The 57,289-nt window shown below is 62.6% G+C and carries 57 protein-coding genes (2 of these 57 only partly in view); 36 read left to right on the top strand and 21 right to left on the bottom strand.

The genetic code is table 11. The features are described 5' to 3' along the window. From M1E07_RS01110 to M1E07_RS01095, 4 genes are all read left to right on the top strand, one after another. Positions 1-553, top strand: the 3' portion of a protein-coding gene (locus M1E07_RS01110) for a hypothetical protein (RefSeq protein WP_461186572.1). 92 nt of this gene lie to the left of the window's left edge; the window shows 553 of its 645 coding nt (coding positions 93-645); the start codon falls outside the window, past its left edge; its stop codon occupies positions 551-553. A 49-nt stretch (positions 554-602) separates the two neighbouring features. Continuing rightward, on the top strand, positions 603-1,043 hold the full coding sequence (locus tag M1E07_RS01105) for a cupredoxin domain-containing protein (protein ID WP_461186571.1): 441 nt from the start codon (positions 603-605) through the stop codon (positions 1,041-1,043). 119 nt (positions 1,044-1,162) lie between these two features. Beyond that, a complete protein-coding gene (locus M1E07_RS01100) occupies positions 1,163-1,771 on the top strand; it encodes a flavodoxin family protein (RefSeq protein WP_461186570.1) in 609 nt (202 codons plus the stop codon). 142 nt (positions 1,772-1,913) lie between these two features. Beyond that, positions 1,914-2,171 (top strand): hypothetical protein, encoded by a 258-nt coding sequence (locus M1E07_RS01095; protein ID WP_461186569.1) that lies wholly within the window; start codon positions 1,914-1,916, stop codon positions 2,169-2,171. A 42-nt stretch (positions 2,172-2,213) separates the two neighbouring features. Here the strand turns inward: M1E07_RS01095 and M1E07_RS01090 are convergent, their stop codons facing one another. Continuing rightward, positions 2,214-2,411 (bottom strand): hypothetical protein, encoded by a 198-nt coding sequence (locus tag M1E07_RS01090; protein ID WP_461186568.1) that lies wholly within the window; start codon positions 2,409-2,411, stop codon positions 2,214-2,216. Between the two features lie 258 nt (positions 2,412-2,669). Between M1E07_RS01090 and M1E07_RS01085 the strand changes: the two genes are divergently transcribed. Then, complete coding sequence (locus M1E07_RS01085) at positions 2,670-3,437, top strand: GAF and ANTAR domain-containing protein (RefSeq protein ID WP_461186567.1); 768 nt, start codon at positions 2,670-2,672, stop codon at positions 3,435-3,437. Positions 3,438-3,505: 68 nt separating this feature from the next. Continuing rightward, complete coding sequence (locus tag M1E07_RS01080; RefSeq protein ID WP_461186566.1) at positions 3,506-4,240, top strand: ANTAR domain-containing protein; 735 nt, start codon at positions 3,506-3,508, stop codon at positions 4,238-4,240. Between the two features lie 144 nt (positions 4,241-4,384). On the opposite strand, the gene M1E07_RS01075 is transcribed toward M1E07_RS01080, so the two are convergent. From M1E07_RS01075 to M1E07_RS01065, 3 genes are all read right to left on the bottom strand, one after another. Further along, entirely contained in the window at positions 4,385-4,708 is a 324-nt protein-coding gene (locus tag M1E07_RS01075; RefSeq protein WP_461186565.1) for a hypothetical protein, read from the bottom strand. Further along, positions 4,701-5,423, bottom strand: coding sequence for a GAF domain-containing protein (locus M1E07_RS01070; RefSeq protein WP_461186564.1), 723 nt, complete (start codon positions 5,421-5,423; stop codon positions 4,701-4,703). The genes M1E07_RS01075 and M1E07_RS01070 overlap by 8 nt, the downstream gene beginning before the upstream one ends. 91 nt (positions 5,424-5,514) lie before the next feature. Next, positions 5,515-5,793 (bottom strand): hypothetical protein, encoded by a 279-nt coding sequence (locus tag M1E07_RS01065; protein ID WP_461186563.1) that lies wholly within the window; start codon positions 5,791-5,793, stop codon positions 5,515-5,517. 268 nt (positions 5,794-6,061) lie between these two features. On the opposite strand from M1E07_RS01065, the gene M1E07_RS01060 reads away from it, so the two are divergent. From M1E07_RS01060 to M1E07_RS01035, 6 genes are all read left to right on the top strand, one after another. Next, complete coding sequence (locus tag M1E07_RS01060) at positions 6,062-7,690, top strand: SLC13 family permease (protein WP_461186840.1); 1,629 nt, start codon at positions 6,062-6,064, stop codon at positions 7,688-7,690. Positions 7,691-7,878: 188 nt separating this feature from the next. After that, the gene (locus M1E07_RS01055; protein ID WP_461186562.1) at positions 7,879-8,772 is read left to right on the top strand and encodes a LysR family transcriptional regulator; all 894 of its coding nucleotides are present in this window, start codon (positions 7,879-7,881) and stop codon (positions 8,770-8,772) included. Between the two features lie 165 nt (positions 8,773-8,937). After that, positions 8,938-10,035 (top strand): tartrate dehydrogenase, encoded by a 1,098-nt coding sequence (locus M1E07_RS01050; protein ID WP_461186561.1) that lies wholly within the window; start codon positions 8,938-8,940, stop codon positions 10,033-10,035. Between the two features lie 144 nt (positions 10,036-10,179). Continuing rightward, on the top strand, positions 10,180-11,661 hold the full coding sequence (dctA, locus tag M1E07_RS01045; protein ID WP_461186560.1) for a C4-dicarboxylate transporter DctA: 1,482 nt from the start codon (positions 10,180-10,182) through the stop codon (positions 11,659-11,661). Positions 11,662-11,666: 5 nt separating this feature from the next. Continuing rightward, entirely contained in the window at positions 11,667-12,827 is a 1,161-nt protein-coding gene (locus tag M1E07_RS01040; RefSeq protein WP_461186559.1) for a glycerate kinase, read from the top strand. Between the two features lie 202 nt (positions 12,828-13,029). Further along, positions 13,030-14,268 carry an IS256 family transposase gene (locus M1E07_RS01035; RefSeq protein ID WP_461186839.1) on the top strand — a complete coding sequence of 413 codons (1,239 nt, stop codon included), beginning with the start codon at positions 13,030-13,032 and terminating at the stop codon, positions 14,266-14,268. A gap of 54 nt (positions 14,269-14,322) precedes the next feature. On the opposite strand, the gene M1E07_RS01030 is transcribed toward M1E07_RS01035, so the two are convergent. Then, complete coding sequence (locus M1E07_RS01030) at positions 14,323-15,024, bottom strand: GntR family transcriptional regulator (protein WP_461186558.1); 702 nt, start codon at positions 15,022-15,024, stop codon at positions 14,323-14,325. 221 nt (positions 15,025-15,245) lie between these two features. On the opposite strand from M1E07_RS01030, the gene M1E07_RS01025 reads away from it, so the two are divergent. The 7 genes from M1E07_RS01025 to M1E07_RS00995 all read left to right on the top strand — a co-directional run bounded on the left by M1E07_RS01025 (position 15,246) and on the right by M1E07_RS00995 (position 22,229). Beyond that, positions 15,246-16,412 carry a mandelate racemase/muconate lactonizing enzyme family protein gene (locus M1E07_RS01025; protein WP_461186557.1) on the top strand — a complete coding sequence of 389 codons (1,167 nt, stop codon included), beginning with the start codon at positions 15,246-15,248 and terminating at the stop codon, positions 16,410-16,412. A 93-nt stretch (positions 16,413-16,505) separates the two neighbouring features. Beyond that, the gene (locus M1E07_RS01020; protein ID WP_461186556.1) at positions 16,506-17,879 is read left to right on the top strand and encodes a cation:dicarboxylate symporter family transporter; all 1,374 of its coding nucleotides are present in this window, start codon (positions 16,506-16,508) and stop codon (positions 17,877-17,879) included. Positions 17,880-18,000: 121 nt separating this feature from the next. Continuing rightward, the gene (locus M1E07_RS01015) at positions 18,001-18,948 is read left to right on the top strand and encodes a phosphoglycerate dehydrogenase (RefSeq protein ID WP_461186555.1); all 948 of its coding nucleotides are present in this window, start codon (positions 18,001-18,003) and stop codon (positions 18,946-18,948) included. A gap of 36 nt (positions 18,949-18,984) precedes the next feature. Then, positions 18,985-20,064 carry a tartrate dehydrogenase gene (locus M1E07_RS01010; RefSeq protein WP_461186554.1) on the top strand — a complete coding sequence of 360 codons (1,080 nt, stop codon included), beginning with the start codon at positions 18,985-18,987 and terminating at the stop codon, positions 20,062-20,064. After that, on the top strand, positions 20,061-20,372 hold the full coding sequence (locus M1E07_RS01005) for a hypothetical protein (protein ID WP_461186553.1): 312 nt from the start codon (positions 20,061-20,063) through the stop codon (positions 20,370-20,372). Before M1E07_RS01010 ends, M1E07_RS01005 begins: the two co-directional genes overlap by 4 nt. Before the next feature lie 145 nt (positions 20,373-20,517). Continuing rightward, entirely contained in the window at positions 20,518-21,294 is a 777-nt protein-coding gene (locus M1E07_RS01000) for an HpcH/HpaI aldolase/citrate lyase family protein (protein WP_461186838.1), read from the top strand. 113 nt (positions 21,295-21,407) lie between these two features. Next, positions 21,408-22,229: a fumarylacetoacetate hydrolase family protein gene (locus M1E07_RS00995; RefSeq protein ID WP_461186552.1), complete on the top strand. Its 822-nt coding sequence runs from the start codon at positions 21,408-21,410 to the stop codon at positions 22,227-22,229. A gap of 106 nt (positions 22,230-22,335) precedes the next feature. On the opposite strand, the gene M1E07_RS00990 is transcribed toward M1E07_RS00995, so the two are convergent. Next, entirely contained in the window at positions 22,336-23,181 is an 846-nt protein-coding gene (locus tag M1E07_RS00990; RefSeq protein ID WP_461186551.1) for a helix-turn-helix transcriptional regulator, read from the bottom strand. Positions 23,182-23,266: 85 nt separating this feature from the next. On the opposite strand from M1E07_RS00990, the gene ilvD reads away from it, so the two are divergent. Continuing rightward, positions 23,267-25,126: a dihydroxy-acid dehydratase gene (gene ilvD / locus M1E07_RS00985; RefSeq protein WP_461186550.1), complete on the top strand. Its 1,860-nt coding sequence runs from the start codon at positions 23,267-23,269 to the stop codon at positions 25,124-25,126. Between the two features lie 484 nt (positions 25,127-25,610). Here the strand turns inward: ilvD and M1E07_RS00980 are convergent, their stop codons facing one another. From M1E07_RS00980 to M1E07_RS00965, 4 genes are all read right to left on the bottom strand, one after another. Further along, entirely contained in the window at positions 25,611-25,883 is a 273-nt protein-coding gene (locus tag M1E07_RS00980) for a hypothetical protein (RefSeq protein WP_461186549.1), read from the bottom strand. A gap of 322 nt (positions 25,884-26,205) precedes the next feature. Further along, complete coding sequence (locus M1E07_RS00975) at positions 26,206-26,505, bottom strand: DUF4193 domain-containing protein (RefSeq protein WP_461186548.1); 300 nt, start codon at positions 26,503-26,505, stop codon at positions 26,206-26,208. Between the two features lie 445 nt (positions 26,506-26,950). Then, entirely contained in the window at positions 26,951-27,181 is a 231-nt protein-coding gene (locus M1E07_RS00970) for a hypothetical protein (RefSeq protein WP_461186547.1), read from the bottom strand. Further along, on the bottom strand, positions 27,174-27,704 hold the full coding sequence (locus tag M1E07_RS00965) for a hypothetical protein (protein ID WP_461186546.1): 531 nt from the start codon (positions 27,702-27,704) through the stop codon (positions 27,174-27,176). The genes M1E07_RS00970 and M1E07_RS00965 overlap by 8 nt, the downstream gene beginning before the upstream one ends. 597 nt (positions 27,705-28,301) lie before the next feature. Here M1E07_RS00965 and M1E07_RS00960 point away from each other — a divergent pair. From M1E07_RS00960 to M1E07_RS00890, 15 genes are all read left to right on the top strand, one after another. Then, positions 28,302-29,069, top strand: coding sequence for an RNase H family protein (locus tag M1E07_RS00960; RefSeq protein ID WP_461186545.1), 768 nt, complete (start codon positions 28,302-28,304; stop codon positions 29,067-29,069). A 128-nt stretch (positions 29,070-29,197) separates the two neighbouring features. Beyond that, positions 29,198-29,455, top strand: a complete 258-nt coding sequence (locus tag M1E07_RS00955; protein ID WP_461186544.1) for a hypothetical protein — start codon at positions 29,198-29,200, stop codon at positions 29,453-29,455. Between the two features lie 27 nt (positions 29,456-29,482). Then, positions 29,483-30,418, top strand: coding sequence for a hypothetical protein (locus M1E07_RS00950; RefSeq protein WP_461186543.1), 936 nt, complete (start codon positions 29,483-29,485; stop codon positions 30,416-30,418). A 215-nt stretch (positions 30,419-30,633) separates the two neighbouring features. Beyond that, the gene (locus M1E07_RS00945) at positions 30,634-31,500 is read left to right on the top strand and encodes a hypothetical protein (protein WP_461186542.1); all 867 of its coding nucleotides are present in this window, start codon (positions 30,634-30,636) and stop codon (positions 31,498-31,500) included. 136 nt (positions 31,501-31,636) lie between these two features. After that, the gene (locus M1E07_RS00940; protein WP_461186541.1) at positions 31,637-32,362 is read left to right on the top strand and encodes a hypothetical protein; all 726 of its coding nucleotides are present in this window, start codon (positions 31,637-31,639) and stop codon (positions 32,360-32,362) included. A gap of 123 nt (positions 32,363-32,485) precedes the next feature. Further along, positions 32,486-33,664, top strand: coding sequence for an OmpA family protein (locus tag M1E07_RS00935; protein WP_461186828.1), 1,179 nt, complete (start codon positions 32,486-32,488; stop codon positions 33,662-33,664). A gap of 16 nt (positions 33,665-33,680) precedes the next feature. Next, a complete protein-coding gene (locus tag M1E07_RS00930) occupies positions 33,681-34,043 on the top strand; it encodes a hypothetical protein (protein WP_461186827.1) in 363 nt (120 codons plus the stop codon). A gap of 784 nt (positions 34,044-34,827) precedes the next feature. Next, on the top strand, positions 34,828-35,265 hold the full coding sequence (locus M1E07_RS00925; RefSeq protein ID WP_461186826.1) for a hypothetical protein: 438 nt from the start codon (positions 34,828-34,830) through the stop codon (positions 35,263-35,265). A gap of 358 nt (positions 35,266-35,623) precedes the next feature. After that, positions 35,624-35,902: a hypothetical protein gene (locus M1E07_RS00920; protein WP_461186825.1), complete on the top strand. Its 279-nt coding sequence runs from the start codon at positions 35,624-35,626 to the stop codon at positions 35,900-35,902. Next, positions 35,899-36,429 carry a hypothetical protein gene (locus M1E07_RS00915; protein WP_461186824.1) on the top strand — a complete coding sequence of 177 codons (531 nt, stop codon included), beginning with the start codon at positions 35,899-35,901 and terminating at the stop codon, positions 36,427-36,429. Before M1E07_RS00920 ends, M1E07_RS00915 begins: the two co-directional genes overlap by 4 nt. 152 nt (positions 36,430-36,581) lie before the next feature. Beyond that, entirely contained in the window at positions 36,582-38,513 is a 1,932-nt protein-coding gene (locus M1E07_RS00910) for a hypothetical protein (RefSeq protein WP_461186823.1), read from the top strand. Next, entirely contained in the window at positions 38,503-40,131 is a 1,629-nt protein-coding gene (locus tag M1E07_RS00905; protein ID WP_461186822.1) for a hypothetical protein, read from the top strand. The genes M1E07_RS00910 and M1E07_RS00905 overlap by 11 nt, the downstream gene beginning before the upstream one ends. Further along, the gene (locus M1E07_RS00900) at positions 40,128-43,433 is read left to right on the top strand and encodes a WD40 repeat domain-containing protein (protein WP_461186821.1); all 3,306 of its coding nucleotides are present in this window, start codon (positions 40,128-40,130) and stop codon (positions 43,431-43,433) included. The genes M1E07_RS00905 and M1E07_RS00900 overlap by 4 nt, the downstream gene beginning before the upstream one ends. 332 nt (positions 43,434-43,765) lie before the next feature. Further along, a complete protein-coding gene (locus M1E07_RS00895) occupies positions 43,766-44,143 on the top strand; it encodes a transposase family protein (RefSeq protein ID WP_461186820.1) in 378 nt (125 codons plus the stop codon). After that, positions 44,106-45,053 (top strand): ISL3 family transposase, encoded by a 948-nt coding sequence (locus tag M1E07_RS00890; RefSeq protein WP_461186819.1) that lies wholly within the window; start codon positions 44,106-44,108, stop codon positions 45,051-45,053. Before M1E07_RS00895 ends, M1E07_RS00890 begins: the two co-directional genes overlap by 38 nt. A 212-nt stretch (positions 45,054-45,265) precedes the next feature. Here the strand turns inward: M1E07_RS00890 and M1E07_RS00885 are convergent, their stop codons facing one another. Then, complete coding sequence (locus tag M1E07_RS00885) at positions 45,266-45,949, bottom strand: transposase family protein (protein ID WP_461186837.1); 684 nt, start codon at positions 45,947-45,949, stop codon at positions 45,266-45,268. A gap of 829 nt (positions 45,950-46,778) precedes the next feature. Here M1E07_RS00885 and M1E07_RS00880 point away from each other — a divergent pair. Continuing rightward, positions 46,779-47,111 (top strand): histone-like nucleoid-structuring protein Lsr2, encoded by a 333-nt coding sequence (locus tag M1E07_RS00880; RefSeq protein WP_461186818.1) that lies wholly within the window; start codon positions 46,779-46,781, stop codon positions 47,109-47,111. Between the two features lie 89 nt (positions 47,112-47,200). On the opposite strand, the gene M1E07_RS00875 is transcribed toward M1E07_RS00880, so the two are convergent. The 10 genes from M1E07_RS00875 to M1E07_RS00830 form a co-directional block, all read right to left on the bottom strand. Next, positions 47,201-47,641 carry a DUF4913 domain-containing protein gene (locus tag M1E07_RS00875; protein ID WP_461186817.1) on the bottom strand — a complete coding sequence of 147 codons (441 nt, stop codon included), beginning with the start codon at positions 47,639-47,641 and terminating at the stop codon, positions 47,201-47,203. A gap of 11 nt (positions 47,642-47,652) precedes the next feature. Next, positions 47,653-49,422 (bottom strand): type IV secretory system conjugative DNA transfer family protein, encoded by a 1,770-nt coding sequence (locus tag M1E07_RS00870; protein WP_461186816.1) that lies wholly within the window; start codon positions 49,420-49,422, stop codon positions 47,653-47,655. Beyond that, positions 49,419-50,987, bottom strand: a complete 1,569-nt coding sequence (locus M1E07_RS00865; RefSeq protein ID WP_461186815.1) for a helicase HerA domain-containing protein — start codon at positions 50,985-50,987, stop codon at positions 49,419-49,421. Before M1E07_RS00865 ends, M1E07_RS00870 begins: the two co-directional genes overlap by 4 nt. Positions 50,988-51,013: 26 nt before the next feature. Beyond that, on the bottom strand, positions 51,014-52,522 hold the full coding sequence (locus tag M1E07_RS00860; protein WP_461186814.1) for an SCO6880 family protein: 1,509 nt from the start codon (positions 52,520-52,522) through the stop codon (positions 51,014-51,016). Continuing rightward, complete coding sequence (locus M1E07_RS00855; protein ID WP_461186836.1) at positions 52,509-53,681, bottom strand: hypothetical protein; 1,173 nt, start codon at positions 53,679-53,681, stop codon at positions 52,509-52,511. The genes M1E07_RS00860 and M1E07_RS00855 overlap by 14 nt, the downstream gene beginning before the upstream one ends. A gap of 97 nt (positions 53,682-53,778) precedes the next feature. Further along, positions 53,779-54,531 carry a hypothetical protein gene (locus M1E07_RS00850; RefSeq protein WP_461186813.1) on the bottom strand — a complete coding sequence of 251 codons (753 nt, stop codon included), beginning with the start codon at positions 54,529-54,531 and terminating at the stop codon, positions 53,779-53,781. A gap of 27 nt (positions 54,532-54,558) precedes the next feature. Then, entirely contained in the window at positions 54,559-54,822 is a 264-nt protein-coding gene (locus tag M1E07_RS00845) for a hypothetical protein (protein ID WP_120693024.1), read from the bottom strand. An 11-nt stretch (positions 54,823-54,833) separates the two neighbouring features. After that, positions 54,834-55,436, bottom strand: a complete 603-nt coding sequence (locus tag M1E07_RS00840) for a DUF6668 family protein (protein WP_461186812.1) — start codon at positions 55,434-55,436, stop codon at positions 54,834-54,836. Positions 55,437-55,470: 34 nt separating this feature from the next. Beyond that, entirely contained in the window at positions 55,471-56,928 is a 1,458-nt protein-coding gene (locus M1E07_RS00835; protein WP_461186811.1) for a MinD/ParA family ATP-binding protein, read from the bottom strand. Between the two features lie 41 nt (positions 56,929-56,969). Beyond that, positions 56,970-57,289, bottom strand: the 3' portion of a protein-coding gene (locus M1E07_RS00830; protein WP_461186810.1) for a hypothetical protein. It continues 193 nt past the right edge of the window; only the last 320 of its 513 coding nucleotides appear in the window; the start codon falls outside the window, past its right edge; it ends in the stop codon at positions 56,970-56,972.

The raw sequence follows: 57,289 nt of genomic DNA, 5'->3' as shown, positions 1-57,289 counted from the left end.
CGCCAACGTTCCGGCACCGGCATCTTCACCCGAAACTTCGCCTGAGGCCGGGCACACCGGCAGCCACGGCGGCGGGCACCACGGTCGATCATCATCGCCTGGTGCCACCGGGATTGACGGTCCGAGCGAAGCTGCAAAGATGGTGTGCGGTGACCAGCCGATGGACCGGCTCACCTCGATCCTGGACCTTGAACAGGACCCGCACACGATCAATGATTGGGCCGACAGCACCTTCACCTGCACCTACCACCTGGACGAAGGCGACCTGGTCATCTCCGTCAAGCAAGCCAAGAACAAGGCCACCGCACTGACCTACTTCGAGGCGATGCAGGCCCTGGCAAAGGACGCCAAGCCCATCGAAGGGCTCGCGAACCTGGGCTTCCCGGCCTACGAAACCGCCGACGGGTCGGCAGTGTTCCAGAAGGACAGCTTCATCCTCCAGGTGGACGCCACGGACCTGCCCGCGACCCTGGGACCGGACAACATCACCAGGAACGCGTTGGCCTACCAGCTCTCCACCACCATCCTCGCCTGCTGGATCGAACACCCCTGACAGCACCCGCTTCAGCAAATACACCTGCGGCGCCCGTGAAAGGTCACCCATGAAAGCAAACACCAGAACCGCTGGCGGACTCGGACTCGCGGCAGCAGCACTTGTGCTGGCCCTGTCCGGCTGCGGCAACCCTGGGATGCCCGGGTCCGGAACGACCGCCGCCCCCACACTGACCGAAGAATTCCCGTCAGCTCCTGCCGTCACTACAGAACCTACCCCCTCAGCCTCCGGTACACCGGCGGCAGCCCCGGCGGAAATTCTGATCAAGGGCTTCAAATACCAGGGAACGGACACTGTGAGCCCCGGAGCGGAAATCACGGTCACCAATGACGACGTCGAAGCGCACACCATCACCGCTGACACCGGCAACGCCTTCGACACCATCACCAAAGTCGGTACCACCACGTTCACCGCCCCCACCGAACCCGGGACCTACCCCTACCACTGCATCTTCCACGGCAACATGAAAGGCACCCTCACGGTGAAATGACGCACCGGCTGGATGTGGCCGTCGTATGGTGTGCAGGTTTCTGCCCGGGGACGACTCATAGCGTGCAGGATTCAACTACAACTACCACTGAAGACTCGACGACGGAGAAGGCTCAAACCATGGCTGATCTGACCGCGATTGCCCTTATCTGCTCCCTCACCCCTTCGCCGGCACCGTCCAGCAGCGAGCTCCTGGCCCGCCACGTTCTTGACCAGCTCGAAAGCCATGGCGTGGGCACGGCGTCGCTGCGGGTGGTCGATCATAACGTGATGCCCGGCGTCCAGACCGACATGGGCGGCGGGGACGCGTGGCCCGGGATCCGCGAGAAGATCCTCGCGGCGGACATTTTGGTCCTTGCCACCCCAATCTGGATGGGCCACCCCTGCAGCATCGCCCAACGCGTTATCGAACGGCTCGACGCGGACCTGTCCGAAACAGATGATGATGGCCGGCCCATCATGTACGGGAAAGTAGCGATCGTTGCGGTGGTGGGCAACGAGGACGGCGCCCACAAAGTCATTGCCGATATGCAGCAGGCCCTGAACGATGTCGGCTTTACCATCCCCGCCCAAGGCGGGACGTACTGGGTCGGAGAGGCCATGCATACCGTGGACTACCAGGACCTTGACAGTGTTCCCGAAAAAACAGCTGCCACCACGGCCGGGGCCGCCCGTAACGCCGCCCACCTCGCCCGGGCCCTCACCTCCGCCCCCTACCCTGCCGGGTAAGGGCCACCGCAATCCGCCTGGCCGGACATAGGGCTGAACGCCTAAAGTCGCCCGGCCGCTGAATCCCCGTGTAGATTTCCAACACGGGTACGGGCGAGCCCGGACGCGTTGGTTGTGTTGTGTTTGATGAAAGGCAGTTGTGATGAGCCGTCCGCATTTTGAGGTTTTTCTTGCCCAGGCAGTTGATGAAGATCAGGACAAGGAAGCGGGTCTAAGCCCGGATGAGCTCTACGGGCTGTACACGAGCTGGTGCCTGCTGAATCAGGAAGAACCGCAAGGCCCTGAGGCCCTCTGGGAGGCGCTGAAATCCCACAGGATCAAGCCTGAGCACAACCATGTAGGCATGAAGGGACCGGCTGCAGCCGATTACATCATGGCCAGCGCACCTGATCTGGTCTAACAGCGCCAGGATCAGCCAAGACGGCGCTGGCAACGGATCCGCTTAGGCGGTGATTTCTTCAAGGGCCCAGGCAAGGATCTTCAGGTCGAAGGGGCTCAGCTCGCACGCCCCATGCAGGTAGGCATTGAATTCGAACTGCTGTGCCTGCCCGCCGTTGGCCCAGTACCTCAGCCACAGTTCATGGAGGTACCAGTCGTCCTGTTCAATCAGGTTCAGTGCTGTCCGTCGTGGATCTTCCATCAGAAACCCATGTTTACCGAACACCGACCCGGTGGTTCGGCGTTCACCCTCGTTCTCACCGTGAGCCGCCGCTGCTGGAGCTACTCTCCATGGTGTCAGGTTCACCCCGCCGAGGTCACCAGCTGTGCCAAAAAAACCTGCCCACCCCAAAGCGGCAGGACATGCGCACTGTGGGGCGAGGTTCACACCTTGCTTTAGTGGATGGTCGCGGATGGACGGGCGTTGTGGAGCGGCACCGGCTGCCCTAGGTTGGGCGGTATGGAGACCCCGGACGAGGCGGATGATTTCGAGCGGTTGCATGATTTGGTAGCCGAAATGGAAGACATCAAAAGCCTTCTTGATGGCATGACCGGGCTCGCGGCTGTAGCGCTGACCAGGGCGGCCGGAGCCACGATCGAGTGTGCCGTGACCCTGCACCGGCACAAACGCCCCGCGACGATCGCCGGCAGCAGTGACCAGGCCATCCTCCTGGACGGCGTCGAACAACGCCTGGGCGACGGGCCCTGCCTTGAAGCCCTTCGCACCGGAGAGCCGGTGCTGCTGGACGACGTCTCATCAGATCCCCGCTGGCCCAGGTTCCAGCGCGAGCTGGCGGACAAAGGCATCGGCAGCGTCCTGGGCGTACCAATAAACCTCGGGAAAAACGCTTCTGCGGCCCTGAATTTCTTCGCTGACGGACCCGGCATCTTTACTGAGGAGGTCACCGGGGATGTTATGCGGTTCGTGGACGTTGCCGGCCATGCGCTGCGGCTGGGCCTGCGGATCGCCGCTGCCGAGCTCCGCACGGAGGACCTTACCGCGGGATTAGGCCACAGGACGGTCATCGACATGGCCCGCGGCATCATCATGGCCCAGAACCGCTGCACCGGAGATGAAGCGTTCGAAATTCTCCGGCGGGCTTCCAGCACCCGTAACCAGAAGCTGCATGACGTCGCCTGGGGAATTGTTTCCGCCGTCGCTGGAGCACCCGGCACCACCTACTTCGAACCCTTACCAGCCCCACAAGCGCGTCACCGGAAACGGTGAGTGTGCGACAAAAGCTCCTTTAGAGACCTCCGCCGTGGTTGGAGGCGGTGGGGACGTACCATTGGCCCATGCCCTATTCCCTGGAAAACGAGCCTGTAGAGCAGCTTCAGATCATTTTGGTGAGCGCTGAAGATGCTGTTGAGTTCCTTTCCGGCCTCTCTAAGCTCGCCGCCGCGGCGGTTTCTGAAGCTGCCGGCGCCGAGGTCGAATGCGCCGTTACCGTCAAAGTAAGGCGCAGGCCCTCCACCGCCGCCGGCAGCAGTCAACGCGCCGTGGAACTGGATCGCATAGAACAGGCAGTAGGCGATGGTCCCTGCATTGCAGCGCTGCGGGACATGTCCCCGGTGGTGATCGACGACGTCACAACAGATCGGCGCTGGCCAGAGCTGACCCGGAAATTTGCAGAGGCGAACGTCCACAGCTCCCTGGGGGTGCCCCTGGAGATCAGCGGCGACGCCAAGGCGGCACTGAACTTCTTCGCGTCCAAGCCCGGCGTCTTTACCCCTGACGTCCATGACAAGGCAGAGGGCTTTGCTGTGGCCGCCCGCAGCACGCTTCAACTCTCGGTGCGCATGGGCGCCGCGCAGAACCGTGCCGAGGATCTGGAGGCAGCCATGCAAAGCCGGACCGCCATCAACCTGGCCTGTGGTGTCATCATGGCCCAAAACCGGTGCTCCCAGGCAGAAGCAATGCGAATCCTCACCAAAGTCTCCAGCAACCGCAACCGCAAACTGCGTGACGTAGCCACCGAACTCATCGAACAGCTCTCCGGCGGCACCGTCCAGACCCACTTCGACGCATAAAGCAACCCGTCACCGCGCTACTAAACACTGCTAATCGACTGCAGCTTAGCTCTGAAGCTCGGTTCCCGGCTCAGCCGCCCGGATTCCTGACTGAGCCAATGAGAGTCCTCGTTTGGTCGCGCTGGTCTTTTTAGAGCGTCTGGGCTATTTCCGCCGGCCTCCCTGCCGGTCCTCAACATGTGTGAGGTCATCCAGGTACGGTGCCCGCGGTGGGGGTGGTAATTCGTCGATGAGTTCGTTCGCGGCCTGCGCGAGCAGGTCCCGCTGGAGTGCGGGCAGGGACATTGCTGAATGGACGTAGGCGTCTACTTCGTATTCATCCACCATGCCGCCGATGCTGAAGTAGCGCAGCCAGAGCTCCCCGGTTCTTATCTCGGAACTGCTCAGGGCTTCGCGCAGAAGTCTGCTTTGGCGCTGCTCAAGTTCACTTGAGGCGAACAGGCGGTCCTGGTCGTCATCTTCAGTCATGGCTGCTGTTCCTCCTGCCGGTAATCACGTCAGTTGCGACAGCTGTAATTGGCTTGCCAGTCGCCCGGGCCATCCGAAGGAGTTCCTGGTGGGCCTGCTCTGGTCCTATCCCGTGGCGTTCCATAAGTATCCCGGCCGCGTGGTTGGCGCTGTCCCTGCTGGTAAGGGCTGTGGTGAGGACTGCGCTAAACCGCCGGGGTGTCTCAGATCCCTGGATGTTATCCAGCAGCAGAGCTGCCGGGGCGGCAAGCTTTTCCAGCGACCGGGCCGTGCTTTCATCGTAGGTGCCTGGTTCCTCAGAGTAGATTTTCAGGGCCCCCAGGCATTTCGTGCCGGCCAGGAGTGGTGCGCTGATGACCGACCGCACGGGCAGCCCGGCAATCGCCCGGGCCCACAGCGGCCAGCGGTCATCACCCGCGGCGTCCTGTACCAGGACCGTGTTTTCTGTTGCCCAAGCGGTCAGGCAGGGCCCCTGACCGAGTTCGTACTGTGCCTCATCGGCCCTTAGAACGACCGGGTCTGTGGAGCCGGTGCTGATCCGTTGGCCCTGTCCGTCCAGCAGCGACACCCCGGCGCCTGAACTTCCGGGAAAAGCATCCCGGATGCCCTCGGCGAGCAACTGGACCGCCCGGCCAACTTTCTCCTCCGTCAGAAGAAGGTCCTCGATACGGGCCATGACGAGGGTAAGTTCACTAAGGGGAAGCTGCTGTGGCATCGGAGCCGGCCTTCTGCATCAGGACAATGCTGTCCTTGGGCGGGTGCCCTCTGCTGGGCAGGGAGCAGCCAGATACAGCCGCCATCCATGCTCAGCATAACTTCTCCCCCAGCCCGGACGGCAAAGGCAATTCCGTACGGGTAGGCTGCGGCCCAAGCTGGCTGAGGGACATCTGGAGCAGGCACAGATACAGCCGAGGTGTCACGGTCCGCAGGTGGGCGAAGTCCTGCCGCAGTTTGCCTGCGGCTTTGGCCCGGTCGAGCAGTTCCCCAAGGGCGTTGGCGGAGCGGTTGCGTTCCTCCTCGAAGGCCTTGGCGGTCGGAAAGGTCATGGTGAGGACATCGGCGAAGCCGCGGTCATCAGCCTGCATCCGGTAGACCCGTTACCTTCTCCAGTCCTTCACCAGAAGCAGCCCAGCAGTCCCGTCGCAAAAGGGCAAATGTACAGGGCACCGTGCGCGTGTCAGGGGCGCGGCAGTAGCTGAAGCCGCCGGGATTGCTCGGCTCCAGCATGATCAGCTGGGGATGCCCTTGGGGGTGAGATTGGTTTTTCCTATTGAACAAGTAGGGAATTCGTCTTGGACGTGATTCGGGTCACGGATGCACAGTGGGTTTAACCCCTACGACGAAAGGACGATGATGTCCAGCAAGCTAACGGCATCCTCAGAAGCCGCGTCCGCACCACAACGGACGGATGTTCGAGCGGCCTTACTGGGCGGCAGGACCTTCAGGAGTTTGAGTGAGCAGAAGCTCTCTCCTCGTGAGGAGAAGTTTGAGCGGGCCCGACAAACACTCGGATTCTTCCTGGCACCGGCAGTAGCAATTATTTTCGCGCTTCTCCCGACCGGGATGGAGCACACCCAACAGCTGCTCGCCGCGGTCCTGCTGGGCGTCATCATCCTGTGGATCTGCGAACCGGTACCCATTCCGGTCGGCGGGCTGATCGGGGTGGCCGCGATCGTTCTGCTTGGCGTGGCACCAGCCAATGAGGTACTGCGCCCCTTTGGCTCAACCACCATCTTCACCTTCATCGGCGCCTTCATCCTCGCTGCAGCCATGCTTAAGCACGGCATCGCTCAGCGGTTGGCCTTCGCTGTTTTGTCCATTCCCGGTGTCGCGAAATCAACCTACCGGGTGATCGTCGCTTTCGGCGTGATCACCTGCCTGCTGTCCGCGTTCGTCTCGAACACCGCCACCGTGGCGATGCTGATGCCCACCGCACTGGGAATCCTGGCCGTCATTGCACAGCTGATGCAGGACCGCGGGGTCGTCAAGGCAGACTTCGACCCGCTGCGCCTGCGCGTGGGGGCAGCACTGATGCTGATGCTCGCCTACGGCGCCAGCGTCGGCGGCCTCCTGACCCCGGTCGGATCGCCCCCGAACCTGATCGGCCGCGGCCTCATCGAGGAAGCAACCGGAACCCAGATTTCCTTCGTTCAATGGACAGCCACTGTCGCTCCTGTCTGCGCCGCGATGTTCGTCGTGCTGGCCCTCATCATATTCCTGCTGAACAAGCCGGAGATCCGCCGGATCGAAGGCGTGGATAAGTTCATTAGCGAGCAGAAGGCCCAGCAAGGCAAGATGTCCCGGGCCGAAATCAACACCCTTATCGCTTTCGGCCTGACCGTGACGCTGTGGTTGCTCCCGGCCCTCGCTGGCCTCTTTGCCGGCACGGACTCGGAGGTGTACACGTTTCTGGATGACCGGCTGGACGAAGGCATTGTTGCCGTGATCGGCGCCTCCCTGCTGTTTATCCTTCCGACCAACTGGAAAGAGCGCCGCGCAACCTTGACCTGGTCCCACGCGGCAAAGATCGACTGGGGCACGATCCTCCTTTTCGGTACGGGCATCATCTTCGGCGCCCTTCTTTCATCCACCGGCCTGGCCGAAACGATCGGAAACGCTGCCGCTGACAACCTGGGCGTCACCAGCGTCGTAGCGATCACCGCGTTCTCGGCGATCCTGGCAATCCTCATCTCGGAAACAACCAGCAACACCGCCTCTGCCGCCGTCGTCGTTCCTATCGTCATCCCGTTGTGTGTTGCCATGGGAGTGGACCCCCTTGTTCCCGCCCTTGCCGCGACGTTCGCCGCATCCTTCGGGTTCATGCTGCCCGTCTCCACACCGCAGAACGCCATTGTCTACGGCTCGGGCGCGGTCCCCATCACCCGCATGGTCCGCACCGGATTCGTTTTTGACATCCTCGGCGCGATCCTCATCATCAGCATCGTCCCGATCATGGTCGGTATTACAGGTATCGGCCGATAGCACAATCCCAGCCCGCCAGTCCACAGCTGTCTCAAGGAGGCCAATGGACCTGGCGGGCTGCTCTGCGTCCGGTCCAGAGGCATGAGGCGATACCTCTAATAGGCGTAGGCTATCTAAGCTTTGCTGTGCGCATCGCGAAGACGATGGCGTTGCAAAAGAACCACACGTCGAATGCATGAGGGAGTTGCGTGGATACGCGGAAGCTGAAGTATTTTTTGGCCGTGGTAGATCACGACGGGTTTAATCGGGCGGCAGAGCATCTGCTGATCGCCCAGCCGTCGCTGTCGCAAACCATTGCGAGCCTGGAGAAGGACCTGGGAGTGCCGCTGTTCCACCGCATCGGCCGCCGCGCCGTCCTCAGCGAAGCGGGCAAGGAACTCGTCGGCCCGGCCAGACTGGTCATGCGTGACCTTGATGCGGCCGCCTCAGCCGTCCAGGCACTGCGGGGCGTCCGGAGCGGGCGGCTGGATATCATCACCATGCCCTCCCCCGGCATCGAACCACTGACGTCCATGATCGCCGGCTTCACCCGGCTGCACCCTTCTGTCCGGCTCAACGTCAGTGCTGCCTTCACACCGGAAGAAGTCATCGACTCTGTCCGGACCGGCAGCACGGAGGTCGGCCTCGCAGGCTCCCCCACCCCCATCCGGGTGCCCGGAGTCCAAGTCCTTGAGCTGGAACGCCAGCCCCTGATTCTCATCGTCAATCCCCAGGCAGACACCTTCAACCCAGGACAGTCGATACAGCGGGAGGATTTGGGCGGCCACCGGCTGATCGCGAGCCAGCGCGGATCCCTGATGCGCTGGTTGGTCGACGACGCCCTGGCCCACGGGGTCGACACCGAGATCGTTGTCGAAGTCGCCCATCGGACCTCGATCCTCCCCCTCGTGCTGGCGGGCGTGGGCCATGCAGTGATGCCATCATCCTGGGCGCCCCTGGCCCACAAATCAGGACTCAGAACCCTGCTCATCGAACCCGTCTCCCACCTGGACGTTGCGGTCCTCAGCCGAAAGGAAGACCTCACCCCGGCTGCCCGGGCCTTCCTGGCCGTGGCAAAACTCCACGCCTCCCCCCGGCCCTAAGGCTGCCGCCGGGCCGTCGCCGCCACATCGATAGGTGGAGCCTATATGCCGTATCGAATCTTAGTCTTGGACGCCCCATAGGAGCAGGCCGTCTACTTGAAGAGGAAGAACAGTGTGACCCCGCTAACAGGCTCACTGCTAAATACTCAACGAGGAGGTAGGCACATGAGCGCCACCCAGAAATTCAGCATCGCATCCATCCCCGCCGACGGTGTGGGCAAGGAAGTTGTCTCCGCAGGACGCCGCGTCCTGGACGCCCTGGCAGCTAACTCCAACGGCAAGTTCGCCTTCGACTGGACCGAGTTCCCCTGGGGCTGCGGGTACTACGCAGAAACCGGCAAGATGATGGCCGATGATGGCCTGGAGACGCTGAAGGACTTCGACGCGATCTACTTCGGCGCCGTCGGCTGGGAAAACGTCCCGGACCACATCAGCCTCTGGGGCCTGCGCCTGAACATCACCCAGAACTTCGATCAGTGGGCCAACATCCGCCCCGTGAAGTTCCTCCCCGGTGTCCAGTCCCCGCTGCGCAAGGCCGACAACACCGAACTCGACTGGGTCGTGGTCCGCGAAAACAGCGAAGGTGAATACGCCGGCCTGGGCGGGCGCAACCTCAGCGGCCGCGGCCCCGGCAACGAAGTGGCCCTGCAGACCGCACTGTTCACCGAAAAGGGCTGCGAACGCATCATGCGCTTCGCGTTCGACCTCGCGCGGACCCGCACCGTGAAGAAGGTTTCCTCGGTCACCAAGTCCAACGCCCAGCAGTACGGCATGGTCCTGTGGGACGAAGTCTTCAACCGCGTGGCCCTGGACTACCCGGACGTTCAGACCGAAAGCGTGCTCGTGGATGCGATGAGCGCTAAGTTCATCCTCAAGCCCGAAGACCTGTCCGTGGTGGTGGCGTCCAACCTGAACGCCGACATCCTCTCGGACCTTGGCTCGGCCCTGGCCGGCAGCCTGGGCCTGGCCGCCAGCGCCAACCTGAACCCGGAGCGCCGCTTCCCGTCCATGTTCGAACCGGTCCACGGCTCCGCTCCGGACATCGCCGGGCAGGGCATCAGCAACCCGATCGGTGCCATCGCCTCCGCTGCGCTGATGCTGGACCACTTCGGCCTGCACGAGGAAGCACGCAAGGTTGAAGCCGCAATCGAAACGGCGACCGGATCAGGTCACCTGACCCGCGACGTTGGCGGGACCGCAAACACTGAAGACGTCACCGAGGCCATCATCAAGGCCCTGACCAACACCCTGGCCGCCGTCTAGCCAGGAATCAGCCGGGAGACATCCCGGCCGGCAGCAGCAAACCCGCCCGGAGTCGGCGGCGGTGCAGCAAGTCGCCGCCGCCCACTCCGTCATGCCCACCTTTCACCCCATCTTCCAGCTACATTCCACAACGAGGTAGGAATCATGGATCACATCAGCTCTGCCGGCAGCGCGCACACAGCACAAACCCCGGCCCGCAAAACACCTTTGTACCGCCAACTGTATTTCTGGGTACTGACCGCCATCGTCGTCGGTATTCTCGTCGGCTGGCTCGCGCCCAGTGTCGGCATCGCCATGGAACCCATCGGGACCACGTTTGTGGATGCGATGAAGATGCTCATCGGACCCATCGTCTTCCTGACCATCGTGGGCGGCATCGCGAGCGTCGCGGACCTGAAAAAGGTTGGCATGATGGGTCTGAAGGCCCTGACCTACTTCCAGGTCGGCACCATCCTGGCGATGATCTTCGGCCTGGTCGCCATCAACCTCTTCCGGCTGGGCGACGGCGTCAACGCCGACGCGGACAGCATCGAGACCTCCGAGTCCGCCGCCAAGCTGATCGACGCCGGAGCGAACCAGGAATGGTGGCAGTTCCTCACGCATATCATTCCCGAAAGCATGGTTTCCCCTTTCGCTGAGGGCAACATCCTGCAGATCATCTTCATCGCCGTGGTCTTCGGCATCGCCCTGAACGCCATGGGCAAAGTAGGCGCCCCCGTCCTGGACGGCGTACAGCGCCTGACCGGCGTGATGTTCAAGATCCTGGGCTTCATCATGAAGGCCGCTCCCATCGGTGCCTTCGGTGCCATGGCCTACGCCGTCGGGAAGTTCGGCGTCTCTTCCCTGACCAGCATGGGCGGGCTCATCGCCCTGTTCTACATCACCTCCATCCTGTTCGTGGTGATCGTGCTCGGCTCGATCATGGTCTTCCTGAGGCTGAACATTTTCAAGATGATCCGCCACCTCAAAGAGGAATACATGCTCATCCTGGGCACCTCCACCGCGGAACCGGCCCTGCCCGGCCTGATGCGCAAGCTCGAGCACGCCGGCGTCAAGAAAGAGACCGTGGGTCTGGTTGTCCCCACCGGGTACAGCTTCAACCTCGACGGCGCAGCGATCTACCTCTCCCTGGCCGCCCTCTACATCGCCCAGGCCACCAACACGGACCTGACCCTGGGTGAGCAGCTGGGCCTGCTCGCGGTCATGCTGCTGACCTCCAAGGGGGCAGCCGGTGTCGCAGGAGGCGGCTTCATCGCACTCACCGCAACCCTCACCACTCTCGGCACCATTCCCGCCGCTGGCATCATGCTCATCTTCGGGATCGACAAATTCATGTCGGAATGCCGGGCTCTGGTGAACTTCACCGGCAACGCCGTCGCCACCCTCTTCATCGCCTGGTGGGACCGCACCCTGGACGCCGACCGTGCCCGCCGCGTCTTCAACGGCGAAACCGTCGAACCGATGCCCGCCGAGGACCCCATCCCCCTGGACGAAATCACCGACATCGACGAAGACCTGGCCGAATACGGACACCACGGGCCCAAGGACACTGTTCCCAGGCACGCAGGACCGGTTGCCGAGCTTGCCCCCGCGGGCTCCCGCCCCATCCACTCGGAGACAATCTAACTGACATGAGCACAACCACCGCCCCCAAAACCGTGCGGACCCTCATCGCCCCCGACAAGTTCAAGGGCAGCCTCACAGCCAGCGAAGTAGCGCAGGCCCTGGCAACAGGGCTTCGCTCCGCCGCTGACGTCCCAGGCACAGCCGGAGCAGTCCAGTGCGAACTCCTTCCCCTGGCGGACGGAGGTGACGGCAGCGTCGACGCCGCCGTCACCTCCGGCTTCACCCGCCGCACCTACACCGTGGCAGGACCCACCGGCCAACCCGTACAGGCCAGCATCGCATTCGACGGCACCACCGCCGTCGTCGAGGTGGCCAACACCTGCGGAATCGGACTGCTGCCCGAAGGCAAACTGGAAGCATTGAACTCCTCCAGCCGCGGCTTCGGCGAAGCCGTCCTGTTCGCGCTCAGCCTCAACCCTGCAAGAATCGTCCTGGCCCTGGGCGGCAGCGCCAGCACCGACGGCGGAATGGGAATGCTCACCGCCCTCGGCTACAGCTTCCACGACTCCCAAGGGCGCCAGCTCTACGGCAGCGGACGAGCGTTGGGACAAATCCAGTCCGTTCACCGCACCGCACTCCCGGAACTGCAGGACACCGAACTTATCGTCGCGAGCGACGTCCACAACCCCCTCCGTGGCCCCAACGGCGCACCGGCAGTCTTCGCCCCGCAAAAGGGCGCCACAGCAGAGGACGTCGCATTCCTTGACGAGAGCCTGGGGCACTTCGTGACAAAAATGGCAGAAGCCAGATTTACCGACGCGGAGTCCCTTGCAGCACATGAAGGCGCCGGAAGCGCCGGCGGCATCGGCTACGCCTGCCTCCTGCTCGGCGCCAAACAGGTATCCGGAGCCGACTACTTCCTGGACCTGCTCGACTTCAATACCCGCAAGGACAGCTGCGATGTGGTCATCACCGGCGAAGGCAGCATCGACGAACAAACCCTCGCAGGGAAACTGCCCGCCGCTGTTGCCCGAAGGTCAGGCAGCCGCCCCATCATCGCCGTCGCCGGCCGCTCACTGCTCCCCAAAGAGCGATGGTCCGAAATGGCCCTCACCCGGGTTTACACACTGGCCGACTACACCGCCCTCGACTCCTCCAGAGACCCCGACCTCTCCGCCACGCTGCTCCGACAAATCGGTAAAGAAATCGGAACAAGCCTCCTGTAACTGAACTCCACCTACTGCGCAAACAGAAACACCCGCCCCCGTACCACGGGCGGGTGTTTCTGTATTCGCAAGCCGGCCGAAAGTTCGTCTTGTTGGGGCACCGAAACCTGACGCGACGGGACTGTCTGAATAACGGTGGATCCGCGGTTGGCCTGACACGCCGGGTGTTGCCTGGCGGGGAGGACTGATCATGAGCGGAACCATGGATCCCATGGCGACTGATGTGGATCAGCAAGAGTTAGCGCAGCAGCTCCTGGCCCAGGCCAGGGACCAAGGCATCGACCTCGTCGGTCCGGACGGGCTGTTGAACCGATTGACGAAGAACGTCCTGGAGACCGCTCTGGAAGCGGAAATGGACGAACACCTCGGCTACGAAAAACACGACGTGTCCGGGCGCGGGAGTGGGAATTCCCGCAACGGCACCCGCACGAAGACGGTGCTGACCGAGATCGGGCCGGTGGAGATCGACGTGCCGCGGGACACCGGTGCGACGTTCGATCCGCAGATCGTGAAAAAGCGGCAGCGCCGCCTGACCGGTGTTGACGAGATTGTGTTGTCACTGAGCGCGAAAGGGCTCACGACCGGGGAGATCGCGGCGCACTTCGCGGAAGTGTTCGGCGCCAGGGTTTCCAAAGACACCATCTCGCGCATCACGGAGAAGGTCATCGGTGAGATGACCGAGTGGCAGAACCGGCCCCTGGACAGGGTCTACCCGGTGGTGTTCATCGACGCTATCCACGTCAAGGTCAGGGACGGGCAGGTCACGAACCGGCCGGTCTACGTCGCGATCGGTGTCAGCGTCAACGGGGAACGCGACATTCTGGGGCTGTGGGCCGGGGATGGCGGCGAAGGCGCCAAGTTCTGGCTCTCGGTGCTGACCGAAATCAAGAACCGCGGCGCCGAGGACGTCTGCATCACAGTCTGCGACGGGCTCAAGGGCCTGCCGGAAGCCATCACTACCGTCTGGGAACGTGCAGTGGTTCAGACCTGCATCGTGCACCTGATCCGCAACACCTTCCGCTACGCGGCCCGGCAATACTGGGACGAAATGTCCCGGGACCTCCGCCCGGTCTACACAGCACCCTCAGAGGCCGCGGCGAAGGAGCGCTTCGTCGAGTTCTCGACCAAATGGGGCAAGCAGTACCCGGCGATCACCCGGCTGTGGGAGAACGCCTGGAGCGAGTTCGTGCCATTCCTGGACTACGACGTCGAAATCCGGCGGGTCATCTGCAGCACCAACGCCATCGAATCCCTCAACGCCCGCTACCGGCGAGCTGTCAGGGCCAGAGGCCATTTCCCCACAGAGCAAGCGGCCCTGAAATGCCTCTACCTCGCCACGCGGGCACTAGACCCCACAGGCAAAGGCAGGGCACGATGGGCCACACGATGGAAGCCGGCGCTCAACGCCTTCGCCATCACCTTCGACGGAAGAATCAACTAAATGCCATCCGTGGATCCACCGAAAATCGGACAGTCCCGACGCGATCGGCGAATATTAGGCGGTCATCTCCATGGTTGCTGATTGGACGTTTTCGCGTTCCTCCAGGGCGCCGGTTACTGAGGCTGTGAGGCTGTTGGCGATGTGGGTGCGGGCGAGTTCGGCTGCGCCGGGACCGTCGCCGGAGGCTACAAGTTCAAGTATCTGGTGGTGCTGGTTCAGGTCGATGGTCCGGGGTTCATCGCCGGATGGGAGTTCCAGGCCGAGGCGGCGGTAGCGGTCGGACTTGTCCCACAGGTCATCCAGGAGCTTGATCATGCTGGCGTTGTGGGAGGCGGTGTAGACGGCCCGGTGGAAATCGCGGTGTGCCGTGATGGCGTCCTCGCCCCAGACCCTGGTGACCGGCAGCAGTTTCTCCGCTGCAGTGCGCATAGCGGCAACGTCGGCTTCGGTCCGGCGGTGTGCGGCCAACTCGGTCGCTGACGGCTCCAGCGAGAGGCGGACTTCAAGCAGTTCGCGGGCCTCTGAAGCACTCACGTCAGCCACGCGGGAGTCCCGGTGGGTATCCATGATGATCAGGCCTTCGCTTGAGAGTCGGCGGATCGCTTCGCGGAGGGGGGTGATGCTCATCTGCATCTTGTCCGCCAGTTCGTACTGGGAGACGCGTGAGCCGGGGGCAAGGTTGCCGGAGAGGATCATCTGGCGGAGTTCGCTGTATGCCAGACTTCCCTTACTGGAAAAGACGTTCGTGGTGCTCATCTGACGCTCCGATTCTCTTACTGGCGGTGGAGCCACCTTGCTCCCCTGAACATCTTATAAGAAATTCCATCCGACGACTTGTGCGCGGCGTCACTCGCCGCTAACCTTGAGTGCAAGTCTTATAAGATATTTGTTCGAAGGGCTGCACGCCTTAGCAGCTCGGGTTGACCTCGACCCGAGTCTTATAAGAAATAAGATACCCACTCAGGAGAGTTTCAAAGATGAAAATTGTTTCCGCTCACGTAGGCACCATCCCCATCAGTTCCTCGATCCGGAATGCCTTCATTGACTTCACCAAGATGGACTGCACGATCATTGCGCTCGTCTCGGATGTTTTCGTCGACGGCAAGCCCCTGGTTGGTTACGGGTTCAACTCCAACGGCCGTTACAACGCCACCGGCATCCTGAAGGACCGCATCCTTCCGCGCATCATGGATGCCCCGTCCGAAGACCTTCTGGACGAGGACGGCCAGCTCTCGCCGGAAAAGGCGTGGGACCTGATGATGTCCAACGAAAAGCCCGGCGGCCACGGTGAGCGCTCGGTTGCTGTCGGTGTGGCTGACATGGCTCTGCACGACCTGGCCGCGAAGATCGCCGGCGTCCCGCTGTACCGGTGGATCTCGGACCACTATGGAGATGGAAACCCGGATAAGGATGTCTTCGTCTACGCCGCCGGCGGTTACTACGCTCCCGGCAAGAGCCTCGAGGACCTGCAGAACGAAATGCGTGGCTTCCTGGCCAAGGGCTACGACGTGGTCAAGATGAAGATCGGCGGCGCCGACCTGGCCGAAGACCTCCGCCGCATCGAAGCCGTGATCGAGGTCCTCGACGGCGACGGTTCCCGCCTGATGGTGGACGTCAACGGCAAGTTCGACCTGGAGACGGCGCTGAAATACGGCAAAGCCATCGACCAGTACGGACTGTTCTGGTACGAGGAAGTCGGCGACCCGCTGGACTACGCCTTGAACGCCACGCTCTCCGAGCACTACAAAAACCCGATCGCCACCGGAGAGAACCTGTTCTCCCTCCAGGACGCCCGCAACCTGGTCCGCTACGGCGGCATGCGCCCGGACCGGGACTTTATCCAGGTCGACCCGGCCCTGAGCTACGGCCTGACAGAATACCGCCGCATCCAGGACATGCTCGCCCAGCACGGCTGGTCCTCACGCCGCTGCATCCCGCACGGCGGGCACCAGTTCTCCCTGCACATCGCTGCAGCCCTCAAGCTCGGCGGAAACGAGTCCTACCCGGGCGAGTTCCAGCCCACCGGCGGCTTCACCGATGACGCTGTCATCGTCAACAGCCGCGTGGCCCCGGGCGACCTGCCGGGCATCGGGCTTGAAGGTAAAGCCGAGTTCTACAAGGTCCTGCGCGAACTGCACAGCTAACCACCCCGGTAGTGCCCTGGTCCCGGGCAGTATCACTGCCCGGGACCGCACCTCTCAAATTTTCTCTGTCTGTCGTGCAAAGGAGCACCCAAGATGTCCCACACCATGCAGAACCCGCAACATTCCGCCCACCCGCCCAAGCAACGATCCCGGTTCGGCCGGCTGATGCGCGAACTCTGGTTCCAGGTCGTCCTGGGTGCCGTCCTGGGCATCGCCGTCGGCTTCCTCCTCCCCGAAGTCGGCAAACAGCTCACCCCGCTCAGCGACTGGTTCATCGCCCTGGTGAAGATGATCGTCATTCCGGTGGTGTTCTGTGTTGTTTCCCTTGGCATCGCATCCATGGACAGCCTGCGCAAGGCCGGCCGCATCGGTGTGAAGGCACTGGGCTACTTCCTCGCCCTGTCGCTGCTGTCGATGCTCATCGGCCTGGTTGTCGCCAACGTATTCCGTCCCGGTGACGGCATGAACATCGACCCGTCCCAGCTGGACTCCAGTAAAGTCCCGGCAACGGCCAACGAAGGCTTCAACGGCATCGAATTCGTCAACAACATCATCCCCGAATCCCTCTTCGGCGCCCTGACCGGCCACACCATCATCGCCGCGCTGATGGTCTCCATCATCTTCGGCGCCGCAATGAATGTCTCCGGTGAAGCCGGCGCCTTCCTGACCAAGGGCATCCAGGCCCTGTCCACGGTGATCTTCAAGATCGTCAACTGGGTCATGCGCCTAGCCCCCATCGGCACCTTCGGTGCACTGGCGGCCGTGGTGGCCAACTATGGCACCGCGAGCCTGCAGCAACTGGGTTACCTCGTCCTGCTGTTCACCGGAACCTGCATCGTGTACGTCCTTGTGGTCCTGGGCATCATCGCCCGTACCTGCGGGCTGAACATCTTCACGGTCATGCGCTACTTCAAGGCCGAACTGCTGATCGCCCTGAGCACCTGCTCCAGCGAAGCGGTCCTTCCGCAGCTGATCAAGAAGCTCGAAGCGATGGGCGTCGGCAAATCGACCGTCGGCATCGTCATCCCGTCCGGGTTCTCTTTCAACCTCGACGGTTCCGCCGTCTACCTGACCATGGCCTCAGTCTTCCTGGCGCAGGCCGTTGGCATGGACCTTTCCTGGGAGCAACAGCTGGTGATGGTCGGCGTCATGATGCTTACCAGCAAGGGAACCGCTGGAATCGCAGGCGGCGCGTTCATCGTCCTGGCCAGCACCTTGAGCTCCCTAGGCGGGATCCCGCTGGCCGCTCTCGCCCTCATCGTCGGCATCGACCGGCTCCTGAACGAAGGCCGGGTGTTCATCAACGTCCTGGGCAACGTGATGGCAGCCGTCGTCGTCGGTAAGTGGGAAAAGGACTACGACCCCGAACAGGCACGCCGGGCCCTGCACGCCGCAGGCCAGAAAAACAACGAAATCGAATCAAAGACACCCGCCACTGCGGAATCGAACAAGGTAGACGTCCACTAACACCGCATCTCTCAGGGCCGCCGCACACACCGCGGCGGCCCTGCCCGCGTGAACCAAAACCCCCAACCGCTAATGACAGCGCATCATCCTTCGGCAATCACATGAGGACCCTACCTGCACTATGGCCGCCCGCATCCTGATCACCACCGACTACCTCCACCCGGGAGATTCCGTAGACCAGCTCCTGCGCGAGCACGGCCTGGAACCGGTCTACTCACCCTCCCGGGGGCCGCGGACCCTTGAGGAACGCCGCTCGTTGTTCGACGGCATATCCGGAGCGATCCTCGCCAGCGAACCGGTCACCGCCGACATGCTCACCGGCGCTGCCTCCCTGAGAGTCATCGCGCGCAGCGGCGTGGGGTACGACTCCATCGACATCCAGGCCGCGGCCGCACAGGGAATCAGGGTGTGCAACGCCCCTGGAACAAACCACCACTCCGTTGCCGAACTCACCATCGGACTGATCATCATGTCCGCACGGCGCCTCGGCGAGGTCACCACCGCAGTCCGCCAAGGCGGCTGGCCCCGTGAAGCCGGAAACGAACTGCGCGGCTCCACCCTGGGCATCATCGGCTACGGCCCCAGCGGACGCGCCACCGCAAACCTGGGCGTCGCCCTTGGCATGACCGTCCTGGTCAGCACCGCCCACCCCGCCCCTGATACCAGCGCAGCCCGGTTCGCCGATCTCGACACCGTCATCCGCGAGGCTGACTACCTCTCCCTGCACACCCGCGGAGGACAGTCCGCCGGGAAACTCATCGACGCGCCTCAGCTGCAGGCGATGAAATCCACCGCCATCCTCATCAACACCGCCCGCGGCTCACTGGTAGACGAAGAAGCCCTGGCCAAGGCACTTCTCGACGGCACCATCGCCGCAGCAGCCCTGGACGTACTCGAGACCGAGCCGCTGCCCGGCGACAGCCCCCTCCGGGGTCTGAACAATGTGCTCATCACCTCCCACCTCGCAGGCCAGACAACTCAAGCGCGGACCCGGGCGGGGCTGGCCGCCGCGAAGGCGGTCATCGATGTCCTCGAAAACCGCGAACCGGCACACCCGGTCGACCGCTAACCCCCAAACACCTCTTAGCGACGAAGAAGGATCCTGATGTCGACATCCCACCGCATCGCAGTCATTCCCGGCGACGGAATCGGCACCGAAGTCGTGCCCGAAGGGCTGCGCGTCCTGAACGCCGCAGCCTCAGCCTTCGACCTCAACCTCACATACGAGCACTTCGACTACGCTTCGGCTGACTACTACACCAGGCACGGGAAGATGCTCCCCGACGGGTGGTTCGACGAGCTGAACCAGTTCGATTCCATCTTCTTCGGCGCCGTCGGATGGCCCGACGTCGTCCCTGACCATATCTCGCTGTGGGGAAGCCTTCTGCAGTTCCGCCGCCACTTCGACCAGTACGTCAGCCTCCGCCCGGTCAAACTCCTGCCCGGTGTGCCCAGCCCCCTGGCCGGCAGGGTCCCGGGCGATGTCGACTTCTACGTCGTGCGGGAAAACACCGAAGGCGAATACTCCAGCATCGGCGGGAAGATCTTCGAAGGCACCGACCGCGAAACCGTGGTTCAGGAAACCGTCATGACCCGCACCGGCGTGGACCGGATCCTCAAGTACGCCTTCGACCTGGCGCAAAGCCGGCCCAAAAAGCACCTGACCTCCGCCACGAAGAGCAACGGCATCTCCATCACCATGCCCTACTGGGACGAACGCGTGCAGGAAATGGCCAAGCGCTTCAGTGACGTGAACGTGGATAAGTACCACATCGACATCCTGGCCGCTAACTTCGTCATGCACCCCGATTGGTTCGACGTCGTCGTCGCCAGCAACCTCTTCGGCGACATCCTCTCCGACCTCGGACCCGCCTGCACCGGAACCATCGGCATCGCCCCCAGCGGCAACATCAACCCCGAACGCAGATTCCCCAGCCTCTTTGAACCCGTCCACGGCTCCGCCCCCGACATCGCCGGCCAAGGCATCGCCAACCCCGTCGGCCAGATCTGGTGCGCCGCCATGATGCTCGAACACCTGGGAGAACCCGAAGCCGCGGCCGCCATCACCACTGCCATGGAAACCGTACTCGCCCAAGGACAACAGGCACTTACGCCGGACATGGGCGGCAACGCCACCACCAGAGATCTGGGTAAAGCCGTGGCCGCAGCCCTCACCACACCATGACCGCTTTAACTACCAGCCAAAGCTGGCCCTGGCCTGCCCGCGGAGAACTAATCATGCTCCGCCAGTACATCCACTGGCGCCGGCTGATCGGAACAACCGTTCAGATCCGCCACAACGGCGCAATCATCCGCACCGGGACAGTTGACGATGCCATGGCAGACTCCACAGCACTCTGGATCACAGGCGACTCCACCCAGCCACGCACCATGTATGAAGCCGGGCGCGGGATCGAAGTGTGGAGCGAAGCCGATGAAACCGAAGACGGCCTCTGCTACCGCACAAGCATCACGACGCAACCGTCCCACTGACCTAGCACGGAGACACATGACGCAACACACCTACCTGCCCCAGAGCACCGACGACAGCACCCCGGTGCTCAATGAGATTCAGGACTTCTATCCAAGACGCAATGTCCCAGCAGAAATCGCCCGCTCATGGCTCCTCGTTAATGCCATGAAGACCGAGCTTTTTGACCAGTCGTCCGTGTCCCGGGCCGATTCGATCATCCTGGATATTGAAGATGCCGTGGACCCTTCCCAGAAGGACCAGGCCCGGAACAACGTCATTGACTGGCTGACCGCCGGAGGCAAAGCCTGGGTGCGCATTAATGACGCCACCAGCCCCTTCTGGGCCGACGACCTCGCGGGCTTCCGCGGTACCCCGGGCCTGCTCGGCGTGATGCTGGCCAAGACCGAGTCCGCGGACCAGGTCACCGAGTCCTTCCACCGCATGGACGGCAAGACCCCGGTCATCCCGCTGGTGGAATCCGCCGTCGGCATTGAGGAAGCCAACCAGATCGCCAAGGCTCAGGGCGCCTTCCGCCTGGCCTTCGGCTCCGGTGACTTCCGCCGCGACACCGGCATGGCCGCCACCGCCGAGGCCATGGCCTACCCGCGTGCCAAGCTCGTCGTCGCCAGCCGCGTCGGCAACCTTCCGGGCCCCATCGACGGCCCCACCGTCGGCACCAACCACCCCATCCTGCGCGAGCAGACCGGTGTCACGGTGATGATGGGCATGACCGGCAAGCTGTGCCTGGCCATCGACCAGACCCCCGTCATCAACGAGGTCATCAGCCCCACACCGTCCGACGTCGCCTGGGCCACCGACTTCATGGCGGACTTCGAAGCCAACGGCCGCGTCATCCGTGACGGCTCGGATCTGCCCCGCCTGGGCCGTGCCGAGAAGATCATGAAGCTCGCCGTTGCCTTCGGAGTGCACGCGGCACGTTAGCGCCTGCGCCCAGGCGGCCCGAAGCGGCACGGAGGCCGATGATGAACAACCTTCACCTCCGGCACGTTGCACGCATTGCCGCAACAGTTAACCCAGATCAGGAAGAGAAAAGAATGGCCTACGCAAACTACCGATACAAGGGTAACCACTTCATCGGCGAAGTCCGCGGCGAACACCTCATCCCGCTGGCCGGGCTCACCGACATCGGACCGGAAACATCAGCCGATCTCCTTGTCAGCGCCGCCCGTCTGACCGAAGCCCGGGTTAGCGTCTCGGACGTCACCCTGCGCGCTGCGTCACCACGGGCCGGGAAGATCCTGTGCGTGGGCCTGAACTACAAAGACCATGCTGACGAGGTAAGCACGGCTGCCTTTCCCGTCCTCTTCCCTAAATACGCATCGACTCTCATCGGACCCGCGGACGACATCGTCCTGCCCCCGGAATCCGCTCAGGTCGACTTTGAGGGCGAACTCGCCGTCATCATCGGCAAGACAGGCCGCCGCGTCACCGAACAGGACGCCATGGACCATGTCCTTGGCTATTGCGTCTCCAATGACGTGACCATGCGCGACTTCCAGAACAAGTCACACCAATGGTTGCAGGGCAAGATCTGGGACAACACCACCCCGATCGGTCCCTACATCGTCACCCCTGCAGAAGCCGACATCACCAAAGCAGGCATCAGCACAACTCTGAACGGGGAAGTTGTCCAAAAATCCGACCTTTCCCACCTGATCTTTAGCATCCCCACACTCATCGCTACCATCACCGAATTCACCACACTGGAGCCAGGAGACGTCATCCTCACCGGCACACCATCCGGAGTCGGATACCGCCGAGACCCCCAACTTTTCCTCAAAGACGGCGACACCATCACCGTGACAGTCGAAGGAGTCGGAAGCATCACCAACACAGTCAGAGCAGAAACCGCCTAAGGCGAACCCGCATCAGAAGCAAAACGCGCTACTGCCTCGCGCTGGTGATGTAGTGAAGCCCCATGAGTACCACTTAGCTCCCTGCAACCGAGCCGGCAGATATCAGTCAGGAAGTCCGAGGCGTGCCGGCGATGAGGGACTGCATCTGGGCCGCGGCATCGCTCCCCGGGGACGGGGTGTAGACGACGAGGTGCAGGTCGGGCCGGTCGGAGGGCGAGAGTTGGTGGTGTTCCAGTTGCAGGACTCCAACGGCTGGGTGGTGGAAGAGCCGCTCGCGTGATTCGAAGCCCAGGATGTCGTACCGGTCCCACCCTGCCCGGAATTCCGGGCTTGTTTCCTTGAGCCGCCCCACTTGGTAGGCCACGTCCGGCTCGCCGAGCCGCTGCCCGGTTTCGGCGCGGAACTCGGCAAGGAAACGCTTGCTCGTGACCTCCCAGTCGGGCAGCAGGTCCCGGACGTAGGGGTCGGTGAACACCAGCCACAGGAGGTTGCGGTCGGGAGCTGAAACCGTGGCGATGTTGGGGTAGAGGGCTGCGTAGGCGTTGTTCCAGCCCGCCACACCCCAGTCCGGCAACAGGGCGAACGAAGGGTTGGGGTCCAGGGCATCGAGAAGACGCTGGATGTGGGCCGGCGCAGTCGCGGCTGCGGCGCTGCCCGGCCCGGCAGAGGCGTAGCCCCCAAGGGACAGGACGTAGTCCAGGCCCGTGTCCGACAGGTGCAGGGCACGGCTGATAGCTTCCAGTACCTGGCGGGACGGGCTGATGTCCCTGCCCTGCTCAAGCCACGTGTACCAGGTGACGCTCACGCCAGACAGGAACGCGACCTCCTCGCGGCGCAGGCCCCGTCCGCGCTTGCGGGCTATGGGCGGCAGGCCGTAGTCGCCGCGGACGGCCTGGTCCCTGCGGGCCCGAAGGAAAAGACCCAATTCTTTGCGACGTCCCGAATCCTGCACCCCTGAATACTATTACTCTGGTACTGCCACTACTAGTAGTAGCGCCGTCTTCCACGCCGCAACAGGCCCGGGCAGGATGGTATCCATGCCTGCACTTCGCTCCAAAACAGTCACCCATGGCCGGAACATGGCCGGCGCCCGCGCACTGCTGCGCGCCTCCGGCGTCGCCAACTCGGACATCGGCAAGCCGATCATCGCCGTGGCCAACTCCTTCACCGAATTCGTCCCGGGCCACACCCACCTCGCCCCTGTGGGCCGGATCGTCTCCGACGCGATCCTCGCCGCCGGTGCCGTGCCGCGCGAGTTCAACACCATAGCCGTGGACGACGGCATCGCCATGGGCCACAGCGGCATGCTCTATTCGCTGCCGTCCCGCGACCTGATCGCCGACTCCGTGGAGTACATGGTCAACGCCCACTGCGCCGACGCGCTCGTCTGCATCTCCAACTGCGACAAGATCACCCCCGGCATGCTCATGGCCGCGCTGCGCCTGAACATCCCCACCGTGTTCGTCTCCGGCGGCCCCATGGAGGCCGGCCGCGTGACCCTGACCGACGGCTCCGTGCGCTCCCTGGATCTGGTGAACGCGATTGCCGACGCCGTGGACGAGTCCATCTCCGACGCTGACATCAACCTCATCGAAGAGAACGCCTGCCCCACCTGCGGTTCCTGCTCCGGCATGTTCACCGCCAACTCCATGAACTGCCTCACCGAGGCCATCGGCCTGTCCCTGCCGGGCAACGGCTCCGTGCTGGCCACCCACACCGCGCGCAAGGCGCTGTACGAGAAGGCCGGCTCCACCGTCGTCGAGCTGGTGAAGCGCTATTACGACGGCGACGACGCCTCCGTGCTGCCGCGCTCCATCGCCACCGCCAAGGCCTTCGACAACGCCATGGCCCTCGACATCTCCATGGGCGGCTCCACCAACACCATCCTGCACCTGCTCGCCGCGGCCCAGGAGGCGGGCGTGGACTATGGACTGGCCGAGATGGACGCCAAGTCCCGCCAGGTGCCCTGCCTGGCAAAGGTGGCCCCGAACGTTGCCAAGGACAAGACCTACTACATGGAGGACGTTCATCGCGCCGGCGGCATCCCCGCCCTGCTGGGCGAGCTGAACCGCGGCGGGCTCCTGCACAAGGACGTCCACTCCGTGCACTCCGCGGACCTGGACGGCTGGCTGGACGACTGGGACATCCGCGGCGGCCAAGCCACCGAAGAAGCGAAAGCCCTCTGGCACGCAGCTCCCGGCGGCGTCCGCTCCTCCACCGCATTCTCCCAATCCTGCGAGTGGACCTCCCTGGACACCGACGCCGCGGAAGGCTGCATCCGCTCCGTGGAACACGCCTACTCCAAGGACGGCGGACTGGCCGTGCTCCGCGGGAACGTGGCCGTCGACGGCGCCGTGGTGAAGACCGCCGGCGTGGACGAGTCCATCTGGATCTTCGAAGGCCCGGCCGTTGTATGCGAGTCCCAGGACGAAGCCGTAGAAAAGATCCTGAACAAGACCATCAAGGAAGGCGACGTAGTGGTTATCCGCTACGAAGGCCCACGCGGAGGTCCGGGCATGCAGGAAATGCTCTATCCGACCTCGTTCCTCAAGGGCCGCGGCCTGGGCAAGAAGTGCGCCCTCATCACGGACGGCCGCTTCTCCGGCGGCACCTCCGGCCTGTCCATCGGGCACATCTCCCCCGAGGCTGCCTCCGGCGGAACCATCGCCTTGGTGGAGAACGGCGACGTCATCAGCATCAACATCACGCAGCGCTCTCTCCAACTGCAGGTCCCCGACGAGGTCCTCGCCGAACGCCGCGAAAAACTGGAAGCCAATGGCGGCTACAAACCCAAAGACCGGGACCGCCAGGTTTCCGCGGCACTGCGCGCCTACGCCGCCATGGCCCTGTCCGCGGACAAGGGCGCCGTCCGCGACGTTTCCCTCCTGACGAACTAACCGCTGCCCACCCTACAGATCCCGGTAAGCCAGAAACCCTAGCGAGAGCCGACAATTCCCTTCTTGGGGCAGCTGCCGTCTGGTCTCCTCCCGCAATTTCCGTAGTCGTCAGCTGAAAGTACACCCCAGCCTGACGTAAAGGCGGTCTGGCCAGGGAGGATTCACCTGCCGGTGGGGATTTGGTCTTGTTCTCAGACACCTGTCGAGCCGCAAGAGGGGACTTCGTTAGCTCCTGCCGCACGCGAGTCTCCTCGAGTCCCGATTCTTTGGCCTATTTTGATGATTCTCGGGCTACCGCACCTCGGTTTCCTGCCCGTCGACTGTCAGGGTGGGATTTGAGAACATCATGAGCGACTGTCAATAAAACGGAAATTTCGCCCTATTCTGACGCCACTCCGCTCGTTGCTTTTTTGGCCTGACCGGACTCGTGACAATAACGGGCACAAGAAAAGCCCCGGACCGTGGTCCGGGGCTTTGGGGCCGGCTATCGCTCGATCGTGACGCTGAGGTCCAGATGGATGTCAACAGTGGCGAGACGATCCTGGAGGAAGCATGCAAGGCTCGCATCAGTCGCGGTGTGTGCGCCCTTCGGGACGGCACCGCGGAAAACAGCCTGGGTATTCGTGGACCTGAGCACGTCAAGGGGCGCCCAATGCCGGTGTCCGGCGCTCAGTCGTTCAATGTCAGTGCGGAAGGTGCCGCGGTGGTCATTACGGGCTGACGCGCGCATGGTGAAGGGAATGAAAGCTGTGGGCAAGAGGGTCCTTTCGAATGAGGCAGCCAACAGTCAGCGGCCCCATCAGCAACAAGGCGCTGGAAGGCATCCCTATTCCTTTTTCACTCCAAAAGAGTCGAGCCTCACGTGCACTGCTGAAGATCAGAACCCAAAACCAGCTGAAGACCCCGAATCATGCACGCCTGGCCAAGGACAGCAGCCACAGGCCCTCAATGGCGTTTGGCGACCGGACGGTACCTGTCTGCGAAAGCAGCGAGGGAGTTCTGGAGGAGCGTCATGCTGTCCAGCATGTCCACGGGGGCTGTCCCAGACCTGCTCCGGGACAGCCGGCCAGTAGTGGGGCTCAACCCTCACATTCGACACAGTAGGCATGGCCTTCCTTCTCGCGCACCTTCTGCGAACGGTGGCGGACCAGGAAGCACGAGTTGCAGGTGAACTCATCCTCAGCCTGCGGAATGACCTGCACAACGAGCTCTTCGGCAATGAACTCGCCGCCCGGGGTGAGGCCGTCGAGGGTGTCAGCCTCGTCGAGCTCCTGAACCACAGACTTCGCATCCGGCGCCTTGGCGGACTTCAGGGCCTCCAGCGAATTTTCTTGGGACTCCTTAATGTCGGTGCGCAGTTCGTCGTAATCGGTTGCCACGGCGGTGCATCTCTTCTCTGTTGGGGTGGTTACCGGTCCTGCAACGTACAGGACACGGGAAGAATTCCCCAATAAAGCGGTGCTGTTCCTCCCCCTCCCCTATTGATCGGGAAGAGGCAAGGCCTCTGCCAACGCCCCCGCGGCGTTGTAGCCGGCCGACCTGGCCGAGAGAGGCAAGTTAACGGAATCTTTATTATCGGCGTTCCAGATCAGGCGGGTGAGAAGCCGTGAATGGGCGACTGCGTGCACCGGCGTTTCATCCAACTGGGCGACCTCGTTGCGATTCTGAGTTCAGCTACCAGAGACCGGAACCATCCACTGGTGGTGGTCAGGAACTGGAAAAGCCCCATCCGGGATACCCCGGAAGGGGCTTTTCTTTTCCGCGCGCGATAATGAAAATGCGGGGCGGGCAAAAGCTGTATGGAGCTACGCTGACATGGTCTTGCTACGAGGCCAGGTGCGATTCCCTGGGCGATTCTCGCGCCAAAGGTATCTGCACCGCCGCTGTGCTGATCCCGGGCATTTTCAGGTTTGACAGGCGGACGACAGCGTCCGGAGTTTCGCGGCCGCGTTGTTTATCGAGGGCGACGCGGAGCTGGGCGGCACGGATGCCGCGGCGGATCTTGACGGCCTGAGCCTCGCGTGCTGTGACTTTGGAACGGGTGATTCTAGCCATGGTGCGCCTCCTTTGTTCCTCCATTGTTGCCTGTTTCGGAACCGCCGTCCACATCCAGCTCACTGACGAGTTCCTCGGCTTCTGCCAGGAACTCTTCAGCAGACTGCTCATCCGCGGCCGCAGATTCAACTTTCCATGCAGTATCGAGCAGGTCTCTGTCCTTATCTGTGGCCAACTCACTTTCAGCCAGGAGAGTGAGCATCCCGGTGCCATAGGCGGCCAGCACCTCATTGTCCTTGGAAGCAGTTGCCTCCAGTGCCCACTGGGTGCGGCGCCACCATTCGCTTCGGGCGTCGGCCTCGCGCTTCTGGTTCAAACTCCTGGCGGAGTTCCTTACTGTCTCTTTCAGAGTCCGTTGCTGCATCAAAAGATTCTTGTACCCAACCACGGCGGCCACGCAGGCGGCTAAGAAGACAGCCACCGGGCCCCAGTTTGCGAGCTGGAATCCGGGATCGGTGGGTGCGAGGTTCTCCAGGGCGGCAATGACCTTGTCGGCGATGTCCTGGATTTGCTTGTCGTTCACGCTTCGTAGCCTACGCGTGGTTCATAGAGCTGCAGCTCAGGCCTCGTCGAGGATTTTCGCTATGGCACGCAGTGTCTCAGGATCCACAGGCCCAAGGCCCGGGCAGCGAAGTTCCGGACCACAATGATTCTCCAGTCAAAACCGAGCTGGCAATGCCCTCCTGGTCATCGTGTTCCGCTTGCTGGACCTCCAAAGTCCACCGTATTTACCGTTCCCTGCCAGCGCTTCTTTGGCCTTCCTGATGACCGCTTTGGCATCCCAGATTGGGCGCCGGCCTGCTCGTGCCCTACATCACTCCGCCTCCCGGTACACCGAAGAAGAACCGATCGTCCACACGGCCGAATGTCAGACCGTGCGTAGCGGGGAAACCCTGTCGCAGGTGTAAGGGCCTCATCCGGAACGGCCCCCGGCAGGAAGGAAACGCAAATGCAGTCTAAGCGGTCCATCACTTTTCTCAACGCAGTCACGACCCTAATCGGCTGGGCTGCGAATACCCTTTACGCGTTGTCCCCCCGCCCGATCCTCGGCGCGACACCACGCCCTTGGGACGGCACTGGAATGTGCACCGCAGTAATTCGCGGCGGAGGAACTGCCCATATGGCAACCGCAGCGTTGGCTTATACCGGACCGGATGGCAAGGAGCACCTCGAGCTGTTCCGTGGATACAGCGCCGCTGGCATCTCCGATCACGCCGCGACATCCGCCCGCATCGACGCTCTCGCCTTCCTCGTGGACAACCCCACCGACGCCCGCACGACCCGCCTCTTCATTGACGACCCCGCGCTCCGAAGGGAAGTCGCCATACTCCAGGACTCCTTCCCCACCCTGGAGCTCACCGCAACAGCCGAACCCCACCTCTCCACCGCCGCTTCAAAGGCGGCCAGCCGAGCGAACAGCGTCACAGTTTACGCCAGCGCCGCCGCTGCCCGGCTTTCCCTCCACGACCTCACCAACGAGCGTCGGACGGTCATCGCTACCGATGCATCCATCGTTCCCGGAAAGGCCGGTGCAGGGATCGCCGCCGTGGGCAGCGACGGGCTGGTGTGGCAGGACCGGCTGCCGGGCACCTGCGACATCACCTGGGCCGAGCTGAAAGCGATCCACGCAGCAATCACCCACCACCCGGGCAAAAATCTCCTCGTTCTTTCCGATAGCCAGGGTGCGGTGGCCTTCGCTAACGGCACCGCCGTCCCGGCGCAGGCACGGATGCGCCGCCTCGCAGCCCAAATCCAGGCACTGCGCACCGACCGCAGCATCGAAATCACCTGGATCCGTTCCCACAACGGGCACCCGCTGAACGAAGCGGCGGACGCCATGGCCCGCCATGCCCGCCGCGCGCCCGCACCAGCTGCCCTCGCCGCCTAACGCCCGATCCGGGTGCTGCCCCACTTCGCGAGGGGCAGCACCCGGAGCAATAACCACAACGGCGACGGCCGGGGGCGGGGGAAACCCTGTCACAAGTACAGAACGACAACGACGAAGGAGACCCAACCATGGACCGCAGCGAGACCCTCTCCTACCAGCTCCCCAACCCGCTCCCGCCCCTCCGGCGCGGAAAGTCGGCCCGGCAACGTGCCGCCGCCATCATTACCGTCGGCGCTCTGCTTCTGGCACTACTCGCGGTCGTCCTGTTCCTTGCTGCCGGAAGCGGCCAAGAGCCCGCGGCCCCTGCAGCCACCGCAACTGCCACGCAGAGCACGACTGGCAACGCCCAGAGGACAGACCCTGCCCCCACCCCCATCGGCCTCTAACCACCACCCACGAAAAGGACACCTGCCATGACAACCACCACCTCACCCGCACCGCGCCATGAACCCCGGGCAACACCCGCCAAGCCTGTCACCCTCAGTCACCGCCGGCACCTCGTCAATTGGACCCAAAAGGACTGGTTCCTCGCCGCAGCCATCGCAGTAGCAATCACCGCCCTGGGAGCCGCGACCGACGCAATTTTCGCCACCGAAGTGCTGAAACTGCTCGTGGCAGACACCTTCCTCGCAGCCCTCGCCGCCACCGGAGCGGTCACCGTCGCCAGCGCCTGTGCATTCTTCGCGGGCCATGTCCTTCACCACGGCCACAACAAACGCTGGGGCTGGGCCCTGGCTGGAGTCTGGGCCTTGATCGGCATCGGACTTGCCGTCATGAGAATGGTGCACTCGCAAATCAAAGTCCCCGTCATCCCTGACGGTGCGCCGGACGAGGAAATCAACCGGATCATTCGCAACGCATTGCTCTCCGATATCGGTCTCGGAGTAGTGATGCTCGTGATCTTCCTGGCCACCGGCATCCTGCTGATCCACAAGGCCAAAGACCTCGGCGACCCCGACCTGCGCCGCATGCTCAAAGGTCTCAGTGAACGCACCCGGCTGCTGAAGCTATGGGCCGAGGCCGACGGCAGAGCCATCCAAACCGGGAATCTCCTCGCACGCCGTACCCACCACATCAGCACCGCGCTCGAGCAAGAACGGCGAAACGCACACGACGCAAACCTCGCGATCCGCAATGCTGCCAAGGAAACCTCCGTCGTTGCCCAGGCCGAACTCATCGGAGACCCCACTGCGACCCTCATGACCCGGATCCGGCACGAGGACCACCCCTACCGCCCCGCCGACAAACGCCACACCGACTCCGACAGCGACAACAACACGGGGGCTGAAAACAACGGCACCGACCCCAAGGAACCGGTAAGCCCGGCCTCACCCGAGGACGAGAAGTGACCGCCGGCGCCGGCCCCAAGTGCCTGCACTGCGAAACCCCACAGTGCCCTGCCCCCTCGGTGAAGGATGCCCAGGGATCTGGCCAACCTACGGCGCCAGCGCCTGCCTCCAATGCACCCACGGCTCCAACTGCCCCGTCCACGGACGCTGCTGGACCGGCACCCAACCCACCCATACCAACCACTAACCCAATCCAACCCAGAAAGGCCCACGCCATGAACACGACCCCCGCCAACGGCCCAACCGACATCGAGCTCTACCTGCGCGACACCGCCGCCCCCACCCCCTACACCCTCCGCGAGTGCCTGATCGACTACTGCGCCGGGGGGGCTGACCGCCGGCACCTGTCCACAGCGCAGGCTCAGCCCCGTACCGATGACATCGCTGAGGCCGTGCTGTTGACGCCGTGGGCGGTCGCACGCCGGAACGAATACCGGGCATCCAAGGATCTGGAGACCATCACGCACAACCGCATCGTGGACCCGCTGCGTACCGAGAAGGCCACGCTGCAGGCCCGCGTCCCCCTTCTTAAGGAAGCCATTGGGGTTGCGCAGGAGAAGGCGGAGGCCGCCGAGGACGCCGCCCGTGAGAGTGCCGCCGTGCCTCCAGCCGCGGCCGTTCCCCGCGGGCCCGGTGAACAACACGCCGACCCCATAGCCCTGGCCGCCCGCCGGCAGCGCGAAAAGGACGCCCGCGACGCCGCCGCCGCCACCACCGCCCATGCCGCCGCTGCTGCATCCCAAGCGGCCAGGACAGCGCACGACAACGCCGTAGAACGCCTGGCCGCGATCGACGAGCGCCTCGTTCTCGCCCAGGCCGTCCTCGATGGCCGGGTCGCTGAATGCCACCGGCATATCAGCCGCCGGATCAACGTCTACGCCCGGGCCATCACCCGTCGGCACCCAGACGCCCCCGTCATCGCCGAACTGACCGAACACCTCAATCTCGACCAAGATGCGGCGCGGCGGAGCCAATTACAGGCCGGTGGAGCCCCGGAGCCCGGCCCGCAGTCCCGGCCAGGGCAGGGCCGTCCGTCCTGGCTCAGCATCGTGGACCCCGAACCCGGTCCGGAGCCGGTCTGACCCACGAGACCGCCGGTGCTCGCCCTCTTCCAACACGGTGGGCGCCGACGGCCTGGAAGGGCCCCCGGTCGTTGGGGGAAACCCTGACACAGGTACCAGCAACCGAACACACCACCGAAGAAACAGGAGCCCCAGGATGAGCATCATTGAGAACCTGAACAAACTGTTCGGCAAGCGTCCCGCCGACGAATCGCCCGCCCCCGGATACGAGCACTTCGGCGGCGAACCGGCCGATCCGCGTAACAACCGCTACTGGCGTTCGGTTCCGCACCCCGACCGGATCGCGATCCCAACAATGGCCGACTACCTTATCGAGATCGTCCACCGTACCCGGGCCCACGTGAAGGGGATCGATGACGCGACCGGGCCGTTCCTGTTCGATCAGATAGATGCCGAAGCAGAAGCGGTCGGCGCCGCCATCGAAGAACGCTACCGGGACCAGGTGCGCACCGAACAAGGCCTCTGGGCAGACGAGGACACCCTCGCCTACCGTCAGCAGCAGGAGGCCGAAATCCTCAAAGCCCAGCTCGACATCGCCGATGCCGACTACCGGGCCGGGAAAGACGCCCTGCTGGGTGAACCCGGCGCCACCCCGGCCTGGAACGCCGGCATCACCGGCAAACGGCACACACCCGCACTCCCGATCCCCGGAATAGTCCTGCCAAAGATCCTTGCTTCCGGGCAGCCGGCCACCACGGCAGCGCCCGGCCCGGCATCTGAGAATTCGCTGCACACCCCACCCGGGCCCGACCAGCGAACCGATCACACCGCCTCAACCCGCAGCGAGAGAAACACGGCAGCCAACGCAGCCGGGATCGACACTGTTGAAGCGCAAGACGAACTCGACGACGAGGCTGCCTAACCCCGCACAAAGGCCAGGACCCGGCATGTAATGCCGGGCCCAGGCCCCCCTCCCGAGAGGGGGAAACCCTCCCACCAGTGACAAGGCGCACCAGCGTCAACACCCCGATGAAAGAAGGAACCCATGCGCACCACCACCGCCCCCGCCATCACCGTCCTGGCTACTGCCGCCCTGGCCGCGCTTGCCCTCACCGCCTGCGATGGGCCCGCGATCGGCGCCGAGACTGAATGCGAGCAGCCCGCCGCGCTGTCTATCATCGTCGCCGCTCACACCAACGCCGCACCGGCCCTGCCCGCGGAAGTCGCATGCATGGTCCGAAAAACCCTCGAGGCCGGCAAACCCATCAGCATCATCCGTGAAGACGGATCACCCTCCGTCATCCAGGCACCCCACGTCTCCATGATTGGAGCTGCGAGCAAGGACAACGACATCAACAACGCCAAAATCACCGTCAGCCGCATCATCTCCGGCATCGAAGCAAAGGCGGATGGAGACAACCCCCTGGCGGCCTTGGAACTGGCCGGCAGGCTCACCACGGACACACCCGACGCAACCATCGCCCTTATCGGCCCCGGGCTCTCCGACCAGGCACCCCTGGATCTGACCGTACCCTCCCTGGCCAGCGCCGACCCGAAAGAAGTCAAAGCCAAACTCAAAGCACTCAAAGTCGTCCCGGCTCTGACCGGACGCACGATCCACTGGTATGGGCTCGGTGACCACCACGGCAGCCAGCCCGCCCTGACCGGCCCACAACGGCAGAACTACCAGGACATCTACACCAGCGCCCTCACCGAGGCCGGTGCCACCGCCGTTTTCCATCCAGGGGCCGCGAACGCAGGCACCAAGGACCGGCCCACTGGGAAATACAGCATCCGCCCCGTGCCCACCGCTGAACAAGAAGCCATCGACTTCTCCAAAACCGCCGGAGGCACCCTGGTCTTCAGTAACGCCAGCTCCCTCGGATTCGCCCCCAACAGCACGACTTTCCGGGACCCTGCCGCAGCTGCCGCGACCGGCAAGGAACTCGCTGCCTGGCTCACCGATAACCCTGGCGGACGCATCACCGTCACCGGCACCACCGCGACCGCCGGGACACCCGAAACCCGGGCTACGCTCTCCACCGCCCGCGCCCAAGCCGTCTGCGACCAGGCAATCGCGGCAGGGGCAGACCCCGCCCGGCTCACCGCCACCGGTGCCGGGATCAACTTTCCCGGATTCATTCCCGACATCCTGTCCGACGGGACCCTGGACCCCGCCGCCGCGGAAACCAACCGCACCGTCATGATCACTTTCAGCCTCTAGAAGGGAAACCACCGCCATGACCGACCCCGCCTGGGCAGCCCTCATCACACGGCTCCCCGCCACCGATGACCTGCCCCTCACCATCCTTCTGGAGCTCATCGAAACTTCCGCCACCGATCTGAACACGCGCACCGGCAACGAAATCGCCGCGGCCCTGGGTCCCCGCGAACGCGCCCACTACCAGAGCGCGGCAGCACTCGCCCACACCCAACCAGGTCTGAAAGACGCCGCCGGGCACAACGCCGCCCAGGCCTGGGCTGCCAGCCAGATGACAACCGCCGCCCGGATCTACCGCCGCCACGCCAATGAAGTCCTCGCCGAAATCAACGCAAACCCCTTCACCTACCTCCACACCCACCCACCCACTGGAAAACCGTGAGAGCCCCCGGACATGCGACCGGCTGACCCCCGGCAAATGCATCTAAATGAAAGAACAAAGCAAGAAAAAAGGGGGGCGGTGCACCGCCCCCTGAAAACCAAAACCAAACAAAACAAGCATTACTTGCAAATTATCAGGCACTCCCACAGCCGGCACTTCCGGAATGCCCCAAGCCCCGACAACGGGAATCCCAAAAGGGGGAATCCCTTACACAAGTAACACACCCTGCAGCCGGCAGGGCACCCGCCAAACCGGAACCAGAATCCGAAAGGAGGTGAGCCACATGTTCAGCGTCGGACCACTCGGGTGGTGGATGCGGATGTGGTGGGGAAGCCAGTACTTCACCCCCGTCTACGCCTAACCACCCCAGAGCCGGGCGCCCCAACCTTTGGGGGTGGGGCGCCCACCCAAGACCTTCGCCACCCCCGACGGCCCCGGAGCAAGGGCCCCGGGGGAAACCCTGACAGAGGTGACATACGCGGCAACCGGCCAGGGCGCCAAGCACAAATCATCAACAGCAGCAATGACAACAAAAGGAACGAACATGGCTCAGTGCAAAAAATGCTTTACGACCACCAAGGACTGCACCGCGTGTAACGGCGGGAAAGCCCACGGCCTCCTGGGCAAACTCACCTGCTCCCAATGCAACAACACCGGACAGCAATGCCCCACCCACGGAGCCCATTGGAAATAACGCCCCGGGGGTGGGTACTGCAGCCCCTGCGGCACCCGGAACCCCGCTACCGACACGCGCAACCAGGTTAGCCCCCACGCCCGTTGCCAAGTGTGCGACTGGAACGACGTCCTTACCGCCCTCAATCAAGACTCCGCAATCCAAAGCTGGACACCGCTACCCCGTGCTCACCGAGCTGTCCAGGCCGCCATCCACACGGCTAACCACGGCGAAATCACCATTGTCATCGACAACGACAGCCATGAACGCTGGCTCCAACTCCTCATCTCCGTCTCAGACACCTGCGACGCCAAAATCTGGGAAACCACAGGCTGGTGCCTCAGGGACATGCCGACCATTGGTCTGGCTCAACTCGGAGCCGGAATCGCCATCCGGCACGGCATCCTGATGCCCACCAGCATCAACGCAATCACCAACGGCATCACCCTCGCCGTCACCGCAGCGACGACCCTCTACGACGCCACCAGCGAACCCGCCCACGGCCAACCCCGGACCAATCGCCCCGGTCCCACGCCAGCGGACAAATAAGGGGAAACCCTTACACCACTGAACACACCCTGCAGCCGGCAGGGCACCAGCACATCAACCAAAGTAACCAGCACCAATGAACAAAGGAGAAACGGCCATGAACCCCAGCACAGCATCCACCAGTAACCGGATCCGCCGCGGAGCGGCCGCCGCCACTCTGACCGCGCTCCTGCTCACCGGTGCCGCTAACCAAATGGTGGAAACCCATCACGCCCGCTTACTTCTCCAAACGCGTACACGTCAAACCCACCCAAAACACCACAACCTCTAACCCAACCTCGAAGAAAACTGGGGGCGCCCAGCACACTCGGCGCCCCCAGCACTTAAACACCAAACCAGCAGCAGAAAGGACAAGATCATGCGAGTCCCTAAAACCCTCATCATCGCTGCCGGCACAGCCGGGCTCATCAGCGGCTCGCTCTGGGCCATCGAACCACGCCTCCCGAACCAGGACCCACCCACTCAGCAGCAAGTCCAGCAAGAACACCAGGACCGGCAAACCAGCGACCTCGCGGACGCCGACCAGGCAAGCAAAGACCGGATGCGCGACGAAGCCAACGACCACCTCAACGCCGAAAACGCCCAAAAAAACGGGACCCATGAGCCCCACCCGAAGATCAGGATTCGCATCCCATGAACCCCTTCAGCGCCCCTGCAGGCACCGGTGACCTCGTCGCAGCCCGAAAAAACATCACTACCAGCCTTACCGAAGAGCTCACTAAGGCGCCCCGGATCAGGCAAGGCACCCGGGGCTTGGTGCGCAACCGCACCGGCAACCGCCTGACCGTAGCGTTCGACACCAGCTACGGCCTGGCCGAAACCACCGTCCACGCCCGGGACTGCCGACTCATCCAACGCACCGCCAATGAGAAACAGTTCATGAGCTGGGCCCGACTCAAAACCGCAATCCGTGCAGGGGCACTCATTGCCCTCACCGCACCCATTGCCTGGTACATCATCACGTACTGGGTCCAGTCCGGAACCCTGCACGGCGTCATCGAAGCCCTCACCCTCTCAGCCATCGAATCCGCCCTCGAACTCCCCGGCCTCATCCTCGCCCACCCCACTCAAACACTCGCCTGGCTCGCCACCGGGGCTCTCGTCACACGAATTGCCCTCGGACCCCGACCACGCTTCCTACGCAACCGCCCGCCACGGCGTTAGACCCTGTCGGTATCCACAATGAGGCTCGACCACGAGCGCCTGCCAGGTCAGGACCTCTACTTCACAGGACAACACAAACCGAACCCACTTCCCGTGGCGAGGATGGACGTGACCATAAGATGACCCACAGGACCGCACGAGCAGGGGGGCGCATGGGCAAGCAGAACAGCCAGGAGCAGCCAGACACGTACCGCGAAATCATGCTTGGAGAATTGAGAAAACGGCGGAAGCTCTTCCTCGATTCGGAGCTCGAACAGATTAGCCTTTCTCCAAACCAGCTAGTGGAGATGTTGGCTCGGGTGCTGGCGGAGAAGGAAAAACCAGGCGCGGAGCGCGACATTGACGTCCGACTCAGTCCGATAGCTGTTAGAAGGATTCTCAATGACACTCCCGCTTTAGCAGAAATAATCCGATCCGAGCTTGGGCCCCTGCGGCGAGAAACAATTGAAAATGATGCGCAAAGCATTTTGTGCAAAGATGAAGGTCTTTCCGAAGCTGACGCCAGGGCGGCTGTGAAGGCTGTTGATTCACACGACAGGCGCGATATAGCCGGCTCCTTTACCCGAACGAACAAGGAGTGCGCCGAACGCCTCGCCGATCTGGCAAGCGCGCACCATGACCGGCAGCAAGGAACGGCTGGAGCAGCACAACCGATAATGTCTGAGGAAGAAGCCCAAGTTCGCGGGCCCGCGACGACCGAGATGTTTTATCGGGCAGTGGAACCTGCCATTGGTGACGCCGAGATCGCAGCAATTATTGGCCCCGCCCTCGAAGCCTTGCCTGGCTTGGACCGAGATCTGCGACAACCCACGGCCCTGACTCAGCAGCTGGCGTCCCGGAAACTTCTGCGCGCCGGGCAAGAGAGCCAGCTTAAAGCCGAAACAGCCACACGACGATACTTCCCCTTTGGTCTCATCCGGCCGCGATCCTTGGCCATCGTTGCCGCTGCTGTCTACCTCGTACGAGCGCAGGCTGCGGACGGTATCGTGCGGGCCGCCCGCCCATTGGATGCAGGGGCCCACGGGCTGGCGGCACTGTTCATCAGGACGTTCAACGATTTGAGTCTGGAGGTGGTCCGGAAGGCCAAGTCTGACAGTGCTAAGGGCTGGAATGCTCGTTACAACGCAACTCCCGGGGCCCTAGATTGTCTGCGGGCTGCGGCGCCTGTGATTTCTGCCGGTGAAGTCCCGGATTTTCTCCGGGTGCCCCCCGCGCCGCAGCGGTCTCCGCACCCCGACCCTGCCCATCGGCTGCTCCAGGCGGCGCTTCCACTGGACGAATCCGGCAGTGCGGCCTGGGCCTGCTCACGCTGGAATCCGTTCGGCCAGCGGCTGCTGCACCGAATCAACAAGGAACAGTACATTCAGCAGAAGAATTCACTGTTTCACGACGAGGAATTCGAGTCTGTTGCAGGCCAACTCCCCGGTCTCATACTGACCGAGCTCATCCGGCGTCTTCAGCGCGGTGAAGGGCTGGGGTCCGGGCTTCCCAACAGTCGCGAAACCTATCAGCACACCTCGATACTGTCGTTGAATAAGTTCCTCACCGTCGCGTCAGTAAAGCCTTTTGACCGGGCGTTTAAGGCCTATCGATCCTCCCTATTCAACAGAAAAACGAAGATCCGGACAGGCGCTGGTAAGCCTTCACAACCTCTCCGCACCGCAGTAAATGTTCCGAGAGACCTTCCAAGCGGAGTTGTTTTACTCACCTTGGACAGTGTTCGGTACTCAATTGAAAAAATCCTCTCAACCGTGGAGGAACACGACTGGGCCTGCACTCAGTTCGAAGACCCTTCCGCGCTTCCAGCGGAAACTCTACGAATGGCAGCCGGAGAAATGCTGGAAGTATGCACGTGGGCAGAAATTAACCAAGCCGTTCTGACCGGCATGAGCCTGGACGAAATACTGTGCGCATACCACGACCATCACACACTATTGGGCAACCCCTCGCCGGAATCGGAGGATGCCATTCTCCTACGCGCTTTGATCTTCGATACCATCCTGACCGACTCCGCGGTAAAGGACATTCTGAACAACCTAGCGGCCACGGGCGGCGAGCAGAAAGAAACCGGCCATGAACACTGAGACACTCACTCTTCATCTTTCCGACGACCAACTCGTCCTCACCGGCGCGGAAAACACCCACGGGCTGCCGACGGTGGTGATAGCCCTCGGGCCGGACCTGACCGTGGAAATAACCCCCGCCGTTCGTGTGCCCGTCAGGATCGTTTCCGATAACTACCCCAAGGATCGCGGACGTCTGGAAGCCATCCTCGGGACTGATACAGTCGCGCTGATCGACGCTGCCGGCCACGGCCCACAACAACTGCCCTTCACGCCCGGTATGGACTGGGCAACCCTGCAAGAATTGGCGGCCCGGCGCTGGGACTTGGACTGGAACCCGCTTCCGCTTGACCCTTCGCTCCTCACCTTGGACCTCCTTCGCGCCGAACACCAGGCAATTACTCTGACGGGGGAACTGCCCGATCCCAGCCTTGCCAAAACTGCCTACCCTGCGGCGCAGGCATTGGACCGCCTATTGAAGGCAGACGCCATAACACCAGAGTTCCGAAACCAGGTACTGGAAGCCATCGAAGCCGCCGAAGCAAACACTCCTCTTAATTACCCAGACTCCAAGTCATACACCCTCCCCGGACCGCTGACAGCAGAAGAAATAAAAGCTGTTCTCGATCCCGCACCCACATTGCCAGGAACCATCGCTACCGGCTCACCGGACTGGCGGCTCACAGGCCACGGCCCTGCAGCAACAGCCGAAAACACGATCACCGTGCGTCAGCATCACACAAGTCCGGCAGCGATCACGATCACCGCCCCCGCTGCTCCACACGCCACTCCCGAACACGCGCCCGTTTATCAGGCACTGATCACCGACCCGGACACCCACCGCACCGTAGCCACCACAGCTCTTCGGCATAATCCCGCGGATAACACCTACATCGGGCACACGGCCCCCAAACGCCCGATCTCGGCTACCGATCTAATTGACATACGACACCCGAGCATCCCTTCTTCTCCCCTTGCCGCACCGCAGGAGAGATTGGCCGCGCGCACGTGTAGGGAAACTGTGCGAAATTTCGTCCAAGGTATCCTGCAGCAGCCCACCAGCGATCATTTTGCGCATTCCCTAGCTGCCGCCGCCGCTGCCGACAGAGTTCTTCAACACATCCGTCCCAACGAAATCCATGTTGACTCCTTCGTGGAGTTCCTTTCGCAGGACGAATATGTGAGGGCCGCAAAGGACGCAGCCGACCATGACGAGATGACAGGTAAAGCAACTTTTGGAGAAGTCGCGGCAACATGGACGATCGACTCCAACGCGACCTCAATTCATATCGCTTTGGACGCTCCGCGGAGCATTTACCCTGACGGTTCGCTAGTTCGGCTGCGGATCGCTGATGCCCGTGAAACAGCTACATTCTTTGTAGTCTTCTATATTTACGATGATGAATATGTTGTCGCCGAACTAACCGCACCCCTGCCCTCCGGGCATTTCAACATCGCGATCGACTCTACCCCGCTTCACATCCAGGACATTGATGCAGGTGCCCGGACACAGATTGCTCTTAGCGTCAACGGGTGTGGAGCCGACGGCGTGCGTGCCTGGACTGCCATAGCCCGCACGCTTCCAGAAACTGACCCGATAGCAGCCATCCTGAGGTCTCTTCTTGGTGGTACTACATGAACTACGTGAGACCGAACGAACGCCTCGATGCGCGGTATCGCCTTGCTTCAAAGCTTTTAGGCACTGATGAGGGTTGGATATCGCTATGCCGCGATGCTGTCCCAACCGGAAAGCTGCAAGCTCTCGAGGACGACCAAAATCTTTGGGAGGCATTGAGCTCGGACACCAGCGTTCGTCCGAGAGCGGCCGCCGGCTCCCTGGCAACACCCACGTCTACCGACATCGCTCACGCCATTCTAAACATCGCACATGCCCTGACCGGCCGTCCCGATGCGAACCAGCTCGTCGTGGACTCAATGGACATTCTCGATAACTGTGGCCATTCGAGCCCCGCAGGATTTCGCCCCCAAAACCAGCCGAATCACCGTAATGCGATGCTCGGAGACGTTCAGGCTGTTATCGAGAACGCAAACCCTGATCATCCTTCAGCAACATTCGTCTCCCTTCTCGCCCGCTACCTCTCAGGGGACGATCTCGCCCCCATACGCACGGTCGTAGTCCCAGTCCTCTTTGATCAAGTGAACTTCGGCAGCGTGGGTCACCTGAGAATCTCCGAAATTCGCACAGGACCAGCTGGCATCCATCCCCACCCCAAAACCATGACATTCCTCGTCGTGGACAAGGCATTCAACCAAGCCCTTAGAGACGCATGGGCAATATCACCACTTCGCGCATCTGAACGCTGCCTCCTTTGGGAACTCACCGATGCCAAAACGCACGCCCCATTGCACCACGTAGCCGGAGCCTCACTTGGTGCCGCCTGGTACATAGCCCTAGACGAACTCAAACGTGGAAAATTTACGACGCTGCTGCGGTTCCGAAAACTCGACCCAAATTGCGCGGCCACCGGGTCCTTAGACGGCACCATGCTGGCATCGGTAAAAGGTTACGAAAACAAGCTCAAAGCAGCCGCGGAAAATAACCTCAGAGTGGTATACCCCGCAGTCGACAGCCGCGATGCTGAACGCGCAGCTACCCGCTACGCCGCCATGGCCACTCCGGCCAAAGACGCACCGTCAGCCGTTCGCGCGACCCGAAGTCGCCCAAACAGATGGGCACCGCTGATCATCTTCTCCATGATCGCCGCCGCCGTCCTCACCGCTGTAACCACCGGGATGTTCTACTCCAACCAGATAGCAACCGCAGAACGTAAAGAAACAGCCACCAGCCTCATTAACAAATCCAATGAACTTCGCAGTACGGATCCCAGACTTTCCGCATTGCTTGCCCTGGCCAGTCACAAACTGATGGCCCGCCCTGAGTCCGCTATGGCGATGGCAAACACCGCCCTAACCAATCAATTCACTAGCGCTGTACTTGAAGCCGATCCAGGGCGGATAGTGGCGCTAAAAGGGACCGGGAACATGCTCATCCACAGTAGCCACAAGGCCATTACAGCATGGGACGTGCGATCTCAAACAAAATTATGGACCATCACAACCGGCTCTACCATTCAAGACGTTGAACTTAGCCCCGACGGTCAAACACTCATTCTGATCGACGCTCTCTACGGTTTGATAAAGTTCTATTCGATTAGCAATGCAGAAGCCAAGCTAGTCAGAATAGCAGAGAATCGCCCAGAAGCGGGAACCGTTCCTTGGCACCTGCCTTTAAACCCGCTAACCGAGGGACATCAGTTAGTAGCAATTATCAGGGACAACTCAATAGAGATAGTCGAATTCACCAATCAGGGACGTCGACTAGTGAGGAGCTTTCCGGCAGGCCAGCCGTCCAACACCATTCGGGTTATATCCGACTGGAAGCATAATATTCATACCGGACAGACCGAAAGAATCTTGGTTCTCTTCGACGGGACTGTGCTGACTTGGAGTGTTAGCGGAGGAATTGAACAGTTAGTTCCCCCTGGGCAAGTACCACACATCAATACCGTTGACCGAAATTTCATTTCGAACGTGGGCGATATCCTTCTCTTTGGGACAACCCGAGGCACAGTCATATGGTCAGTAAAGGAAAAATCGCTTCTTCAAAGCCCTGGCGCAGATCCCGTCTCCGATCTGGTTGCGGTAAATCAGGGATTTGCTTCGCGGAATAGCGCCGGGATAACGCTAACACCTGGCGTACCCCGCCCCAACGACGTGTCTTCGTACCCCACAAGCTCGTCGCTGATAACCCGGCCGGGGATAACATCATTTACGTTTGTCCCTGAGGGTAACGTGCTTGCCGCCGCAACCCAGACAGGCCAAATCATTCTCTTCGAGCCCTGGGCGGAAGATGCATTGTCCAGGTCCATGACGATTGCCGAGGCAATCGCTTTCACACCGGCCAATCATCTTGTTGTGGCCTCACGTGTCAAGGGCGGGGATTCTATAGTTGTCAAAATCCCTAAGGAGGAATCCCTGAAGCCTCCTCTCCTGCAACCCGGTCGTTTGGTCTATTCAACCGACACATGGGGAATCGATGGAGAGGTCAAATTCTCGGATTTGGCCGCAGATTCCCGCTACGTCGTTGGCACCACCACAAGTGGACATATTCTAATCTGGGATGCTTCGACCGGGCAACCTCTGAGGCATCTGACCGATGCGAAAGTACTGCCGATGGCAGCGGGAACACCTTCAAATCACATTGAAGTCGCCTTAGTGAACGGCGGCAACACACTCGTTGCATTTAATCGTGGGAATGGCACGTACGACGCGTGGGAAACAAAGTCCTGGGCAAAGCTGGAATCGATCAAGTCAAGCTATTCTAGCAACTGGCCGGACAGGATGAGTGTTGCCCCTGGCGGACTTGAAGTTGTATTTCTTCAAGCCCATCACGAGGCGGCGATTATCGACACCAAAACTGGAAAGCTAAAAACGCTCGTACCGATAGGGGATGCTGGCTCATCAAACGACTCATTCGAGCGAGTATGGATAAACGCAGAGTCCCATCTTGTAGTACAAAGCGGCGACCGAATGTCAGTCAAAGCCCGTGATGGTTCAACCCTGACGACGCGGCGCTTTGACTCGCCCATCCGAGGAGTCATTCCCAGCCCTGACGGAACGACGTTGGCCGTGTATTCAAACGCGCATTCAATTCAACTCTTGGATTCAACAAACCTTCAAGCCGCCCGCCCGGCAATTGAGTCACTGGACGCGCCCTTCCTGCCGTGGTCGGCCTCATGGGCACAGGATGGTCAAATGTTGGCCACCATAGATACCACTTCGGGTTACGTGACAATGTTGTTCCCGAACCAGGGGTCGTGGGAGGACCGCATGTGCACAATCGCAGGAAACGACCTAACACCTGCCGAGCGTTTGACGTACATCGGTCCTGCCGACAGGGGCTTTCAATTTTGCGACTGATTCGCCAGCACCCCCTGTAGGGAGAGGGGGGTGTATAGAATCCGACTCCAGGAGCATGCGGTGAGCCCAGGCCTTGTCGATGGCCCGGCCGCGCCGGCCCTTGACCTGTTGGGAGAGGTTCTGCCGGGTCTCGGTCATGGCCTTGGTTGGCCAGCGAGATCAGGTGGAAGTGATCAACCGCGACCGCGGTACGGGGCAACCAAATCTGCAGTGGTTTACGGGCTCTTCGCGGTTGGTGGGGAATTGAATTCGTGTCATTGAAGACAAGAGGGCCCGTGGCCCTGCTGCGATGAGTGTGTCTAAGCATTCAACCTAGAACAGGACCACGAGCCTTGATCGAGCCTACCGGGGTCGCAGCCGACGCTGCCACCATCCTCTTCAACCTGCCCGACTACCGCGTCATTTCCACCACCGTCACTTCCGGCCGGCGGCAGGTCATCGTCGAGACTGACGCGCTACCGGGCTGCCCGAGCTGCGGTGTCATCGCTTCCCGGCGGAAGGAACGGCGCTTCCAACGGCTCCGCGATATTCCTGTTGCCGGCCCGGTGGAGGTGCTCTGGTCCAAGTACCGCTGGTACTGCGAGGAACCGGCGTGCGACAGGCTCTCCTTCTTCGAATCCACGCCTCAGGTCCCGCCGTGCCCGCTCCACAAGCCGACTTCGAAACCAGCTCGTGGACGCGGTCATCCACTCCGGCCGGGCCCTATCTGAAACAGCTGCCGGCTTCGCCGTGTCCTGGTGGATGGTCCGGGCGGCGGTGACCGAGGCCTGGCTGCTGCACCTGCCCGACGTAGACAAGCTCAGTCCGCGAATGCTGGGCATCGACGAGCACCGGTTCCGGTCCGTGCGCTACTTCCAGGACCAGGCAACGAAGGCCTGGACTCGGTTCGAACCGTGGATGACAACGATCGTGGACCTGGACACCGGCCAGGTCCTCGGTGTGGTCGACGGCCGTGATCACAAAGGTGTCGGGGACTGGCTATTCGCCCGGCCTTTGGAATGGCGTCTGGCCGTGCAGGTCGTCGCGATCGACCCCTCCGCGGCATTCCGGAAGGCACTGCGGATGTGGCTTCCGCGCACTGCTGTCGCGGTAGACCACTTCCATCTGATCTCGCTGGCCAACCAGGCCATGACCGAGACCCGGCAAAACCTCTCCCAGCAGGTCAAGGGCCGCCGCGGCAGGGCAATCGACAAGGCGTGGGCCCACCGCATGCTCCTGCTGCGTGGCGGCGACAACCTCAGCTGCCGGGCCGCCCTGCGACTCGAGGAAGTCTTCACCTTGGACGATCCAACTGGCAGCCTTCAGGCCGTCTGGAAGGTCAAAGAACAGCTCAGGCACCTTCTGCGCACCAGCTCTCTGAAGGATGCCGCAGCAGCCAAGGAAGTCCTCGAAGAACTCGCCAAGGCAGCAGCACGACCTGAAACGAACAGGCTCTACCGCACGGTCTGCCGATGGTGGAAAGAGATCGAGGTACTCATCGTCACCGGCGCAACTACCGGCAAGGTCGAGGCCAACAACACCGCCATCAAAAACATAAAGAGAACCGCCCGCGGGTACCGCAATCCAGCCAACTACAAATCAGTTATTCTCTTGAGAAGTGCCGTCCGGACGGCGGCATGACGCTCATTCCAGGGATTCATTTCCCCACGAACCGCGAAGAGCCGGTTTACGGAACGCCGCGGAGGGGTCGATCGCGACCACCTGCAGAGCCAGACGCCACTCCAGCGGCCGAGCGAACAGCCAGTCCCCGACACCCTTGTGATCGCGGCCGTCGGCATACGGTGCGGTAGAGCCTCTTGGTTTTCGTCCGTGCGGCTGCCGTGACCCGCTCCTCAAGTACCTTCTTGGCCGCCGCAGCGTCGTCGAGGAAGCCGGTGCGGAGCAGGACCCGGAGTTGTTCCTTGACTTTCCAGACGGCCTGGAGGGTGCCGGTCGGATCGTCCAGGGCGAACACTTCCTCGAGTCGGAGGGCGGCCCGGCAGCTGAGTGTATCGCCACCGCGCAGCCACACCCGGGACCTGTCCGGTGTCCAAGTCGACGATGGTTGTCATCCATGGTTCGAACCGGGGGCACGCCTTAGTTGACGGGTCCTGAAAGTAGCGCACGGACCGGAACCGGCGCTCATCAGTGCCCAGCATCCGCGGGCTGAGCCTGTCCATGTCGGGCAACTGCAGCAGGCAGGTCTCGGTCACCGCCGCCCGGACCATCCACCAGGACACGGCGAACCTAGCGGCGGTCTCCGACACGGCCCGGCCCGAGCGGATAACCGCGTCCACGAGCTGGTCCCGCAGCCTGGCCGTGGAGCGGGCACGACACGGCACCTGCGGGGTGGATTCAAAGAACGACAACCGGTCGCACGCGACTTCGTCGCAGTACCAGCGGTACTTGGACCAGAGCACGTCCACCGGCCCGGCGACGGGAATACCGCGGAGTCGTTGAAGACGGCGCTCTTTCCTCCGCGACGCAATGACCCCGCAGCTCGGGCAGCCCGGAAGCTGGTCGGTTTCGATGATCACCTGCCGCCGGCCGGCAATAACAACGGTGGAAATAACACGGTAGTCAGGCAGGTTGAAGAGAATGGTGGCAGGGCAAGCTGCGACCCCGGTAGGCTCGATCAAGGGCTCGTGGTCCTGTTCCACGTTGAATGCTTAGACACACTCATCCCAGCAGGGCCACGGGCCCCCTTGTCTTCAACGACACGAACTCATTTCCCTAGCAACCACGAAGAGCCACTTTGCGAAGGCAGTGTACCCGTAGGTGAAACTCAGGGACCCGTCGATTCTTGCAACTATGTATCGCAACCCGCTGTCTCGGCATCGACACTCATCATTAGTTTCGAGACGACGAGCAATAGGCGCCACCTTTCATGACCGCGTCCTGTTGCAGCACACCCCAACCTGACGTCAGGCAGCAAGGAAAGGGGCGTCAGAATAGGGTCCGATAGGCAGTTCCTGCACATTCACAGCGGACAGTCTTAGATTCCAACCTGACAGGCGACCTTGGTGGTGAGCTCGAGTCGGCGGGTGCCTAGAAATTGTGCAACAGCCTGTTGCGCAATTGTCCAGAGACTGTCTGGACAGTCGGTTCCGCTGCCCACAGCCGAGGGACAATCCTGATGGGTTATCCACCGCTACGGCTGCTGAGGGAGCTACACCAAAGGCTCCCGATTCCAGCCGTGGATAACCCGGACTGACCCCAACTGTGGACTGCTCGGTCTTCTGCTTGCCGTTGTGACGTGTGTGCCCGCTTTTCCTAATTCCCATTCAGTTCGAGGACTGAAGGACTCGTCTTAAGGTTCTGATGCTCTCGTAATCTGCTTGTTCAATAGGCTGCTAGCCTTATTTCATGGCAAAAAAGACAGTCGTTGTGCTGGAAGATGATATTGACGGTTCGGAAGCTAGCGAAACGATATCTTTCGCTTTAGACGGCAGCGAATACGAGATTGATCTCAATGAGGCACACGCTGGCGAACTCCGTGAAGCATTGACGCGCTTTGCCAACGCTGGTCGCAAGGTAGCTGGCGGACGGGGCCGTCCGGCAGCCCGGACCAAGTCCTCCTCGCGTGGTGGCCCGGACGCCAAATCGGTACGGATGTGGGCGGCTGAGAACGGCATACCAGTTAATACGCGTGGTCGTATCCAGGCCGAAGTTGTAGAGAAGTACGAAGCGGCTCACTAGAAGCAGTAAAACAATATCAGGGCTGGAATTCATTACTGATTCCCGCCCTGATTTTTTATTTGCCCGTACATAGGCCCGCATCTGATCTGTCAGGCGGAGATAGTCCTCAAGTCGGGAAACCATCCGTCCGGAGCCTTTTTGGGTTCGAGGTGTTCGGGGTCCCGGTGTTTTTGCATGTCGCATTTGTAGAAGGGTCCGCGTGGGTCGAGGAGTACGCTCATGTGGTGGTCTGCGTGGTCTTTGAACCAGACGCTGATTCCGGTGGCTCCGTCGAGTCGTAGGTGTTCCCAGGCGCGCCACAGTGCTTCCACGCGGGAGACAGCTTCCGGGTGGAAGTACCATTCGATGCACCATTTTGCTGCCCGTCCGTCGACGTCGCGGACGTAGGTGGGGAGCAGCTGCTCGTGTAGGAACTCTTCGGCTGAGCCGTAAACCAGCTCCGGGGGCTTTTGCTGTTCGGCGGTCTGAGCGCCAGTGTCCTCGATGTCCGGGCTGGGAGCTTCACTGAACCGGCCAATCTCAATGGTCATACCCTGCTCCCCTACCCGGTCACCCATGGATTTGCGGCCGGCGCCGCTGCTACCGGTACTGGTTCTTCCTCTGCCTGCGGGCTGTACTTTTTGATGGACGCTTCCACAGCGTCCTTGTGTGGCCCCGTGTACCAGGGCATGGTCCGGACCAATGTGGCGGGTGCACCGGAGGCGAGGATAACGGCGCGGCCGCGGTCCAACTCGGCGAGGTTGGAGACATCGAAGATGCGTTCCTTGCTCTCCTGCCGGGAGCGGCTGGACCCGGACTTCCCTGATGAGACGGAGACGTTAATGTAGCTGTAGTCCCCAATCAGGTCCGAGAGTGCGCGGAGGAACCCTTCTTCGGCGACGCCACCGCCGTAGACCTTGACGTTCGCGGCTGACCAGATCTTCCGCATGTTCGCCTCGCCCCAGAGCTCAACGCCCTGGGACCAAGACTGCAAGATGCCCATCACGATCAGGCCCTTGGAGCCGTAGTGGCTGAACTGGTCCGGCAGGCCGGCCCAGCGGACCACGTTCGCCAGCTCATCGAGGGCGAACAGCGCAGGTTTGGGCAGGCGGCCGCCGCTGCGCTCGGCCCGTTCCTCCATCGCCTCAGCGATGGCCACGGTCAGTGCTGTGGTGAGCGGGGCAGCTGAGCCGGCCCCTTCCTTGGAGAGGATGTAGATCGTCTCCGGAGAGGCGGCGAAGGCGTGCGGGTCGAACTGCCGGCGGGCATCGCTGGCCACGCTTGCGCCGCGGACCGGGGCTACCCAGCGGAGCGTGTTTCTGCTTTTGAGGCACTGGATCATCTTCTCGGCGGTGCCGAAGATACCGTCGCGCTGCTTGTCGGCCAGCTTCAGCGTGGACTCCAGGCCCTTGTACTGCAGCTCGTAGTCATGCTCCCGGAGGATTTCGATGGGTTCCTGACTGACCTGCTCCGTCACCCACAGGTAGACCTGCGTGATCGGCAGACCGCCGAGTGCGGCCGCGAGGAAGTACGAGGAGAGAATGTCCTCGGCTTTGGGGTCGAAGTAGGCGTCCGGCTTGGACCCCGGGATCCGGGAACCGACCGAGAAGTGCTGGGTGAGTTTGTAGGCCTTCTCTTCGTCGGTGACGTAAGAGAGCGGGTTCCACCACCAGTCCGGTTCTTCCTGAGCGATCTTCTGGGGATCGAAGACCCACACCGGGGCCACGTTCTCGCGGACGCCGCGGGTGCCGTCCACGACGTCACGCTTGTTCGAGGTTGAGACCACGGCGCCGGGCGCGTCCAGGATGGCGGGCATCACCCGGGAGGTGGACTTACCCGTTCGTGGTCCCCAGATGTCGAGGCTGAGGTCTTCCCATGACTGGACGAACTTCTGGCCGCTGGACACCAGCTTGCCCACGACGATCCCGGGATTGTCCTTGATACCGAGACGCTCGGCCTTGGCTTGTGCTCCCTTCTCCGAGAACGCGGCGAGGGACTTGCCGCGGCCCAGGTAACGTGCGGCCTTATCGACCCGGGCACGCTTGGACGCGCCTTTCCGCCACGCAACGAGTACCACGATGGCCAGAAGCAGGATCAGGCCGGCCATGAGGCACGCCGCGACGGTGGACTGGGTTGGCCAGGGCACCCGCCCTTTGATGAGGCCGGCGACCAGGTCGATGGGGTGCGCCGGGGGTGCGGCGATGCCGGCCATCCACGATCCGAGGTGCGCGGCGGCGTAGGTGCCGCCGCCGAAGATGACGATGGCGCCGATGGCCAGCCAGACCAGCAGGGCATCCTCGAGGCCCATTCCTTTGCGGTTCGGTGCACTCACAAGGCGCCTCCTTCAGGGGGGAGCGCTGGCGCTGGAGGGTCCATGATCGTCTTCGCCGGTGCGTGCCAGCGGGTGTCGGTGTCGTTCAGGCCGTCGTTCTTCTCGATGGAGGTCAGGCTTATCTGGACGGGAATGCCCGGGCGGCCGCCGACCTTGATGAGGAACTTGCCCCGGCCCGGGGGCTCGATGTCGAGGCCGCGTGAGTCCCAGGCGGGCGGGTCCTGCCAGGAGATGAGCTTTTGCTGCTCCTGGCGGGAAAGTGGAATCGCTGAGGTCAGCAGCGGCATCTCCGACGCGGGCAGACCGCCGCAGATCACCATGCCGGAGCGTTCGACGAAGCCGCGGGCTTTCATCCGGTCCTCTTCTGCCGGCAGGGCAAGCAGGTCGGACATGGTGTGGGAAATCATGATCTGCCCGACACCGACAGAGCGGTTCAAACGGGTAAGGGCGTCCACACGATCGACCATGCCCTTGCCGGAGCGCAGCGCCCGCCACAGCTCATCAAGGACCACGAAGTAGTTCCGCCGCGGCTCCAGACCCGCGTCCGCCAGGGCGTTGGCAACGTTCACCGTCCCGAAGCCGTAGGACCAGCACGCCAGCAGCACGGCGGCCTGCAGGTCAGTTTCGGTCTCGTCAATGCTGGAGACGTCGAAGACGACGGCGCGGTCCCGCTTCATCGGGTTGGTGGTCTGCCGCGAGAAAATTTCTCCCAGTTTCCCTCCCCCGGTCACGCCCAGCAGGGTCGCTTCCAGCGCCCGGGTCTCCTGCAGGTAGACGTTCATGTCGCCACGGTCCAACGCGACCTGCCGCAGCTCATCCGGGGCGGAGACGATCACGTCCAGGAGGTCCTTCAACACCGGGACGCCGTCGAACCGGTCATCGAGGACCCGCAGAGCCCGGTCCAGGATTGTCTGTTCCTGATCAGTGGGCGGGTTGTTCCGGCTGATGGTGATGAGGGAGACGACCATGTTCAGCCTGCGCCCGTGCGCGTCAGCGCGGACCCGGGTGGCTGCTTCGTGGTGGCCATGTTCCTCGAGGAGATGGGCGACCTCGACGGCCTGGCCCGGATCGAGAATGTTCAGGTACCCGACGCCGCGACCGAGCTTAATGACCTGCCCGCCGAGAGCTTCGACGGCTCTGACGTGCTCGCCTTTCAGGTCCCCGAGAACCAGCGGGTTGACGCCCTGAGCGGCCAAGCCCAGGAACATGCGCCGGACCAGGGTGGACTTGCCCAGCCCGGGCTTGCCGAGGACGAAAGCGGAAGGGTTGGAGATGAGGCGTGCGCGCTGGAACCAGCTGATCGGGTCGCAGCAGACAGTGGCCTGTGTTTCCTCGTGCCTGCCGAGCGGAACGCCGATCATGGGCGAGGACGCGCCGGAGGAAAACGGCCACAGGCCGCAGACCTGAACCGTGGTCCCCCGGTATTCCTTCACGGACGGGACGAGCTGTGCCAGGCCACCACCACGTCCGGACCAGCCACGGGCACCCGGCCCGGCCTCGCGCGGCTGCTTCGCAGCCTTATCCCTCGGCGCGCCCTTCGCCGGCATTACTGGCTTTACTGTCATTGACGTTAAAAGGTCCTTGAGTGCCATTAGAGCGCGTCCTTGATTTCGGAGGGGACCATGCTGTGCTTGGGCAGGACGAGTCCCAGTGGCAGTGATGCGGCGAAGGCGGTGTCCTGTGAGCCGTAGGCGCGGCGCAGGAGCACTCGGGCGGTGCCGGAGGTCTGTTCAATGGCGGCCACGGCATCAGGCAGCCGTTCCCTGTCGGTCACTGTGGCGGTGACGACCATGCCGAAGTTCACCAGGCCGGCGCCGCGGGCTTCTTCCTGGGCGGTCTGCACGGCGGATCGGGCATCGACCAGGGCGCGGGCGGTGGGCCGGGTTCCGGAGGTGATGCGGACGTTGGCGTTGTTCTGGTCCCGCTCGACCACGGTGGCGGCCTTTGCGGAATCCATCGGACGGTAGAGCATGGATACGCGTTTGCGGTCAATGTCCCCGTGCGGGGCCAGAAGCCGGGACAGAACCGAGGAGTTCACCGAACCCCGGGGCGCACCCGTCATCGTCCAGGAAACCGAGAACGCGGAATCGTGGCGATATTCTTCCCAGCTCGTCTGGGCGGCGGTGGGGCCGACCTCACCCCAGGTCAGGGCAACGGGGGAACCGGCGGCGTGGGCTTCATCAATGATCAGCGCAGCGGGCGGGTCATAGGCGATGCGGACGACCTCGCAGAGTTCCTGCGCCGACATCGGCCGGGCGATACCGGCACCGGTGGACTGCAGCCGGGCGGACAGCCCGGGGATCCGCGAGGCGAGGTCCCTGGCAACATCTTCAGGCGTGCGCTTCTTTGACCCTGACCGCAGGGAGGCGTTGAAGGTCAGGGACACCCAGGCGCGGACCGTGGCAGACCCCTCCGGGTAGGTATCAACGACCTCGCGCAGGATGGCCTGGGCGAATTCGGGTGCTTTGGGGTCGATGTTCATCTCGACTTCGTTCCGGAGCCGGTACCCGGAGTCCGGTGCGGTCTCGACGGAGACGGCCGCGGCGTCCAGTCCAGCTTCATCGGCCAGCCCGCCGAGCCAGCCACCCCAGTTAGCGACCCATGCGTCGACTTGCTCAGGGTCCACCAGGGAGGCTCCATCGGGTTCGGTGGAGAAGATGACGGTGAAGTGGCTGGTGGCCGGCACGTGCAGCATGGCGAACGGGCGCTTGTAGGAGTCGGCGAACTCGTACAGGGTCGACTTCGCGGCCAGACCAGGCAGCTGGTACATGCCCCACTCGGTCACACCCAAAGGGCCGGAGCGGTAGAGGTTCGTCCCAGTGGACTTGGAGAGCCGGAAAGCCATGCGGGTGCCGAAGCGGTCTACAACGGACTGGCCATGCTTGTCCTTGACCGTGAGCAGCAGGGTACTGGCCCCGGCAAGGGCAAGGACAGCAAGGCCCGGGAAAAGGCCCCAAATAGCGAAGGTGGTAATGCCCAGCAACAGGCCGGCCATGACAATCCCGGTGCCGATAGCGCCAAGGTTGCCCAGGCCGGCGGAGCGCGGCACGCGCCAGTTGCCGTAGGACGGTTCCTTATACTCGGTGTTAACTGCTGCCACTGGGGCCCTCCCCGGTTGAATCCTGTGCGGTCTTCTCGATTGCCTGAGACGTCTTGGTAGCCACCTGCGCCCCAGCAGCTAGAGCCATGCCGGCCGGGCCAGCTACTGTTGCCCCGCCGCTTGCCCCTGCTCCTGCGGAGCCTGCTTTGCCTGCGGCCGCAGCGCCAGCGGCTCCGCCCGGACCCGTAACACCGGGAGTGGGCTGACCACCCCCGCCCCGAGGACCAGACGCTCCGTCACTGCCCTTCGGCGAAGCACTGGCAGAAGTGCTCTGCGTACTAGCCGTAGTGCTTGTTGTCGCGGGGATTGGCGCGGCATTGCCTCGTCCACTGCCGCCACGGCCCAGGGACACTGCACCGGTGGCCATCGCACCCACGGCAGCCCCGGCTGCAGCGCCGCTTCCCGAGGCAACGGCACCAACCATCGGCGTGACGAACCGCATCAACGCCGGCAGCGCGAACAAGGCAACGATCATCAACGTGAAGCCCGTGATCGAACCGACCAGGGCATCCTGCCCGCTGTAGCTGCCCATCAAAAGGAACGCGACCGAGTACACGATGGCCGCAGCTGGCTTATAGAGAATGAACGCGATGGTCCAACCAACTGCTTTCTGAAACCACTGCCGGCCCATCTCCGTGTTCGTGAACGCGGCCGTCGTGGGCAGAATGCCCGCCAAAATTACCAACATGCCGCTGCGGACCACCATCAGCACGATCTGGACAAGGGAAGCAATCAACCCGATCAAACCTAGGATGATGAGAATGAAGACGGCGTCGGTTTGCTGGATGACCGCTATTTTCTGAAAAGCATCGGCGAACCCCTTACCGTCGGTGGAGCGCTCGATAATGGCAACCGCGAAGGCATCGGCCGCGATCACCAGAATCGAGATAACTCCCAGGCCAAGGCCGGACACCATTGTGAGTGTGAGCAGCGAACGAAGCAGGTCCTTTAGCGGCGCGCCACGCTGTTCCCAGCTCATCCGGATGCCGCCGAGGATAACGGCGAGAACCGCCAGCGTTAGCGTCCAAGTCATTAGCTCGCTGTTGACTATCGACACCACGGGACTTGGCCCAGTCCCGTCCTCGCTGATCAAGTTCAGAGCGGGCATCGAAACCCAAAAGGTAGACAGAGTCGTCACCATCTGACTCATGCCCTCCATGATGGCCTTCGCCAAGTTCCCTATAGCGTCGTCAGCCAGGTCTTCGAGTACGTTACCGAAGCCGCAGCCCAAGTCTCCCCAAGAGCACTCGGCCATGTCAGACTCCAGACCAGAGGATGAAACCGCTCAGGTCTCTGAGCTGTGAAATATTGCCGAAAGTAACACCGTTATCTGCCGGTTTCACTTTCCAGTCTCCGTCCAGCCACCGCATCGAGAATGTTGTACTGCCCAACGCCCCCGTCTCGGTTGAAAAGGCAAGGTCAATGTCGGCTTCCGAGGACGTATAGGACTTGATCAGGAAACCTTCTACCTGAATTGGTGTACTGGGGGCCGTGGAAGTATCGGCGGCAACTTCACGCATCGCTGCGTCCCTGCCAGTGCCAGGGACAAGCAGTTTGTCAGCAAGCTTCTGCTGCAGCTCTGTGGAGCCAGACGAGCCAAGCGCTGCAACGTTCATTGCTGCGTACAAGGCCCCAGTGGGGGAATGCGCGAAGCATGAGCGAAAACCACCTTCATCGGTTGTGCCCGGCCCGATTTTAGGATCCTCTGGTGTTGCCATCTTGCCCACCAACTCCCACTCTGACGTCGGCGCGCGACCCAGCGACGTCTCCGAAGAAGACGGAAGCCCGCAGACGCTCTTGTCAGCACCAGCTGAAGCACTGGGGCTGACAGTGGCTGAGGCGTTGGCTTCTGCCGGAGCAGGGGCGGGCTGGGCGGTGCCCTGTCCTTTGGGAAGCAGGAAGATCACGACGGTTGCTGCGATCAGCGCGACCACCAGCGCGGCCGCAATGATGAAACCGGGCTTGGTGAACGGATTGCTTTCGGTGGTGCTCTCTGCTGACTGGCTCATGGTGAACCTCCCGTTGTTGGTGCTGGCTTAGACGAAGGCGCGGACAATGCCGGCCGCACCAGTGATGATGATGCAACCCAGGAGGACCCAGCCGAGCTTGCCGATGGCCTGCGCGCCTTCACCCCGCTGGAGCTGGATGACCATGCCAATACCGACGATGATCACGCCCAGGACGCCGAGGACCAGGCCAATGCCGGAGGCCCAGTTCAGGACCAGGAGCAGCCCATCTGCTTCTGCAGGGATGGTCGGAGTGGGGTTGGGGATGACGCCGGTGGGAAGTGCGTAGTTCATGGTGAGACCTTTCAGAGGGTGGTTGATGTGCTGTCGAAGGCCAGGGCGGCCATGTCGGTGATAAAGCGTTGGTATTCGCGGGACGACGGTGCCGTGGAGTCCCCGTGCCGCCAGGCTTCCACCCAGGGCAGGGTCCAAAGCCGGGGCGCTCCCCCGCCGACGATCGAGGTGAAGTCCCGGAGGGCTTTGGAAGTTTTCCCCGGTGCGTCCGCAAGGACGGCCAGGCCGAGCAGGTCAACTTCCGGTGTGGCACCAGACACCCATTCGGTCAGGGCACTCCTGGCGGCCGTGAGGCCGCGCATGTCTGCGCGGCAGACCAACAGGACCCGTGGCTTGCCTCCGTCGTGGAGGACGGGCCAGCAATGATCAGTGGCGCGTGCACCAAGGAGGTCCGCAATTCTGCTTTCGCCTGCTCCCCCGTGAGCGCCGATGATCCACAACGCGGCGGAACCGGTCATGGTGCGGCGGGCCAGCCGGTCCGCTGCGTCGGGTTCAACCATTCCCTTCAGAGGCGCACTGATGACGGCCGTTGGCGGCATGTATGTATCCGGTGCTTCCTGTTCCGCAGTGTCGGCGGTGGGGCTGGTGATCCAGGGATTCAGGGACTGTTGCATGGTTCCTCCTTTCAAAAGTCGTTGGTGAGTGGGTTTAGAAGCCCTTGGCGACGGCGGCCGCGGCGGCCAGCCATGCCCGCTGGGTGGCGGGCTGGAGGGCTTCGTAGCGGATAGGGCCGTTGACCAGCGCCGGATCGTAGGGAATCCGGACGACGGCCCGGACGAACGGTTCAAAACCATCGGCAATGCGCTGGGCCTCGTCTTTGGCCCGCTTCAAGGCATCCCCGGACATGGCAGGCTTGGCGTCTGTGGATTCGGAGACGATGACAACAGCGTTGCGTGCCAGGTCGGCATCGTGGTCACCGCGGGATTCGAGGGTCTGCAGCGTCAGCCGGGCGGCTTCTGCGCGGTCCTCGATGGCCGTCACAGGGACGACGAGCTGGTTGGTGTGGTGGATCATCCGTCGCCAATTCGCTGCCCGGGCGGTGTTGCCCGAGTCCATGACCACCAGCCGGTAATAGCGGGTAAGGACCTGGTGGGCGATGTCGACTTCCTCGGCCGTGACTTCGTGGTCGCCTTCCTCGTTCTCATCTGAGCGCAGGACATCGAACTTGTCTGCGGTCTGGTGGTGGACGAACTTGGCAATTTCCGCGGCGTTCGTTGATGGGGAGAGCAGTTCGGCCGAGGAGTCGATCAGGTCCAGAACGCTGCGGTCATGGGCGCCCTTTTCCGTGCGCCAGCCCAGGGTGCCTTGGGACTCGTTGTTGTCCCAGGCGACGGTCGCGGCACCGCTGTAGCGGGCGAGGATGGCCGAGAGCATGACCACCGTGGGGGTCTTGTTCGCACCGCCCTTACGGTTGACCACGGCAATAGTCCGGGGACCTGGCCAATGCTGGCTGACCGTACGGATATCCTCCCGCTCGGAGAGTTCTTCGGCTGACGGGTCCATCCGGAAGCCAAGGCGCGTGAGCGCACCACGCCAGCCCTGCGCGGCCGGTTCCAGGACCGGGGCGCTGACCAGGAAGGAGGTTTCCTTCAAGCTGCGCCGGGTCACCGGCGCTTCCTCTGTGACCGCTGCCGTCTCCGGTTCCGACGCCGGCGTCGTCTCTGATGCGACGGGATTCGGCGGCCACGGCTGGCGGTCCACCGCGGCGACGGCGGCAGCCGTCAGTTCTGCCGGCACTGCAGCAGGTTCAGGTGCAGGGGCTTGGACGGTGGCAACGCCTGTGGGAGCTGGCGACTGGGGCGTGGGTTCCGGTGCCCGGCGCCGGGCGGGGCGGGCTTCGTAAGAGACAGATTCGATCCTGTTGTCCGAGTGCACGATCAGCTCCCCATGTCCCTCGGGATCCTCGATCTGGACCCTGACAGGACGATTCAGCGTCTGCGCCTCGCCCACAACCAGGGCCAGGGCGTTGTTGCGAAGGTCCTGCAGGGACTCCCCGGCAGGGACGATGCGGGAGTTTCCCGCGACGACGACCTCAGCGGTTCCGTTGTCACGGACGATGGCCCTGATATTTGGAAAGGCCAGGACCTCGGTTGACGTGGTGCTCATGGGCTTCTTCCTTACCTGTGTGAGATGGGGAGTTCCGGCACTTAGGACGAGGGAGGTGTGAAACGGTTGACCTTCCACGGGGCTTCCTTGCCCGTGCGGAGCAGCTGCACCGTGTAGGTCCCGGCATCGGTGGGCACCGCTGCCATGACCCCGTAGCCGTTGGCCTCATCGACGCTCAGCGTGGCCGGGCCGGTGACGCGACTGGCGGGAATGTTGGCCGGGTCCACAGCCGAGTAATCGGCAGTGGCCTGGGGCGTCAACCAACGGGCAAGATCATTGGCCCACTGCTTTTCCTCCACACCAGGGCGGGCAAAGTCCCCCATCGCCTGCTCAGCGACGTCCACGGCCGCGTCCTTGCTGG

The organism is Arthrobacter sp. Z4-13 (genome assembly GCF_054792705.1).
The sequence above is the reverse complement of the archived record's forward strand: the minus strand, read 5'-3'. Positions and strand labels throughout refer to the sequence as shown.

Coding starts and splice junctions, on each gene's coding strand:
- M1E07_RS00865 (WP_461186815.1), bottom strand. CDS start 50,987: ATGACAGTAAAGCCAGTAATGCCGGCGAAGGGCGCGCCGAGGGATAAG.
- M1E07_RS00940 (WP_461186541.1), top strand. CDS start 31,637: ATGAGCATCATTGAGAACCTGAACAAACTGTTCGGCAAGCGTCCCGCC.
- M1E07_RS01075 (WP_461186565.1), bottom strand. CDS start 4,708: ATGACTGAAGATGACGACCAGGACCGCCTGTTCGCCTCAAGTGAACTT.
- M1E07_RS01070 (WP_461186564.1), bottom strand. CDS start 5,423: ATGCCACAGCAGCTTCCCCTTAGTGAACTTACCCTCGTCATGGCCCGT.
- M1E07_RS00880 (WP_461186818.1), top strand. CDS start 46,779: ATGGCAAAAAAGACAGTCGTTGTGCTGGAAGATGATATTGACGGTTCG.
- M1E07_RS01040 (WP_461186559.1), top strand. CDS start 11,667: ATGAGCACAACCACCGCCCCCAAAACCGTGCGGACCCTCATCGCCCCC.
- M1E07_RS01080 (WP_461186566.1), top strand. CDS start 3,506: ATGCCCTATTCCCTGGAAAACGAGCCTGTAGAGCAGCTTCAGATCATT.
- M1E07_RS01000 (WP_461186838.1), top strand. CDS start 20,518: ATGAAGACCGAGCTTTTTGACCAGTCGTCCGTGTCCCGGGCCGATTCG.
- M1E07_RS00945 (WP_461186542.1), top strand. CDS start 30,634: ATGAACACGACCCCCGCCAACGGCCCAACCGACATCGAGCTCTACCTG.
- M1E07_RS01015 (WP_461186555.1), top strand. CDS start 18,001: ATGGCCGCCCGCATCCTGATCACCACCGACTACCTCCACCCGGGAGAT.
- M1E07_RS00905 (WP_461186822.1), top strand. CDS start 38,503: ATGAACACTGAGACACTCACTCTTCATCTTTCCGACGACCAACTCGTC.
- M1E07_RS00845 (WP_120693024.1), bottom strand. CDS start 54,822: ATGAACTACGCACTTCCCACCGGCGTCATCCCCAACCCCACTCCGACC.
- M1E07_RS01030 (WP_461186558.1), bottom strand. CDS start 15,024: ATGAGCACCACGAACGTCTTTTCCAGTAAGGGAAGTCTGGCATACAGC.
- M1E07_RS00910 (WP_461186823.1), top strand. CDS start 36,582: ATGGGCAAGCAGAACAGCCAGGAGCAGCCAGACACGTACCGCGAAATC.
- M1E07_RS00970 (WP_461186547.1), bottom strand. CDS start 27,181: ATGGCTAGAATCACCCGTTCCAAAGTCACAGCACGCGAGGCTCAGGCC.
- M1E07_RS00995 (WP_461186552.1), top strand. CDS start 21,408: ATGGCCTACGCAAACTACCGATACAAGGGTAACCACTTCATCGGCGAA.
- M1E07_RS01005 (WP_461186553.1), top strand. CDS start 20,061: ATGACCGCTTTAACTACCAGCCAAAGCTGGCCCTGGCCTGCCCGCGGA.
- M1E07_RS01095 (WP_461186569.1), top strand. CDS start 1,914: ATGAGCCGTCCGCATTTTGAGGTTTTTCTTGCCCAGGCAGTTGATGAA.
- M1E07_RS00960 (WP_461186545.1), top strand. CDS start 28,302: ATGGCAACCGCAGCGTTGGCTTATACCGGACCGGATGGCAAGGAGCAC.
- M1E07_RS00950 (WP_461186543.1), top strand. CDS start 29,483: ATGACAACCACCACCTCACCCGCACCGCGCCATGAACCCCGGGCAACA.
- dctA (WP_461186560.1), top strand. CDS start 10,180: ATGGATCACATCAGCTCTGCCGGCAGCGCGCACACAGCACAAACCCCG.
- M1E07_RS01090 (WP_461186568.1), bottom strand. CDS start 2,411: ATGGAAGATCCACGACGGACAGCACTGAACCTGATTGAACAGGACGAC.
- M1E07_RS00930 (WP_461186827.1), top strand. CDS start 33,681: ATGACCGACCCCGCCTGGGCAGCCCTCATCACACGGCTCCCCGCCACC.
- M1E07_RS01010 (WP_461186554.1), top strand. CDS start 18,985: ATGTCGACATCCCACCGCATCGCAGTCATTCCCGGCGACGGAATCGGC.
- ilvD (WP_461186550.1), top strand. CDS start 23,267: ATGCCTGCACTTCGCTCCAAAACAGTCACCCATGGCCGGAACATGGCC.
- M1E07_RS00915 (WP_461186824.1), top strand. CDS start 35,899: ATGAACCCCTTCAGCGCCCCTGCAGGCACCGGTGACCTCGTCGCAGCC.
- M1E07_RS01025 (WP_461186557.1), top strand. CDS start 15,246: ATGAAAATTGTTTCCGCTCACGTAGGCACCATCCCCATCAGTTCCTCG.
- M1E07_RS01100 (WP_461186570.1), top strand. CDS start 1,163: ATGGCTGATCTGACCGCGATTGCCCTTATCTGCTCCCTCACCCCTTCG.
- M1E07_RS01050 (WP_461186561.1), top strand. CDS start 8,938: ATGAGCGCCACCCAGAAATTCAGCATCGCATCCATCCCCGCCGACGGT.
- M1E07_RS00920 (WP_461186825.1), top strand. CDS start 35,624: ATGCGAGTCCCTAAAACCCTCATCATCGCTGCCGGCACAGCCGGGCTC.
- M1E07_RS00855 (WP_461186836.1), bottom strand. CDS start 53,681: ATGGAGGGCATGAGTCAGATGGTGACGACTCTGTCTACCTTTTGGGTT.
- M1E07_RS01105 (WP_461186571.1), top strand. CDS start 603: ATGAAAGCAAACACCAGAACCGCTGGCGGACTCGGACTCGCGGCAGCA.
- M1E07_RS00875 (WP_461186817.1), bottom strand. CDS start 47,641: ATGACCATTGAGATTGGCCGGTTCAGTGAAGCTCCCAGCCCGGACATC.
- M1E07_RS01035 (WP_461186839.1), top strand. CDS start 13,030: ATGGATCCCATGGCGACTGATGTGGATCAGCAAGAGTTAGCGCAGCAG.
- M1E07_RS00835 (WP_461186811.1), bottom strand. CDS start 56,928: ATGAGCACCACGTCAACCGAGGTCCTGGCCTTTCCAAATATCAGGGCC.
- M1E07_RS00900 (WP_461186821.1), top strand. CDS start 40,128: ATGAACTACGTGAGACCGAACGAACGCCTCGATGCGCGGTATCGCCTT.
- M1E07_RS00935 (WP_461186828.1), top strand. CDS start 32,486: ATGCGCACCACCACCGCCCCCGCCATCACCGTCCTGGCTACTGCCGCC.
- M1E07_RS01085 (WP_461186567.1), top strand. CDS start 2,670: ATGGAGACCCCGGACGAGGCGGATGATTTCGAGCGGTTGCATGATTTG.
- M1E07_RS01065 (WP_461186563.1), bottom strand. CDS start 5,793: ATGCAGGCTGATGACCGCGGCTTCGCCGATGTCCTCACCATGACCTTT.
- M1E07_RS00850 (WP_461186813.1), bottom strand. CDS start 54,531: ATGAGCCAGTCAGCAGAGAGCACCACCGAAAGCAATCCGTTCACCAAG.
- M1E07_RS00840 (WP_461186812.1), bottom strand. CDS start 55,436: ATGCAACAGTCCCTGAATCCCTGGATCACCAGCCCCACCGCCGACACT.
- M1E07_RS01020 (WP_461186556.1), top strand. CDS start 16,506: ATGTCCCACACCATGCAGAACCCGCAACATTCCGCCCACCCGCCCAAG.
- M1E07_RS00955 (WP_461186544.1), top strand. CDS start 29,198: ATGGACCGCAGCGAGACCCTCTCCTACCAGCTCCCCAACCCGCTCCCG.
- M1E07_RS01060 (WP_461186840.1), top strand. CDS start 6,062: ATGTCCAGCAAGCTAACGGCATCCTCAGAAGCCGCGTCCGCACCACAA.